Consider the following 57,671-nt stretch of genomic DNA (forward strand, 5'->3'; position numbering starts at 1 on the left):
CAAACTGCAGAACACATCATATAGCGGAGACAAAACACGAAGACTCCTTAGGGAACAGTACGAGCTGAAGATCCATTTTCATGAAGCGGTCTTCTTCATGAAAATTAGCTGAAGCCGTACCCTAGGAAAGCGAAGTGTTTTGTCGGAGCGGTTTGCCAGCACTCATCATCAACTAGAATGGAAGAAAGCCTAGCCCACAGGAGACTATCACTTTTAGACTGCGTTAGTTTTTTTATGTTATTTCATCTTTTTGATCGATATACCATTCGTCATTTACATCAATAGAGCAAAAGGAAATTTGTTTTGCGTGTTCGAAACCGCGTTTTCTCAACTGTTTCATTAACCATTGTTCATCTTTCTCTAATTGTTCTAAGGCCTTTTCTTGGATTCTCCCATCTACAATTAAAGGTAGTACTAGACCATTTATCTTGTTTTGCGATACATCCGCATCTTTTTTTTCAATAATGGAAAGGTTACCTGAAGGCTCTAAAATCGCATAGGCCACATCTTTTATACTTGCCGTACCATTTTCGCGCAGTTGTTGTAATAAATCGTCAAAGTTAAATCGATTTTTCTTCATAGCATATTCATCGATTTTCCCTTGTGAAATGATAATCGCCGGCTTTCCTTCAAACCATTTACGAAATAGTGGACTTTTTAAAGAAATCCATGCTGTCAGCCTTTGAATAATAAGTAAAACAGCTATTGGTATTAATGCATAGCCAAAAAACAATTCTAAATCCTCGATTGTGAGCACACCGATTTCTGCAATCATGATAAAGACAACAATATCTAAGATGCTCAGTTCTCCTACTTCTCGCTTACCCATTAATCGAAACACAACGACAATACATAAATAATAAAGAAGCGTGCGGGATATTAGCATCCATACCTCTTCTAATTCCAAACTAGACACACCCTTTTTATAAACAATCAAGTAAGACTCCCATTGTAGGTAGCGAAACTTATCAGAAAGTTAGTGTCCGTTTATCGTGCACTTAGCTACCTTTTTAGCTCAAAACTTGAAATAGTGGGATTATTCTTCATAAAATTATGTTACCCATTGTCCATTGAAGTATACCTATTAAAAATGATGCATATACAAATAAATCAACGGATCTCTTCTATTTTTCCAGGACATGCATACATAATTAATGAGGACTTTTTTCTATGGAGGTGTTAGATTGAAAACAATTGTCAGTGTATTATATGGTTGGGTCGGTATTTTAATAGTCATGTTTTTAGCCAGTATTATTCTAACATTGTTATTACGATTTACTTCATTAGGTGAATCTACGCTTGAAATAGCTACATTATTTATTGGTTTCATTGCCTTATTCACTGGTGGATTTATTTCGGGGTTGAAGGCGAAACATAAAGGTATATTAGTCGGAGCTATTACAGGTTTACTCTTTACCTTTATCGTATTTTGCTATCGATTCCTAGGTCTTCATCTTAGTATAACCGTAATAGAACTAGTAAACCATGCAGCATACTTACTACTTGCCATTATCGGGGCTATCATAGGTGTAAATCTATCGTCAAGTGAGGAATGACAAAATATTTCGCTAATACTTTATGTTCTTGATACTCTCTAAATATAAGAAAAGTGCCCGGTTAGAAACCTAGCAACTAGACAAATACTCAAATTTTATACTTTTTTACTTAAAACAAAAACCATGGCATATATTCATTGCCATGGTTTTTTAGGTTTAGCTTTGTTCTACTACATCTCTAACCGCACTACGGTCATATGTAAGTTTTGTTCCATCTCCAGCTAGAAGTACAATTGTATCTTCATCTAAAGCATGAACGGTTGCGTGGAAGCCACCAATCGTAACGATTTTGTCTCCCTTTTTCAATTCCGATTGCATTTGACGAACTTGTTTTTGTTTTTTCTGTTGTGGTCTAATTAATAAGAAATAGAAAATCACAATCATCAATACAATCGGTGCAAAAGTTGCTAACATTTCCATTTATTTCGCCCCCCTTTCTAGAAGTTCTTTGCGTTCGGTTTATTAAAACCATATTGTTCAAAGAATTCCTCTTTAAAATCACCAAGTCGGTCTTGCTTAATCGCTTCACGAACTTGCTCCATTAATTTTAACAGAAAATATAGATTATGATAAGTAGTAAGTCTAAAACCGAACGTTTCATTTGCTTTTACCAAATGTCGGATGTATGCTCTACTGTAATTTTTACATACATGACAGTCACAATCCGGGTCAAGTGGTGAAAAATCACGTGCATATTTAGCATTTCGAACAACTAACCTACCTTCAGACGTCATACATGTACCATTACGGGCAATTCTTGTTGGAAGTACACAGTCAAACATATCTACCCCACGGATTGCACCATCAATTAAGGAATCGGGTGAACCTACTCCCATTAAATAACGTGGTTTGTCTTCTGGTAAAAGTGGTGTAGTGAACTCAAGCACTCGGTTCATCACATCTTTCGGTTCTCCTACTGATAGACCACCAATAGCGTAGCCGGGAAAATCAAGAGAGGTTAAATCCCTCGCACTTAATTTACGTAAGTCTTCATATTCTCCACCTTGGATAATACCGAATAAACCTTGGACATCTTTTCTATCATGTGCCTCCAAGCACCGTTCTGCCCAACGACTTGTTCGTTCTACAGATTTTTTCATGTAAGCATGTTCTGCTGGATATGGAGGACATTCATCAAATGCCATCATAATATCTGATCCTAAAGCATTTTGAATCTCCATCGCTTTCTCTGGTGATAAGAATAATTTTTCACCACTTAAATGATTTCTAAAATGGACACCTTCTTCTTCAATTTTACGCAAATCACTTAAACTGAAAACTTGAAAACCACCAGAGTCTGTTAAAATAGCGCCATCCCAATTCATGAATTTGTGCAAACCGCCAGCCTCTTTAATAATATCATGACCAGGGCGCAACCATAGGTGATACGTGTTGGAAAGAATGATATTTGCTCCCATCTGATCCAACTCTTCTGGGCTCATTGTTTTTACCGTTGCTAAAGTACCTACAGGCATAAAAGTTGGTGTATCAAATGAGCCGTGTGGAGTATGCACTCGTCCAAGCCTTGCTCCTGTTTGTTTACATGTTTTTATATGTTCATATCTAATTGCTGTCATAATCGTTTCCTTTCCTTAAAGGATTAGCATAGCGTCACCAAAGCTAAAGAATCGGTAACGTTCAGCTACTGCCTTATTGTAAGCTTCTAAAATAAAATCTCGATCAGCTAACGCACTTACTAACATAATTAATGTTGATTTAGGCAAATGGAAATTCGTAATTAAACCATCAATTGCTTTAAATTGATATGGAGGATAAATAAAAATATCTGTCCAACCACTACGTTCCTCAAATAGACCACCAGTATCTCTAGCAATTGTTTCTAATGTTCTTGTAGATGTCGTCCCTACAGAAATAATCCGATCTCCTCTTTGTTTTACCGCATTTAATTGACCTGCTGTTTCTTTTGTCATTTGATAAAATTCCGCATGCATTTCATGTTCTTCAATACTATCCACACTAACTGGGCGGAACGTTCCTAATCCAACATGAAGTGTAATAAAGGCAATCTCTACACCTTTTTGTTTCAATTGCTCTAGCAAGTCTTCTGTAAAGTGTAGCCCTGCTGTAGGAGCAGCAGCAGACCCCTCTTCTTTTGCATAGACGGTTTGATAACGATCACGTTCTTCTAACTGCTGTTTAATGTATGGTGGTAGTGGCATTTCACCTAATTCGTCAAGCACTTCATAAAAGATACCATCATAATCAAAGCGAAGGATTCTCCCTCCATGCTCTTTTATTTCAGTACATGTCGCTGTTAGTTTACCCTCACCAAAGCTAATAACGGTACCTTCTTTTACCTTCTTAGCAGGCTTCACAAGTACTTCCCAGTGATCTCCTTCTAATTGTGTTAATAATAATACCTCTACTTTTGCACCTGTATCTTCCTTAACTCCGTAAAGACGTGCAGGTAACACTTTCGTATTATTTAACACGAGGCAATCACCAGGTTTTAAAAATTCTACAATATCATAAAAATGATGATGATGAATCGAACGATCCTCTTTGTTTAATACCATTAATCTAGAACTTGTTCGATCTGCTAATGGAGTCTGTGCAATCAGTTCTTCTGGCAGATCAAAATCAAAATCTTCTATCTCCATCTTTATTTCTCCTTTTTCATTTCACACTATTTATTTAAAACGTCCAATAATAGCAAAAATTACTGTTAAGATAATGCTAATTACAATAGAAGTCATTATAGGAAAATGAAAAGAAACATTACCTTTCTTAAAACTAATGTCTCCAGGTAATTTCCCAATAATCCCCCATAATAAACCAATAATGATACATACAACTCCTATTACAATAAAGATTTTGCCAATGTCCGTCAAGTACGAGGCACCTCCTGGTTGAAATGCTCATATGCCTTCTGGGTCACTAATCTTCCTCTTGGGGTACGCTGTATAAAACCTTGTTGTAATAGATAAGGTTCATAAACATCCTCAATCGTTTGCGATTCTTCACCAATTGAAGCTGCGATGGTGTCTAACCCAACAGGCCCCCCCTGAAAACTATCGATCATTGCTATTAATAATTTATGATCAATTTGATCAAGTCCTTCATGGTCCACTTGTAGCATTTCTAATGCTCTCTGGGTCGTTTCAAGGGAAATACTCGCTTCACCTTTTACTTGTGAAATATCACGAACTCTTTTTAATAATCTATTAGCAATACGTGGTGTTCCACGTGATCTCCTCGCAATCTCCCATGCTGCTTCTCGATCAATTTCTACCTGAAAAATATCACCTGTTCGTTCTACGATTGCGCAAAGATCGGCAACTTCATAAAATTCTAATCGAGAGAGTACACCAAAACGATCACGTAATGGTGCTGTTAAGAGACCTGCCCGTGTTGTCGCACCTACTAATGTAAAAGGTGGTAAGTCGAGCTGAACAGAACGAGCACTCGGCCCTTGCCCAATCACGATATCTAAACAGAAATCTTCCATTGCAGGATAAAGTATTTCTTCTACCGCTCTTGGCAAACGATGAATCTCATCAATAAAGAGAACATCCCCTACTTCTAATGAAGATAATATAGCAGCCAAGTCACCGGATCGTTCAATAGCGGGGCCCGATGTCTGTTTAAATTGCACGCCCATTTCATTGGCAATAATTTGAGCCATCGTCGTTTTACCAAGTCCAGGTGGGCCATATAGTAAAACATGATCTAATGCTTCATCCCGCATTTTAGCTGCTTCAATGAAAATCGATAAATTTTCTTTTGCTTTATGTTGTCCAATATATTGTTTTAGTACTTGTGGGCGGAGACTGAGCTCTTCAACGATATCTTCTTCTTGTATTTCACCTGAAATAATTCGCTCCTCCATCATTCGTCCCCTTTCAAAACTGACTTTTGCTTCCTGATAAGTTTCACTAACAATCTGTTGAAGTCTCAAGCTCTCATTGATTGCAGTCTCACTTTATAAGGATAACAACGCTAATGCTTTTCGAATATATGTATCAGCAGCATCACTATGCTCTTTTATTAATACTGGTTTGATTTTCTTAATTTCACTTTCAGAGTATCCTAGCGCCTTCAATGCTTCCATTGCTTCATTTAGTGCTTGATTACTCTGCTGGGTAGTTTCTGTCTGTTGTAGCATTTCTTCTGCCTGGTAATCGAATGGTAGCTTACCTTTCAGGTCCAAAATCATTTGTCTTGCTGTTTTTTTACCAACACCAGGGAAACTAGTTAAAAACTTTTCGTCTTCTTGTTCAATTGCGACAACAAAGTCACGAACAGATGTAGTAGCAAGTACTGCTAATGCACCTTTTGGTCCAATTCCGGACACGTTTAATATTTGTTGGAACAATGCTCTTTCATCTTGGTCTTGAAAACCGTACAAGATTTGCGCATCTTCTCTAACATAATGATACGTGTATATTTTTTGTTTATCGCCAACCTTTACCTGGAAACGATAAGGATTTGGACATACTAATTCATACCCAACACCATTTGTTTCTAATATAATACTTTGCTCTGTTATTTCCGCTACATCCCCATTTATATATGCAATCATAACACGTTCTCCTCTTCGTTCCAATTTCTATCACGATTAACAATCATATGTTCGTACATTAATTTTAGCCTATCCCTTATAGTTAATCAAGATAGGAACAATAATTTTATCATAGATATCAAAAACAAGTGAACATTATATATTTTTAGATTGAAATAATAAAGAACGGTGCTATTTCACCGTTCAACTGTTGACCGCTTTAATATCTTGATAAGAGCGAAATGTTTCTAACACTTCTAAATAGTCATCTTTTGAATTGATTTTGATACCTTCTTTTAATTGCTCGTGTAAGTATGTTTCTAACTCGTCTGTATCTATTTGATAAAATGACTGAACTGCTGCTTCCTGAATTGGTATTCCTTCAAAAATGGTTAATTGTCCATTTTTAAGACCGAAATATCCATTTGTTTTCAAATAAGGTGATATATCATCTACCTCTTGGCGAAAACGAATAAATCCCTCCGTTTGCTCCATTACTTGCCAATCTTGATAAGCTAACCAAAAATCTTCCATTGATGCAATCATTTCCTCTGTATATTCTGTTTCTATTTTTCCATCTATATATTGTTTTTCTAATGTTAGTTCGATAGTTAATGGATCTTGAATCATAACTTCTACATCGTCATTTTCCTCTGCCATATTATATTGATTAGTAAGCGATTGGATACTAATAACGCCAATTACTAAAACAATTACCATATTTAATAGGAACCATACTTTAGCCATGAAACCCCTCCAATAGAGCGTAGTTACTAGAGAGCATACCCATAATCAGTAAAAATATACAGGAATCCTTTCATAAACGAAAGAGCTGCCCGCATGATCAGATACCTGATTGTACGGACAGCCCTTTTTTTATTTTTACTTTCGCAGTCTAAAAGCGAGTGTATACTGTAATTCATGTCAGTGCTCGATGAAATAGCTCTCCGACATTCTTTTTGTTGATTGCGATATATTAGTACTGATCATCAACAGAACTTACGTTTTCTTTGTGATAAATACAGGTTCTAGATAAGGCTTGACTAAGAAGGATGTGTACATTCGTCTATTAAGTCCCCTCCTAAACTATTAAATGACTTAACTTGCAACACGTTTACAACGGTCATAACAATTAAAGCTGTATTCTTCCATGTCATTTGAAATAGGTATAGTTTCGAAACCTTTTTCTTGTAAATATTGTAATAACACATCTAAATGACTAGCTGTCTCCCCACGGTCATGCATCAAAATAATTGGCGTTACTCCACCTTTATCTAATTTTTCTACTTGAGAAATAACATTTGCTACATAGTCTTCCTCTGATAAATTCCAATCACTACTATCTACGTTCCAATCCCACAGTTTCAAATCATTTTCCTTAAATACTTTGCGGAAAGAGTCCGTAAAATATGGAATACTACCATAAGGAGTACGTACTAATTTAGAATGCACTCCTGTCATTTCCTCAATAGCTGCTTGAGTTGTTTTCATTTCCTCTAATGCTGATTGTTCGTCATGATAAAATTTCTTTAGAGCATGACTAACACCATGCGAACCAACAGAATGACCTTCTTTTACTGTACGCTTAACTTCATTTGGATGTGTTCTCATATTTGGTTCAAGCATAAAGAATGTTGCTTTTGCGTCATATTTCGCAAGTGTATCTAACAGTTCATTAGTAACGGTACTCGGACCATCATCAAACGTCAAATATACAACTTTACTATCTTCTTTGTGATCGGACTCGCTCTCTGTAGCATTAACAGCTAGCTCCTCTTCAAGCTCATCTTGTTTTTCATTATCCTTTGGCTCTGTTTCTTCGTCAGCTTTTGCTTTAGTTTCTTCTCCACTATCTGTCACTTCATCAGCTACCTGCACCGACTTCTGATCGCTTGCTGCCGAACCTTCTGATGATAGTTTATTATTGTCGACTATGACAAAAAACAGTAATATTGCTAATACAGCAATAACAATAAATTGAATTTTTTTAATCATTGTATTACATCCCCTTAAGCTATGTATCTGTTTATAACTTACTTTAAAGTGAGACTGATCAGAAAGATAACACCCGTTTATCCTTCACTTAGCTTCTCTGTTTTTATCCGAAGCTTGAAGTGGGGATTTTATGGGTGTTTGCACCGTGATAAATATTTGGAATCAGCTAATCAATGAAGAACCTATTCGATTCATCGCATAATATCCAAAATGATCCAATTGACACAAATATTCTCCAATTATGTAAATAATTCTCGCCCATTTGTCTCCTCTAACAATTTAGATTCTTCGTCTAAAATATAATCTTTGCTTATTTTTCTATATATATCTTCATCGAGAATCGTCCTTTATTGTAAAACATTGGCTTTTCCTAATAATTATAACAGAAATATGTCAATATGTAATATGTTTCATGAAAAATCGGGTTTAAAAAAGAAAGCACACTGATTGAAATATGCACACTTCATGAATTTCACATGCATTTTTTCCCATCAACTTATTAAACAGAAAAAAAGTCGCCTATTATAGACGACTCCTTCTTATAATTGTTCCATTATTTCATCTGTTGAATTCATATTATGATAAACCTCTTGCACATCTTCCATCTCTTCTAGAGTTTGGACTAAGTTGATCATTTTGTTACCAATATCTTCTCCTACTTCGGAAAGTGTTTGCGGAATCATCGTAATTTCCGCTGTGTCAAAACTAAATCCACTTTCTTCTAATGCAGTTTTTACATCTTGAAAATCTTTTGGATCTGTATAGATTTCATAGGCACCTTCAACAGTTTCCATTTCCTCTGCACCAGCTTCAATTACTTCAAGCATAACAGTATCTTCGTCTGCATCTGTTGTAGTTTGATCAATCACTAGGTAGCCTTTGCGATCAAACATAAAGGCAACACTACCGTTTTCACCAAGATTACCACCATTTTTACTAAAGGCGTGTCTAACATCTGCAGCTGTTCTGTTTTTATTATCTGTTAAAACTTCAACCATTACAGCAATACCACCTGGCCCATAGCCTTCATATGTTAATTCTTCATAATTAGCTCCATCTAAGTCACCTGTTGCTTTTTTAATTGCTCTATCTATATTGTCATTAGGCATGTTATCAGACTTCGCTTTATCAACTGCTAAACGTAAAACTGCATTCATTTCTGGATCTCCGCCACCCTGTTTAGCTGCTAAATATATATCTTTTGCATGCTTCATGAATATTTTACCACGTTTTGCATCTTGTGCATTTTTTCTTCTTTGGATATTCTTCCATTTAGAATGTCCTGCCATGCTTTCTCACCTCTCATTATCTATCTCGAACTCCATTACTTACTTTATCATAACTAGCCAAAATTGAAAATACTGATGCATACGAGATGAAGTATTATGTCAAAGTAATACAAAAGTAAAACGAAATTTATCAGTACTTTAACATTCGTTTAGACTATAATAATTAGCCGTTTAACACAAAATAAGATGACCCCTACCAAAATATAGGAATCATCTTTGTCTTTCATTTATTATGCTCTAGCGCTAGTTATTACAACCACAATCTTTTTTCTTCTTATGGTTATATGGCATTGGTTGTTGCGGATATGGTTGATATGGCATCTGCGACATACCATACATATTTTGTGGCATTTCCTGTGGCATTGGATAGTTAGGCACACCTTGTTGTGGCATCATTTGATTACCGCTCGTAGGATCTGGCATCATCTGTTGCTGTGGCATCATTTGATTACCATTCATGGGATCTGGCATCATCTGTTGCTGTGGCATCATTTGGTTACCATTCATCGGATCTGGCATCATCTGTTGTTGTGGCATCATTTGGTTACCATTCATCGGATTTGGCATCATCTGTTGTTGCGGCATCATTTGGTTACCTTGATATGGCATTGGTTGTGGCTGATAAGGCGGCCATTGCGTTTGCGGCATAGAGTTAGGGCCATATGGCATTTCTTGTTGATGTGTATAAGTTGATGGCTGTTGTGCTTGGTACCATACTCCATGTGACGGAGTTTGCTTGTGCGATTTTGCTCCTTCAGGCATCTGATAATGTTGTGCTACTGGTCCTGTTCCATACGGAATACCATCTTTCGAATAGCATGGTGCCTCCGGCTGTGGATGCGGCATAGGATAAGGTAATGGTTGTGGCTGATGATAAGATGGTTGCTCTGGTTGTGCTGGTTGTTCTACACCTTCCACATATTCTTCTTCAGGTTGAGCTGGACTCTTATGAATATGTGTTTCAAAATTATTCGTTAACTGTGTCCACTTTAAGTCTTGTGATGGTGATGGTGATGGTGCTGGTGTTGGTGTTGGTTGAGCATGTTGTTGTGGTTGTTTATTAAAATGAATTGGTAATGATGGCATCTCTTTTTTCAATGGTTCCCATTTTTTATCGTCATCTTCTTCAATAACAGGCATCATTTGACTCGGCATTTCCGGTTTTACCTCTTGTTTATCCTTTTTGTTCTCGGGAGCTGGCTGTACTTGATCTTTTTTATCTGTGTGTGCTGATTGTTGTTTAGACCCTGCAACAGTTGGCACTTTTATTTTCATACCTGGCATAATTAAATCAGGGTTGGAAATCTGCGGATTAGCTTCGATTACCTCATCAAGAGCAACTCCATATTTTTGCGCAATTTTCCATAGCGTTTCATCTTTTTGCACAATATGAATCTTCAACGTAATTTCTCCTTTCTATATCATAAGTATGGAAGGGCATATATCTCGTTCTTATCCATCTTCTTTAACAACATATGCAACACGCCTAAAATGTTGATAAAAAGAAGGATATCTTTTGAACGAATATCCTTTTTTGACTAATATGTCATTTTCAAAACTTTATTTTACTAAACCATCTGTAACATTCGATCAATTGCTTTTTTAGCATCTCTAGCGATTTCTTGAGATACACTGACCTGATTGGTCTTCTTCCCTGCCCTTACCTCTTCTAATGCCCATGTTAAATGAGGCAAATCAATTCGATTCATCGTTAAACAAGGACACATATAAGGATTTAGCGATATAATCTGTTTATTTGGATGATCGTGAATCAAACGATTTACTAAATTCATTTCTGTCCCTATTGCCCACTTACTCCCTGCTTTAGATTGCTCAATTGTGTCGATAATATATTTCGTTGAACCAGCTAGGTCCGCTTGTTTTACTACTTCGTACTTGCATTCGGGGTGAACGATAATTGTCATATCTGGATTGCTTTTACGGACGTCTTCCACATTTTTCATCGTGAAATTCTCGTGAACAGAGCAATGACCCTTCCATAAAATAATACGTATTTGTTCTTCAGAAGCACACGTATATTCTAAATTTCTTGCAATCGGATCCCATACTGCCATTTTGTCTAATGAAATACCTAACTCTACTGCTGTATTTCGCCCTAAATGCTGATCTGGTAAAAATAACAACCGTTTTCTTTTATTTAATGCCCATCGAATCATCTTCTTCGCATTTGATGAAGTAACCGTTGCACCCCCATGCTTTCCTACAAACGCTTTAATTTCCGCTGTTGAATTAACATATGTTAAAGGAAGAATATCGTTTCCTAATCGATCCGTTAATTCGTCCCATGCTTCCCTAGTCTGAATATCATCCGCCATATCCGCCATGGAACAACCAGCACGCATATCAGGCAATATAATCGTTTGTTCTTCATTTGTTAAGATATCCGCTGTTTCTGCCATAAAATGAACACCACAAAAAACAATATAGGAAGCCTTTTGCCTAGCAGAAAGTCTTGCTAACTGCAAAGAATCACCACGAGCATCTGCAAACTGAATAACTTCGTCCTTTTGGTAATGATGACCTGGAATGAACAATTCCTTCCCCATATCCTTTTTAATCGTTTGTATTGTTTTGATCATTTCTTTATTATTCATATGTAAATACTTTTCTGGTAATTGTAGATGCGTTGTGAAAATTTCGGCTAGATTCATTTTGCTCCCCCCGTTATATTAAAACTAATATCTAATGCTTGTGCTGAATGGGTAAGATAACCAAGTGAAATCATATTCACCATTGTGTTTTTATATAAATGAATATTATGAACAGTAATATTACCTGACGCCTCCGTTATAATGTGATCTGGTACAAGTTCGACTAGTTTTGTTATTTCTCGTGGAGGTATATTATCAAACATAATGACATCAGCTCCTGCAGCAATTGCTTCTTGTAATTGCTGTTTATTTTCAATTTCTACTTCAATCTTCGTCATATGACCGATCGAAGCTCTTATCTTGTTTATCGCTTTTGTAATAGATCCTACGGCAGTAATGTGATTATCCTTTATCATCACTGCGTCATCCAATCCAAAACGATGATTAACTCCTCCACCACATCGGACGGCATATTTTTCTAACATACGTAATCCTGGTGTTGTTTTTCTTGTATCTGTTATCTTTATTTGGTCATTTGCCAAATATTTAATAGCTTGATTAGTTAATGTAGCAACACCACTCAACCGTTGAATAAGATTTAATACAACTCGTTCAGCAGTTAACAATAATGGATATGGTCCTGTTACTCGCGCAATTACATCTCCTATTTCTATTTGTTGACCATCTTTTATAAAAAGATCTAGTTCTATAGACTTATCAAAAAATTGAACCACTTCCTCTAATACCATCTGACCAGCAAATACACCTGCTTGTTTGACCTTCCATTCACCAGTTCCTACTAAATAGGGTGTAGAAAACAGAAGATCAGTCGTTATATCTCCCCTACCGATATCTTCCTGAAAAAATTGGCTTAATTTTTCTCTTAAATCTAATTGATTCATAGAATAACTCCTTATCTAGTGTATTAATAAATAGTTTCCTTTCCATAGATTCTCTTTAAATGAATAGTTAAATTACATCCGCTTCCTATCATGATTACCTAACTTTACATTTGTCTTTACATATATATTTACATATAATTACTTATATAACAAGTATTTTTTAATATGACAAAATAAATTACGAAAAGAGAGAGGAAAATCAAATGATTTACTGTGATTATGCCGCAACAACTCCTATGTCAGATATCGCGTTACATGTTTATCAAGAAGTAGCTAAACAACATTTCGGAAACGCAAGTAGTTTACATGACGCCGGCGGAAAAGCTAACGATATATTAGAAAATGCAAGAAAAGTGATAGCAAAATTATTAAATAGTGAAGCTAAAGAGATTGTGTTTACAAGTGGAGGAACAGAAGCTAACATACTTGCTGTCGACACATTGCTAAGAGCAAACCGCTCTAAAAGAAGCAAACATATCATTACAACAATGGTAGAGCACAGTTCACTTTACTATTACATGAAGAAACTAGCTCAACAGACAGATATAGAAGTAACTTTTTTATCTGTTAATACTTCTGGCCAAATCAGTCTATCTGAGCTAGAAAAATCGATTCAACCAAATACTTGCTTTGCATCTATCCAGCATGTTAACGGTGAAACAGGATTCATACAACCAATTAAACAAATCGGCGAATTATTACATAAATACCACATAACTTTTCATAGCGATATGGTTCAATCTTTTGGTAAAATAGCTGTAGAACAACTTTTACCGTATGTTGATTGTGCTACGATTTCAAGCCACAAAGTTTTTGGGCCAAAAGGGATTGGTGCAATATATTTCTCAAAGAATCTTTCACTGGCACCCCATCCTGTTGCCACTAATCACGAACACGGGTTAAGGCCAGGTACAGTTAATGTACCTAGTATCGCTGCATTTGCCGCGGCTGCATTAGAAACAGTGAATAACATCACTAACAACCATACTCATTTACTGTTTTTGCAAAAGCTTTTCATGCAAAAATTAAAATCAGAAGGCATACCATTGCAACCTATTACCTCGGAAAATCAATGTCCAAGTATTATTGGTTGTATTTCTGAACACGTATATGGAGATTACCTAATGCTAGAATATAACCGCCATGGCATTGCTATTTCTACTGGTAGCGCCTGTAGCATTGGACAATCTCAAGTACCAAAAGCGATTCAACCTTTGATAAATACTCAAGAGGAAGGTAAACGTTTTGTACGTTTCTCTTTTAGTCATCAAACGACAAAAAACGAAATCGAAAAAATTATCGCAACATCAACTATCATCTTTAAACGACTCAAGGAGGAGAGGCAATAGTATGGCAAAGAAATTAACCGGAAGCTCAAGACGTGACAACTTATTAATTTGGTTAAAGGAAAGTAATGTACCACTTACAGGAGCTGAATTAGCTAATAAAGCAAATGTTAGTAGACAAGTTATTGTACAAGATATTTCTTTATTAAAAGCACATAATCATCCAATAATCGCTACTAGTAATGGGTATTTGTATATTAAAGGAGAAAATCAGCAACAGGCATACCGTCGTGTGATTGCTTGCAAACATGATAGTAAGGACACAAAGGAAGAACTATACACAATAGTAGACAATGGTGCAATGGTAGAAGATGTAATCATCGAGCATCCGATTTATGGAGATTTAAAAGCTTCATTGATGATAAGTAGTCGTGCTGACGTAGATCAGTTTATACATAAAATTGAGAAGGAAAACGCTTCTTATCTTCTGGAATTAACAGATGGTATTCACAACCATACCATTACCGCTAATGAAGAATGGAAAATAGAAAAAGCCTACCGAGCAGTAAAAGAAAAAGGGTTTATTGTAGAATAGATAGTTATCTTTATATACATAGAAAATGACGTAATACTTGCATTTATACTGCAAGCGTTACGCCATTTCCACTATGTAGATAATACGGATAACTACCTAATACTCTGACTGTACACCCTAATGATTCTAACTCTTTAATCGCATTAGGAATAAGTACGTCATCCATTTTTTGTTCAATATCAATCATAAAATAATAATTGCCAAGTCCTGTTTTGCGTGGACGTGATTCAATTTTTGATAAATTCAAATCGCGCCAAGCAAATGCTGATAATACTTGATGTAAAGAGCCCGGACGATCTGATGGCAGTGATATCGTGACAGATGTTTTATAGCCTTTTTCCTCTAATTTATTGGAAGCTAGTTTTACGTTGTCTTTATGTAGTACGACAAAACGTGTATGATTGTTTTGAAAATCATGAATATCTTTTTTTACAATAGATAAGCCATATTCTTTTGCTGCTAGATGATTAGCGATCGCTGCAATATGTTGATCAGGGTTACCACTAACAAACTCTGCTGCAGCGCCTGTGGATGTCATTGAATGTGTTGGAACATTCACTAACTCATTACGCAAAAAGCTATGACATTGCGCAATAGCATGAGAATGAGAATACACACCTTCCACCTCTGACCAACTCTCAACATTATCAGGATGAACCATTAGATGTTGTCTAATTGGTACAATCACTTCACTAATAATGTTTAGTTCTTTCGCTTGAATTAAGTAATCTAATGTAACATTAACTGTTCCTTCAATCGTATTTTCTAATGGTAAAACAGCATAGGTAATTTCACCATTCATAACAGCATCCATACAAGCTGGAATAGACGAAAAACCTTGCTTTTCTTCACCGTTAAACATGGAATCTACTGCAATTTTAGTGAATGTCCCTTTAGGTCCTAAATAGCCTATAATCTCTTTCATATCGCGTGCTCCCCCTATGTTTAAGAAACTCCTGAACTTAATATCTCTACTTGATTAACAAAATCGATCTGTGTTAATTGTTCTATAAGCTGATCAATTTCTATAGTCATACCACTTGTATTCAAGGATAGCGTTACATTTGCCTTACCTTGAATAGGTATCGTTTGGTGAATCGTTAATATATTACATCCAGCCTGTGCAACAACAGATAAAAGATGTGATAACACACCTGTTTGGTCCTTCAAATGAAAGAAAAGCGTAATCATCTGTTCTTTCACCATATGTTGAAAAGGAAAGACAGCGTCACGATATTTATAAAAAACACTACGTGATAAGCCAACTTGACGAGTTGCCTCATGGATCGATTCAACTGTGTGGTTTTCTAACAGTTTCTTTGCTTCTAATGTTTTTTTCATACCATCTGGTAGAAAGTTTTCACTTACCAAATAGAATTTTTCATTTTTAGCAGACATCCTGACTCCCCTTTTTTTCATACGATAAAGTGAGACTTCAACCAGTGGGAGTTTTTGACTCCCTCTGATTGATACTGATTCCCGCACATTGATTAATCAAGAAACGAGATTATTCCATAAACTCAAATTCATAATCCATCAAGCGTACTGTATCTCCATCTTTAGCTCCACGTTCTCTAAGTGAACGATCAACTCCCATTGAACGAAGTTGTCTAGAAAAGCGCTGTACAGATTCATCGCGATTCATATCTGTCATCTTGAATAATTTTTCAATCTTCTCACCATAAAGAACAAATGCACCATCAGGATCACGCGTAATCTGGAAGGCTTGTTCTTCTTTTTCAAAGCGATAAACAACACGTTCTTCTGTCTCTTCAACAGCTTTATAATTTTTAGGAATTTCATCTAGTTGATTTGCTACAGCAAATAACAGATCACGAATTCCTTCTTTTGTTACCGTTGAAATCGGGTAAATAGGATAGTCTTTGTCAAGCTGCTCTTTAAATAACGCAAGCTGCTCTTCAGCCTCAGGCAAGTCCATTTTATTCGCTACGATAATCATCGGGCGTTCTATTATGGATGGATCATATTCTTCTAACTCTTTGTTAATTGTTACAAAATCTTCATACGGATCGCGTCCCTCTGTAGCAGCCATATCAATTACATGTAAAATAACTCTTGTTCGTTCTACATGTCGCAAAAATTGATGCCCTAGCCCAACACCTTCATGAGCACCTTCAATAAGACCCGGCAAATCTGCTAAAACAAAACTTCGTTGGTCGGCTGTATCTACTACCCCTAAATTAGGCTGTAACGTCGTAAAGTGATAATCGGCTATTTTGGGTCTAGCAGCACTTACTGTTGATAATAACGTTGATTTCCCTACACTTGGGAACCCTACTAACCCAACATCTGCTATTAATTTTAACTCAATCTGAATATCTCGCTCTACTCCTGGCTCACCATTTTCCGCGATTTCTGGAGCTGGATTTCTCGCAGATACAAATCGAATATTGCCTCGACCACCACGACCACCTTTAGCAATAACTGCCTGTTGTTCGTGCTCAATTAAATCTGCAATTACCTCTCCAGTGTTTGTATCTCTAACAGTTGTTCCGGGTGGTACCGCAAGAATTAGCGGTTCAGAGTTTTTACCATGCATTCCTTTACCCATACCATTTTCGCCACGTTTTGCCTTAAAATGTTTTTGGTAACGGAAGTCCATTAATGTATTTAATCCTTCATCTACTTTGAAAATGATGTCACCACCATTTCCACCGTCACCTCCAGCAGGGCCACCCATTGGAACATATATTTCTCGACGGAACGCAACAATACCGTTACCACCGTCACCTGCTTTTACGTATACTTTGACCTGATCGACAAACATGCTGTCTCACCTACTTTCGTTATTCTTGCCACTCTATTTGCAACAGATCTTCTGTCGACACGTTGTTCACAAAAGATAATTCCTCTAATTTTTGTTTCAATGCTTCCATATCAGTCCAATTCAAACCGAATGTTAAGGTAATATGAATAGTATGGTTCACTTCTTTAAAAATAAGCGTACCAGCATATTCTTCATATTCCTTCTGATAGGAAGGTAATATGTGAAAAATATTTTGTACTTTTACAAGTAATTCATCATCATCAATAATAGCTATTGGTGTATCCACCTTTGATTGGAATTGTAACTTGAATGTCTCTGATCTCCAATTTAGCTGATATAACCAAACCATTGTTTTCGGTATATTTAACCGTTCTAGGCCTCTTTCTTGATCAGACCTTTCTATAACACCGTTGATCTTTTGTTCTATTTTATCTAACTTCCCCATTTGTGCATAGCCTAAAATAAGCTGCAGATCATTTAACCAATCATGTCGGTAATGACGCAACATTTCGACTACATCCTGTTCTTTCAACACGTTCACCCCTCACACATTAAGCAAATTATAGCATAGAAATATCTAATATTCACCCATAAGTCGATATATATTTAAAACAGACAACTATCGTCAACCAATGACTACCTTCTTTTTCATTAGATGGTTACTACTAAACCTAGCATATGGAATTAATCCAATCAAATTTTCAAAAGGTTACTTGATAGTTATGTATGTTAGGTCAAAATAAAAGGCTCTAACCTTAATAGATTAGAGCCTTTTTTATTTCCTTATGCAGGATATACACTTACTTTTTTGCGATCGCGTCCTAAGCGTTCGAATCTAACGACACCATCTGCTTTAGCATATAGTGTGTCATCTCCACCACGGCCAACGTTTTCACCTGGATAAACTTTTGTACCGCGTTGACGATAAAGGATTGAACCACTTGAAACGACTTGACCGTCCGCACGTTTAGCACCTAAACGTTTAGACTCAGAGTCACGACCGTTCTTCGTACTACCTACACCTTTTTTCGATGCGAAAAACTGTAAATCTAGACGTAGCATGTTGTTGCACCTCCTTATTTTTCAGAGATGGATATATATTGACCATAGTCCCGCTCAACGGTTTGCAGAGAAACTAACATACCTTCCAATAGTAATGAAGCTTTGTTTAAAAGCTGATCATCTAATGAATCAGGTAGGGTGACTCTCAAATAACCACCTTCATCACCGGCTTGGTCAATCTCCAAATCAATATCACATAATGCAAACACTGCATTGACAGAACCAAAAGAAATTCCAGAAACTGCGGCACAAACTAAGTCCTGCCCAGCCGGACCACTTTCAGCATGCCCTGTCAGTGTAAATGATTTAATATACGAACCTTCACGTTCAATAATTACGTTTATCATACCACCAAAACCTTACGCATTGATTTTTTCAATAGTAAGTTTTGTGTATGGTTGACGGTGACCTTGTTTACGTGAATAGTTTTTCTTAGGTTTGTACTTGAATACATTGATTTTCTTTTGACGACCTTGCTTTTCTGCTTTCGCAGTTACAGAAGCTCCGTCAACGTATGGAGTACCAAATTTAGCATCTTCTCCACCTACTGCAAGTACTTTATCAAAAGTTACAGACTCACCAGCTTCTACAGCTAGTTTCTCTACAAAAATTGATTGACCTTCTTCAACTTTCACTTGTTTTCCACCAGTTTCAATAATAGCGTACATTCTCTGCACCTCCTCATATAACTCAGACTCGCCATACAGGTAGCTTTTATCAAGCATTAAAAACCTGTTCTGCGCGGTTGTAGCAACAGGTGCTACATAAACAACAAAACGATATTATCATATATTAGAGTATCTTGTCAATGACTATTCCCTGATTATCTTGTATATATTCGTCAATTAATTGCTTACTTCCAGATCGAATAATGTCATAAGAAGTCATCGATTTATCTGTGTATACATATACCTCATTATATAAATAAGACTTCAAATGTACGATTAATTCGGCTTTGATAAAAGAGAGAAGATCTGGATGAATTGCTAAGAGTAGTGCTTCTGTATTACTATTCCAGCTAATCAATTCTCGTTCCAATTGATATCCAAGCGTTTCCATCGATAATACTGGTTGTATGTTAGCCGCTCTATCCGTTAAAAGCTGTTGCAAAGTAGCTTTCTCTCTTTTTCTTGTCATTTCCAACAAACCAAGCTTTGTAAAACCAAATACTTCAGTCCGTACCGGATCTTCTCGTAGCATTTTTTTCATATAATCGACGATCGTTACTTCGTCTTTTTTCGGCATCTTTAAAAAATCAATAACGATAATTCCAGAAATGTTACGTTTTCTAATTTCCTCTATGCAATATTGCACAGCTCGCTGATTAATTTGAAATACGGTGTGTTGTTTATTTTGGCGACTAGTAAATTTACTACTGTCAATATCAATAACTGTTAAAGCCTCTGTTTGCTCGACTGTTAGCATAATGCCATCTTCTTTCCGAACAACTGGATGAAGGGAGTCTGTTAACCAATTATTAATATTTTTACCTGCAATAACATTCGCATCTTTTCTCTGCCTCATTACATTTGCTAAATGAGGGTATTTCTTCTTCATTCGCTCTAACACAGACCGATTATCAAAGGTGATATCTTGAAAACTCTCTTTTTGGTATTGATTCAGCATTTGATCAGGGATTAACGGCGAACTAAAAAGTAAGTGTGGACGTTTCTGTTCATTTGCACTACTTTTTAATTGTTGCCACAAATTTCTTGCTTCGGTTAGATCCTTTATTATCTCTTCTTGAGAGCTATCTGTAATTCCAGTTCGTAAAATAGCTCCTTCATCTGATGCTAACTTCTCCGCCAAAAAAGTTTTCCATTCTCTTGCTACATTCTCTGGTATTTTTTTTGACGTAGCAATATAACCACCATTAGGTAAATAAATAAGATGTTCTCCTGGTATCGTAATATTTGCAGTAAGGCGTGGTCCTTTATCTTGATAAGGCTCCTTGATAACCTGTACGAAGACCGTTGCACCATCTGTTAAATATGAAGCAAGTTTGGCATCCTTATTAATGAATGGCACTTCATTCTTCGGTAAAAAACCAACCTTATCCAATCCAATATCAATAAACGCAGCTTCTATCGTTTCATCTACATTACGGACTTTTCCTTTATAAATCGCACCTATACGAGCATCTGCTGTAGGCCTATCCACAAAAATATCCATACAACGTTTGCTCTCGAACAAAAGACCGATTTTTTCTGAACTATTTGTACAAAAGTGTAATTTTTTCATATTTTTCTTTTTTTCCTCTTTCTCTCGTAAGAAGTTGTTCCAAGCTAGCTTGAATATCCTTTTCCTCAAAAAAATTTGTTAAACAATCTTGTTCCGACAGCCAATAATAAGTACCAAATTGGTCATATACCTTAATCCAATAATATGTATCCCTTTTAAACTTACGGAACAATTCTACTAAACGAACCGTTGACGGTACTTCTAATTCCATATATTTTCTCTGTTTGCTAGTGTAACTATGCCTACTCCACAAAAATTGCCACCATCGCATATACCGTTGTTTCCATTCTAATCTATTTTCCCACATTAAAAAAATCATAAGCAATACCATGCTGAGAGATAATATCCCTTTATCATATAAATAAATACTTAAGAAAACAATTGTAAAAAATGATATCCCGATCATAAGCTTGTGTGCTGTTTGAAAGGAAAAGAAGGTATCTAGACTCAATTGCACTAATTTCCCTCCATCAAGTGGCCATATTGGAAGCAGGTTACCAATTAGAATGAATGTATTATATTGATAAGCGATCAGCAATATCGATTCTGGCAATACATGAAGAACTCCTAGTATATAAATAACAAGATAGATAAGAATATGTTGGCAAGGCCCTGCTATCGTAACGAAAAACTCTTCACGTATGGATCTTGAGCCATATTCCTCTGTTTCCATCACTCCACCGAAAACCCACAAAAAAATGCGCCGTATTCGCCATTTAAAAAGGCGTGCGCACATATAATGACCTAATTCATGAATTAGTACAATCAAAAATATAATCAAAAATTCAATAAACATACCTGTTATCACTGCAACAAATAAGAAAAAAAAGAAAATAGGGTGAAAATGAATGGGTGGCAACTTAAGATTGTTCATCAACTTGAATCACCCTAATTGGATCTAAAAATGTACGGTTTTTTTCAATAGCAAAATACATCGATTCATTACTATCTGATGGTTCATATGTTCCAATTTCCTGGTTTGCCTGAATAGATTGATAAGAATGCACATCAAGATTCGATAAATGACCATAAATTGACTTGCTGCGATCAGCATGTTGAATAACAACTGTTTTTCCTGTTTCTCGGTCATTCCCTGCGAACAGTACAGTCCCTGCTTGTACCGCGACAACGGATGTTTCTTGTTCTGCGGAGATCAAAATACCTTCTCCATTTTCTTGGAAGGTTTGATTAACATGTCCAGAAACGGGTAATGCAACTTGTTCTACACTATCCGAATTAGTTAAATTAGCTTCCAAAGCGAACGGCGCGCCAAATTGTGCTAGATACCATGAATGAACAGTTGCAAACGGAAACTCCTCTGTCATTGCATAGTGAATCCAGTTGCGAGGCTGCTCCAATGATGTCTGATTGGAATTCACCGAGAACACCGTAACAAAAAATACACCTGCAGCGATTAATGATTTCATAAGAAATGGTTTAAAATAAGCTTGTTCACGTTTATTCGAAACTTCACTATAAGTTGGTGAATAATAGCCATGACGTTCCTCATCTTCCATGTGCGCTTGTTTTACATGATGATTATTATCCATCTTTACAACTTGAGGTGTTGTCTTCCTTTTTTGTGAGGCTTTTCTTTTCGTAATATTTTGACGTATTTGAGACAAATTATTTTTTTTCATGGCATCCATTCCTTTTTTCCAATGTTTGTACAATATATGTGGACAACCATAAAAATATGAAAAAAGTTACATAACTACACTTACGAAGTCTAAAAATGAACCTCTCACGTTGGCTAAGCTTTCTTCCGTTCTATTGATGATGAGTGCTGGCAAATCACTCCCCGTCAAAAAGAAAAGGTGAGGACATTTCACGGAGTATGCAACATAGAGCAATGTTTACTATTTTTTAGACTCAGTATGATTAATAATCGAACAGGTGATGTATGCTCGTGTTGGTTCGCATATATCACCTGTTCGTATTGGATTTCTATTCTTCTATTTCTTTTAATTGTTTCTCTTCAAATTGATACCACGTTTTTTTCTTTGGTAAAAATACGGCTTGTTTTGCTGAAGTTGGTTTGATTAATTCTGGATAATGGCTATGCCATGGAATCAGTAGTTCTGGGTTAATACGGTCAACCCACTCGAGAACATCTTCCGGATATGCGTGACCACTAATATTAAATGATTGGTAACGGATGTCTAAGTGCTCAAGCAAATTTAACAACACTTGGTATTCTGGATCAAAAGCACCTAATGGCATACCATTCGCATGTATGTAGATACTATTATCAAACACGTAATCTAATAGTTTAATACTATTGCCGAAACTATTTTGCACAATATACTTTGTCGGTTTTTCATTTATCTCCTCAGAAGTGACAAAGCGATATTTATTTTGTAGCGCATATAGGTTTTGCTCCTTTAGCTTCATCGCATCATCATCAAGAATCGCAAAATCAACATGATTAATTAATTGATCTGCAATATGCGCCGTTTCCAGTTCCAATACTATTGTTCTACCAGCATCTTGAGCACCATTAATAAAATGATTGATTCGGTCGATATTACGATGATAAAGATTAAAGAAAGCTAACCCATTGGTATCAAGCAATTGCGATGTCAATGCTTGGGCAAATTCTTGTTCATCATGAACCACTGCTCTCTTTTCTGTTGACGCTTCTACTTGCTCCGGCCTAAATGTCGTTCCTTCAATCAAAAGAAGATCCACATCTACGTCATCCATCTTACGTAACAAATTCATGTTCCATTGCGGATTTTGACCATGCATTCGAAAATCACCAGAGTATAAGACGGTCAAATCAGGTGTTTCTACTAACATTGCCATAGCACCATATGCATCATGGTCTGTTTGATAAGGCGTAACGCGAATCTCCCCTATCTGTACCTGATTTTCATAAGCAATCGCTTCAACTTTTCTCTTTCTCATCAATCCTTCTCCAACATCATCTAGTACATCATACAACTGTTTGCTTTGTTTGGACATCAACACAGGAATTTCCGGTGCAATCGTATCAATCGCACCCATATGATCTAAGTGCATATGAGATATAAATACTGCCGTTTGATAAACAGAATCTTCATATGGCAGTGGTCGCTCATCACTTTGGATATATTTCAATCTATCGCGACGGTACAGCCCATCTATCCTAGGAATGGCATCTAATCTTAGTAAATCCGAAACATATTTTGCTTGTCGGTTTGTCACACGATTAACAAAGGAGGTGGCTGGATTATAAACCAATCCAAAATCAAAAATCACCCGATCATTCCCATAACGAATTTCTGCGATATTTCCTCCTATCGTTCGTAATCCACTCCAAAAACATATTTTGGTTTCACTCATTTTGTTTCCCCCTGATGATTTTGATTGTAACGTTCGTTATGAAAAGGACAGGGAGCTATTCCCTTCCCTGTCCTTTGTTTATGTCTTATTGCAATGCTTCGTTTGCACGCTCTTCCGCGTCTTGTAATCCTTCTTCAATAGATTTTTCATCTAATAAAATTAAATCGAATTCTTCAAGAACAATATTTCTTACCGTACTCGCTCCTTCAATTCGTGCATCGAAAAAGCCTGCATCAAACTGTGCTGGACCTGCTTTATAAGCTTCATTTTCATCCACAAATGCTTGATATTCACTAGTCTCTTGTGCTGAATAACGTACCGGTAAATAACCAGATTCCATGGACCAAACTGCTGTAACCTCTGGGCTAGTTAAAAATTTCATAAATTTCCAAGCTGCTTCTTTTTCAGCATCTTCAGATTGATCAAACATGACAATATCATTACCTGCAAACGTAGTAGCTGCTTCACCATCTGTACTAGGAAAAGTAGTTGTACTCCATTCAATATTTCCTTCAGCAGCAGATGCAACGTGTGGAATACCAGCAGATGAACCAATATACATCGCTACATCACCACGACCAAATGGATTGGACATATAATCATCCTCACCTGCAGTTCTTGCAATACCTTCATCAATCATATCTTTGATTACTTTCATTGCTTCTACACCTTCATCAGAAGCAAATTCTGCTTTTTCTGTGTCTTCATCAATAAATGTTCCACCTAGCTGTTTTAAGATAGCTTGAAACTCAGATTCATATGAATTTTCAAAGCCCATTCCGACAACGTCACCTTCTGTTACTGTTTCCGCAATGTTACGAATATCTGCCCATGTTTCAGGAACGTCTAAATCGTACTCAGCTAACATATCTTTATTATAGAAAAGAACACGTGTACTTTTACTGAATGGTAAACTATAGTATGTACCATCCCATGTACTAGATTCACGAAAAACCTCTACATAATCATTTAACTCTTCATCAGATAATCCAATTTCTTCATCATCGATAAACTCATTTAAAGGCGTAATAAATTCATTAGCAAAATACTTAGGAATAGTTGTTGTGACAGATTGTGCTATTGTTGGCAATGTTTTTGCTTTAGCAGAAGCCATAATTTTTTGCTCTAAATCATCATATCCACCTTGGTTAACTGGTTTCACTGTAATGTTTGCATGTTCTTCATTAAATTGGTCAACAAATCCATTAATCGCTTCTTCATGTGGTCCACTCATCGCATGCCAAAATTCAATTTCAACAGGAGCTGACGAATCATCTGTATCTGTCGCTTCATTTGTATTTTCTGTTTTTTCTTCGCCAGTACTTCCACTTGCCTCATTTTCTGAGTCTTCTCCACCACACGCTGCCAATAATAACATCATGATTAGAGCAGCAATACTTAATAAAACAGATTTTTTCATGTTTAATCCCCCTAATATTTTGTGAAATTTAAAAACTACACCACTTTTTATCGAGTAAAGTGCAATCACCTCCTCAAGTTATCGTTAACCTTTCAAACCTGAACGTGCTACACCTGCAACCACATACTTTTGCAAAATAAAAAAGAGAATAATCATCGGTAATACGACCATCGTTGAGGCAGCCATTAGTAATTCATATTTAACACCTGCTTCCGTCGTAAATGCAGATAAGCCAACAGGCAATGTTCTTAATTCTTGTGTATTCGTTACAATTAACGGCCACAGGAATGCATTCCAGCTATTAATAACTTTCAATAATGCAACCGTAATAAGTGCTGGTTTCGCTAGTGGCGTCATTACATACCACAAAAATTTAAATTCACTACAGCCGTCCACTTTAGCAGCATAAGATAATTCTTTCGGTATTCCTAAAAAATATTGACGAAGTAGAAAGATAGCGAAAACACTAGCAACCCATGGCACAACTAACGCTTTATAAGAATCTATCCATCCCAAATTAGATAACGTAACAAAATTGGGAATGAGTAATACTTCCGAAGGAACCATCATTGTTCCTAACAACACAGCAAAAACAACATTCTTCCCGAAAAATTGAATACGAGAAAAGGCATAAGCAGCTAAAATAGTCGTTAACAATTCTCCAATTGTACTCAAAATGGTGACAATGACACTATTAAGAAAATAGCGGTCAAACGGCGCTACTTTAAGTGCTTCTGCAAAGTTACTAAACTTCCACTCAGACGGTATCCATGCAGGCGGCATGGACATTACCTCATTTGATGCTTTTAAAGATGTACTTATCATCCAAACAAAAGGTAAGAGCATCAATATCGCTCCAGCTGACAGCACTATATATATCGTTGATTTCGATAATGCAGATTTCATATTTGTCTTACCTCCTACTGATAGTGAACAAATTTCTTACCAAAGCTTAACTGTATCAACGTGAAAATAAATACGATAATAAACAGAACAAATGCAGCCGCAGATGCTAATCCAAACTCCCATTCTTCGTAGAATTTTTGATAAACATAATAGACAACAGTTAATGTACTGTTTGCCGGACCTGGTTTCCCGTTAAATAATGCAAATATTTCATCAAATACTTTAAATGTATTAATAATAGAAATAATAGAGATGAAAAACAGTGTTGGTGATAACAACGGTACCGTTACATTCATGAACCGGCTCCATGACGAGGCACCGTCTACTTTGGCTGCTAAATAATACTGTTGATTAATATTTTGCAAGCCAGCTAAGAAAATAATGATATTAAAGCCAAGCCCTTTCCAAACACTCAAAATAATTAAAGCAAGCATCGAATAGTTTGGATCTGTTAACCATTGAATGGCATCCATACCGAATAGACCGAGAAAGTAATTGAGCAAACCATAATCAGAGTGGAAAATCCAACTCCATACAATTGCAACTGCTACAACAGAAGTTACGAACGGTAAAAAGTATATCGTTCGAAAAAAACCGAGTAGCTTTATTTTGCTATTTAATAGAATAGCAATAAACAATGATAGAATGATGGAAATGGGTACTACACCTAATACGAAAAGGAACGTATTTCCAACAGATTTCAAAAAGTTCGCGTCTTGGAACAATGTAACAAAGTTGCCAAAGCCACGTTCAAATACAACATCATTGTAAAAATCATAATCTGTATAAAAAGCCATAAAAAATGACTTAATGATCGGATAAATGTTAAAAACAATTAAAATAACTAAAGCTGGCGCCAAATATAGTAATGCTTTAAGCGTGCTTTTCCATGTTGGTTTGATCGTCATGACAGTCTCCTCCTCCAAGTCGTACACCTGTCTCTGGATGGAAGTAATGAATACACTCCTCCTCAATACCTAAATGACAGTAATCACCTATATTAATCTGTAAACTAGGATCTATTAATGCCCTTAATGTTTCTCCAGCAATTTCTACCTTAATTAATGTATCGCGTCCGATTGTTTCTATATGTATTACCTTTCCTGTACATATCGCTTCAGCTTCATCTGATATATATAGATTTTCTGGTCTCAAACCTATCTGAACCTTGTCTTCCTCTATTACATTTGGTAAACGAAAAGGAGCAAGCTCATTTAACAAATACTTATCATTACCGCTTTTAGCTAATGTAACGAAATTAATTGGTGGGTTACCTAAAAAACCTGCAGCAAATTGATTAACAGGTGTCTTATACATTTCTTGTGGTGGACTATCTTGTTGCAATACACCTTTATTCATCAACATAACTCTGTCTGAAATACTCAAGGCTTCCTCTTGATCATGCGTGACAAATATGGCTGTTATACCTATTTCTTGCTGAATGCGACGAATTTCTTCTCGCATTTCCAAACGTAATTTGGCATCTAAATTCGATAGTGGCTCATCTAATAACAACAACTTCGGCTTTTTCACTAGTGCTCGAGCAATCGCAACACGTTGTTGCTGACCACCTGATAATTGTGCTGGTTTACGATCAACTAAATGACCGATTTGTACGAGTTCTGCCATTTCTTGTGCTAATTTTTTCGATTCTTTCTTTGGTACTTTTTGCATTCGTAAAGGAAACATAATGTTCTTTAGCACAGACAAATGCGGGTATAGTGCATAATTTTGAAAGACCATTCCTATCTCTCTATTTTCCGCTTCTAATTTTGTTACATCTTTATCACCAAAATAAATCTTGCCGCTTGTCGGCTTATATAAACCAGCTAATAACATTAAAGTAGTACTTTTTCCACACCCACTCGGCCCTAACAAGGAAACTAGTTCCCCATCACGGATAGTAGTGGATAATTTATTTACTGCTTTAATATCATTAAATTGCATCGTTAATTTATTTAAATGTATCTCCATTCTGTTTTCCCCCTACAAACATCTTGTCCTCTTTCGACTTTTTCATCATAACAAGCTTTCATTAAGGGTATTTTAATTTAATGTAAAACAAACCTTTACAACATTGATTTTTCGTAAACAACATGGTATGTTATAATCTTGGACTTATGTATTTTTTTATCACGGTGTAAACAGACGCTAACTCCCTGATAAGTTTCGCTAACAATCAGCGGAGTCAAAAACTCCCACTGATTGAAATCTCACTTTATGAAGCCAAAATAGAAAACGAGCTTTTGCCCGTTTTTCATTTAATAATTAATCACTTATTTTTTCTATTATCTCTTCCAATATCACCGCTACTCCATCCTGATCATTACTTAGCGTTAATGCGCTAGCAGCTTGTTTAGCTTCTTTCACTACGTTACATGTTGCATATGTTTGAGGAAAAGCTCCGAGCATCGATAAATCATTGAAATCATTTCTAAACACTGTGATTTCATTCTTTTTCCAACCAAAATGTTCTAATATAATGGAAAGAGCGTAGTCTTTGCGTATATTTTAGAGCCATAAAAAAAGATGACTCCTATTTAAAAGAGCCATCTCGATACACTTATTTTTTTAAACCGAATACTTTTTTAACTTTATCCATAAAAGTAATTTTTTCATCTAAGGATACCAAAGGCACTGATTCACCTAAAATCCTTCTAGATATATTACGATAAGCAATCGATGCTTTTGTATTTGGTTGAAAAGCAACCGGTTCACCGTGATTAGATGCCTTAATCACGTCATCGTCATCTGCTACAATACCTAATAAATCAATGGATAATACTTGTACAATTTCATCTACATCTAACATATCACCATTCTGCACCATATGGTTACGAATACGATTGACAATTAAATGTGGAGGTTCCATATCTTCTTGCTCTAATAAACCAATAATGCGGTCTGCATCTCGTACACTTGATTTCTCAGGTGTTGTAACAACGATCGATTTATCTGCTCCCGCGACTGCATTTCGATATCCTTGTTCGATACCAGCCGGACAATCAATAAGTATGTAATCATAATCCGGTTTTAATTCTTCGATAATTCTATACATTCCTTCTGGAGTTAGCGCTGACTTGTCACTTGTTTGCGCTGCAGGTAATAAATATAAACAATCGAATCTTTTATCTTTAATGAGAGCTTGTGATATCTTACAACGATTTTCTACTACGTCAACAATATCATAAATAATTCGATTCTCTAATCCCATGACAACATCTAAATTTCTTAAACCAATATCTGTATCTATTAAACATACTTTCTTATCTAGTAATGCTAAAGAAGTTCCTAGATTTGCTGTAGTAGTCGTTTTCCCGACACCACCTTTACCAGAAGTAATAACAATCGCTTCACCCATTCTTAACTCTCCTTTCAAAAGCATTTAAGTCTCTTCGCGATCGTGCCAACGTACTGATACGATCCATGACTATTTGTCCCGCTTTTTCATCGATAAAACCACATTCCATAGGAGCACCTCCAGCATCAGCATCCGGTGATCTACTAATTACTTCTGCTATACGTAATTGACTCGGTGCCATATGTGCAGCAGCAATCACCGCATCTGTTTTACCTTTCACACCTGCATGTGCAATACCTCTTAAATTACCAAGAACAAAAATATTACCAGTCGCTACAATTTTCCCACCAGGATTTACGTCACCTATCAATAAAAGGTCACCATTTACCTCTAACACTTGTCCTGAACGAACGACTTTGTTATGTAAGTTGACGTCTGTCTCTTCTTTCCATCGTAACGCTTCTTCCTTTAATATAACGTTTGAGGTAATTTTATCGACAACTAACTTATTATGTTTTCGAATGACTTCTCGCAAGATTTGTTCTTGTTCATTTGTTATATAACGGTTACCTAATTCAATTCTAACCGTAATCAACGGCTCATCTGTTGCCAAATGCTTAGTCGAGAGAATTTCTTCTACTTCTACTAACAATTCATTCCACGAGCATTCATCATTCATAAAGAGGGTTAGCCCATCTCTTGTTCCCTTTATTGTAACCCATTTGTTTGATGCCACTTCTATTCAACCCCTTAAAACATTCGATAAAACATTATCAATCCTGTCGTTCAAATTTTATATAGGACCACTTTGCCAATCTCTTCGCAAAGATTAGATATAGAACTAAACCAATGATAACATTCCAAATAGTTGTTGGTATTAAGCGCTCATACAAATACATACTCCAACTATCTTCATGTACTTGAATAATATTATATAGGAAAAAACTGAAAATGTCTGTAGCAATTACTCCAAAAGCAGTCATAATAAAAGCAATTAGGAAATTTGCTTGCAATACTTTCATCAGTCCTCTAATTGCATACAATATGACAGTATAGATAAACAGATATACGCCAAGGATGTCTGTGTATACTACATCAATAATTAAACTAAATACTACCGATAGTATGATGGCATAATAAGTAGTATCCTTCTCAAAAAACATCGTCACATAGATAAGAAACATAAAAAGAAAGTGAGAAACAATTACCCATTCATCATTTATAAAAGGAAGTCTCGTATTAGCAACAACGCCCTCGATAATTACTAACAAGAAACAGATAAAAGCAATAAGAAAAGGGATCATCCGTTTCATGATTCACTCTCCTCTTGCTCTTTTTGTCTCTCTGCTTCCTCTTTAGCCTTCGCCTCTTCCTCTGCTTTAGCTTTCGCTTCTGCTTCTGCTATTTCATCATTAGTTGTTGCAGCCCGATTAAGGACAATAACATGATTTAAATGCTCAAAATCTGCAGAGGGTTGAACGTGTGCAATATTTGTTAATTCATATCGATCAGACTCAATATCAACGATTTCGCCAATTTCTAGACCTTTAGGGAAAACCCCACCTAATCCTGATGAAAAGACATGTTGACCTTCCTCAATATCTTGATCATTACTATTCATTTCTAGCATTAACAATTCTGTTTCCTCATCATATCCAACAATAAAACCAGAACTATCTGTTTCAGATCCGTTATTATAGACGTTCACTGATATTCGGTTCGTTCGGTCAAAACCGTTTAGCAATAGAACCGTCGAGGTAAAAGGAGAGGTTGTTTGCACTTTACCAATCATACCCTTCCCAGTGATAACGGACATATTAGGCTTGATACCGTCTTGTTCTCCCTTATTAATCGTAATTTGCTTAAACCATTGATCTTTACTTCTAGCTATGACAGATGCTTGAATCGATTGAAATTTGGTTAAAAAATCAGAATCTGTTTTATCTAAGACTTCTTTTAATTCATTCATTTCCTTAGCTAGTTCTTGATTTTCATATTCTAATTGTCGTATTTCATCAATACTTTCTTTTAGTTGTTGATTTTCTCTGTATACATTTCGAATGTCTTTAATGTTGTTAGTAAAGTTAGTCGTGAAAGTGACAGGTTTATTAAGTAATTGTTGCACCCATCCTACACTATCATGTACAAAATCTTCAACCATTGTTAATTTCGTTCGATCTTTTAATGAAAAACCGATTAATCCAACAACAATAATTAAAGAAATCATTAATATGAACAGCCTTCTTTTTTTATAAAACATTATAACACCTTCTTAATCTGATAAGCGCTGCACTCCAACGTTTGGTTGAGATTTGAAATGTTCGATATATTCTAGTGATTTTCCAGTTCCGATCGCAACACTATCTAATGGTTGATCTGCTACAAATACTGGCATTTTTGTCTCATCACTAATTACTTCATCCAAATCTTTTAAAAGTGCACCTCCACCTGATAATACAATGCCACGATCCATAATATCGGCAGAAAGCTCAGGCGGCGTATGTTCTAGAGTATTTTTAACCGATTCGACAATAGCGTCTACAGTGTCTTTTAATGCAGATGCAATTTCAGCACCTGTGACCGTAATAGTCTTAGGTAGACCTGTTAATAGATCACGTCCGCGGATATCCATTTCTTCATTTTCTGAAGATGTCTTCGCTGATCCGATATCCAATTTTAACGCTTCAGCAGTACGTTCACCGATCATCAAATTATAAGTCTTCTTCACATATTGAATAATAGCTTCATCCATATCATCACCAGCAGTACGAATCGATCTACTTGTTACAATACCACCAAGCGAAACAACAGCCACCTCTGTAGTACCGCCTCCGATATCTACAATCATACTACCTGTCGGTTCCCAAACAGGTAACCCTGCACCAATGGCAGCGGCAAACGGCTCTGCAATCGGAAATGCTTCTTTTGCTCCTGCTTGCTTCGTTGCATCAAGTACCGCTCTTTCTTCTACCATTGTAATGCCAGAAGGCACACATACCATGACATTTGGCTTTTTAGCAAAGCTTGATCTATTTTTTTGAGCTAATCGAATGTAATATTTCATCATTGCAGCAGTAGTATCATAATCTGCAATAACTCCATCTTTCATAGGACGAATAACTTGAATATTTCCTGGAGTACGACCGATCATATTTCTCGCATCACTACCTACCGCCTCAATATCACCTGTTGTTTTATTCATCGCTACAACGGATGGTTCACGCACAACAATTCCTTTATTCTTGATAAATACTAATGTATTTGCTGTACCTAAATCAATCCCTAAATCTTGTGATAGTTTAAAAATTCCCACGCTTGTTCTTCCTCTCAACCTTTTTATACTAATTCGTTACTTCCATATTTTATGCTTTAATCAGCTTTCAATCAAGAAATTATATATTTCTTTCATAACAATAAACGCCTTTATACAAACTAAATTGTATAAGGCGCTAAAGAAAGCTTGTATATTCTATTATACTTAACTTTATCCAAAATAGATAGTATTTATAAGTATCCTTTTTCTTTTAATGAGATAAATGTGTGATCCCCAATAATTAAATGGTCCAAAAGTTCGATACCTACCAACTTCCCACTCTCAACCAACCGTTTCGTCACATGAATATCTTCTTGAGATGGAGAAGGGTCCCCAGATGGATGATTATGCACACAAATGATTGAAGCAGCAGCTCGTTTAATAGCTTCGCGGAATACTTCACGAGGATGAACGATTGAGGCATTAAGACTCCCAATGAAAGTCGTATGACGATGAACTACTTGATTCTTTGTATTTAAAAACAGTGTGACGAAATGTTCTTGTTTTAAACTTCGCATCTCTTCCATGACATAATTCGCACCATCTTCTGGACTCCTAATCACATACCTCTCCGTTTCCTTGAATTGATGAATTCGTTTACCAAATTCAACAGCAGCAAGAATATTTACCCCTTTGACTTGACCAATTCCCTTAATCTCCATCAGTTCTTCAATAGTAACATCCTTTAATAGTTTTAACCCTTCAAAATGTTGTAACACCTTTTCTGCTAATTGATGAACATTTTCTCGTTTTATACCAGTTCCGAGTAAAATAGCTAGTAATTCTTGATTAGATAAATATTCTGAACCATGCTCCAACAATCGTTCTCTAGGCCTATCTTGCTTTGGTAATTCTTTCATTTTAATCGTTTGGATATCCATTGATTGCTACAAACCCTTTCACTACATTTTTTTATAACGGTGCCAAACGTCTGTCATACACAAGTCTCACTTTATTGTAGCCACTTAATTAAACAGCAGCAAATCAATATTTCACACTTTTGAATCATAAAAATAGAACAAGTTATCTATTTTTATGATTCAAAAACAGATAACTTGTTTCAGTTTATACAGTAAAAACAGGAAATTATTCAACTGATAGACGATCATAGTTATACAACACCTGTAATACTAATACTTGAGCGCTTTGCTCTTCATTTTGTGCTTGTAATGATTCTAGTATTGATACTATTTGTTCAACTAGTGCTGATGGATTAGTTGGTTTATCTTCTAATAAGCGATTCATTTCTCCTTCGTCTATATTACCCTCTATCATTTGCTCTAGCGAAGATTCTAGCAGTTGAACCCATTCACTTTCTCCCTCTTCAAGTGCAGCAGATTCTGCATTCACATCCCATGGTTTACCACTATACATATCATCGCTATCTGAAATAAACTTTTCCGTAAAATCTTTAGAAGCTTCCTGACTAGACGTCAAACTAACATAAACATGATAACTGTCATCCCTTTGCCAAACCATTCCATCAATGTTTTCTTCTTTTAATTCCGCAACTAATTGCTCTGCAGCCGATTCAGAAGAAAATACTCCAGCTTGCGTTACATAAAAATGATATTCTTTCCCTTGATAATTTTCTTCTTTTGTCTCTACTTGTTCACTTGATACAGAAGCAGCCTGATTATTTATTGTACTGCTACTATCAAAAGCTACTTCTTCAGGGTCAATATTAATAAACATTCTTAACATAATAACACCTAAGAATGAACCAATCACAATCGCTGTCACACCGGAAATCAGTAGTGGTTTATATTTAGACCAAAACGAACCGTTCTTATTGTTATTACCTGGTGTGTAATTGCGCCGGTATACATGTTGGTCATCTATGACAGGATGATGATTTTCTCTAATATAATCTTCCAGACTAGACTCTCTTCTTTCTGGTTCTGATGAAGATGAGGAGGTTTTATCCTGATTAATCCGTACAGAAATAGGCTTTTTATTATCCACTGTCATCCCTCGTTTCCTATCTTTACTATCACTCTATCATATCTATTACGAAATGTAAGACGACTTTTGTCAGCTCTATGAAAAAAGCTTTCATCAAATACTGACAATACCGACAGAAAACGATTATCTATTTACAAAAAAGAACATATCCACATACAGACTAAGTAAATAATCCCCCCACAAAAAGGTAATAATAGCACCTAAAACAATTGCTGGTCCAAATGGTATCATTTTTTTCCCCTTAGTTCGATATATAAACAGGTAGAAACTACTAAACAATAAACCTAACAATGTGGCTAAAAATAAACAAAGTAATATATGTGGAAACCCTAATAAAATCCCCAACACACTGAGTAATTTCATATCGCCAGCTCCCATTCCACCTTGACTCGCGAAGATAATGAGAGCAATAACACCATAGCCAACAACAGCCCCAATAATACTGAGCCACCACGGATCAACTGGATATATAATACGAAATACAATAAAAATAGGTAAGAAAAAAAGTAAAATGCGATTAGGAATGAGGAGGTAATGCAGATCCGTCACAACAATAATGGAGAATAGGCTAATTAAACTGCAAATAATCACTAAATCTAGCGAAAATCCCACTAACAAGTAACTTACGAAGAAACCTAATGCCGTCATTCCTTCTACTAATGGATATAAAAATGAGATGGTCACTTTACAATGACGGCATGTACCATTTTGTATGACGTAAGAAACAATCGGGATTAACTCAAACCATTTTAATGTTTGTTTACAACTTGGACATTGAGACCGTGTAGTAGAGAAAAAAGTTTGTTGAGGAATTCTAATACCCACCACATTATAGAATGAGCCCAAGACTAGACCTAATAGAAACAGGATACTACCATAAATAATAGTCATATTTATTTACTCCTTTGAGAAAATAGGAAGACAGGAAGGAAAATTAGAAGACTTATAAAAGATAAAGAGGAAAGCAAAGGTAGAGATGAGGCTAACTCTCTACCTTATTCCTATCATTTTTAGTATACATGCAGAATTTGTAAAAAACAATAATGAAATATTGGTTATTCGATATTTTTTACTAATCGTTTAGCATAATCAACAAAGTGCAGGGAACCTGTGATAACGAGAATATCCTCTGAGTGATTATTTACTAATACTTGTTGCAAGGCCTGTTCCGTATGTTCAATATATAAAACAGACATAGGAACGTCTGTTTTATCAAGTGCTCTCGGATGGTCAAAGGTAGTGATGGTAATCCTATTGGAAAGATGACTTAATTCATTTAACATCGGATGAATATCTTTATCACGAAAAGCACTAAATAAAATCTGTATGTTGCTATTATCAGCCTCAACCTTTATGGTCTCGACTAGCTTACGAATACTTTGCAAATTATGTGCACCATCAACGATTATTTTCGGATTCTCACTTATCCATTCCATCCGATTTGCTAATTTTGCTTGCGCAATACCTTGCAAAATCGCAGAACGCGAAATATTCCATCCATTTGCTCTTAATAATTGTAAAGCTTGAATAGCTAATGATGCATTAACCATTTGATGTCGACCTTTCATCGTCACGTTCACTCGATACGTTGTTTCATCATTATGCCACCTGAAAGTATCGATTCCTTCTTCATCGATCCAAAAATCTTTATTATAAAGATAAACTGGCGCTTTTTTTAACTCAGCTTCTTTATTCACTACTTGAAATGCATCCGCTTCTAGATCCCCTACTATAACAGGTGTGTTATCTTTTATAATTCCTGCTTTATGCGAGGCAATAGCTTCAATTGTATCTCCTAGAAACGCTGTATGATCAAACGCTACAGTCGTAATAATAGATAGAAGTGGTTCTACTCTATTTGTGACATCTTCTCTTCCACCCATACATGTTTCAATAACCGCAATATCCACTTGTTCCTTTAAATATAGCAAGGTGACAACCATTAAAATTTCATACTCAGAAGGAGCTTGGTCACAATCATCCATCTGTTCAATGATTGGCATTAGCTGATTGATAATCTGAATAAACTCGACTGGAGTAATGATTTTGTTATTTATAGCTATATGATCGAATATAGTTGGCAAACCTGGTGATTGGAATGTTCCTACCGTATATCCGCTTGCCATCAACGTCTCTTTTAAATATGTTAAAGTAGAACCTTTTCCATTTGTACCGGCTATATGGATCGTCGGTAATGATTTTTCAGGATGGTTTACTTTCTCTAACAAATAATCTAATCGACCTAAACCAGGCTTAATCCCTAATTTTCTCCTAGTTGCAAAGAAATCATCCAATCCTTGTTTAGATGTTATCATTTCCTCACATCCTTTCCATTATTGCTAAAAAGAGGCTGTCAGTGACAACCTCTTTTTCATCATTATTTTTTCAATTCTTGAATTCTTGCCTGTACTTTTTCTCGTTTTTCCATGTAGTCTTGTTGTTTTTCTTTTTCTGCTTCGACTACATGTGCCGGTGCTTTCGCGACAAAACCTTCATTAGCTAGTTTCTTCTCTACACGTTCTACTTCTTTATTTAACTTATCTAATTCACCTTGAAGACGATCTAATTCTTTATCAATATCAATTAACCCTTCTAATGGTAAGAAGATTTCTGCTCCTGTTACAACAGCAGACATTGCTTTATCTGGAACGGTAACATTTGTATCAATAGTCAATTCACTTGGATTACAGAAGCGATCTAAATAAACTTTATTTTCTTCTAATTGCTGCTTCACGTTATCATCGCTTGCTTGAATAATAATCGGAATCTCTTTCGACATCGGTGTGTCTACTTCAGCGCGAATGTTACGAACAGAGCGAATAATTGCTACAAATTGTTGCATAACATTTGATGCGTCATCATTTGATAACTGCTGATCAACCGTTGGCCAAGCAGCGCGTACGACAGAATCACCTTCATGTGGCAGCTGTTGCCAAATTTCTTCTGTTACGAACGGCATAAATGGATGTAGCATACGCATCGTATGGTCAAGTACATAAGCTAATACAGAGCGTGTCGTTATTTTAGCTTGTTCATCCTCACCGTACAGTGGTAATTTAGCCATTTCAATATACCAGTCACAGAAGTCATCCCAAATAAAGTTATATAAGTAACGACCAGCTTCACCAAAGTCATATTTATCAACATGGCGTGTAACTTGTTCAATTGTTTCATTCAATCTAGTTAGAATCCATTGATCTGCCACAGATTTCTTACCTGTCAAATCAATTTCTTCATATTTTAGGCCATCCATATTCATCAATGCGAAACGTGATGCATTCCAAATTTTGTTCACAAAATTCCAAGTAGATTCAATTTTATCCCACTGAAAGCGTAAGTCTTGACCAGGACTTGATCCTGTTGCAAGGAAGTAACGTAAGGAATCTGCCCCATATTTCTCAATTACTTCCATTGGATCAACACCATTACCAAGTGATTTACTCATTTTTCGACCTTCTGCATCACGAACTAATCCGTGAATCAATACATCTTTAAATGGACGCTCATCATTAAATTCTTTTGATTGGAAAATCATTCTAGATACCCAGAAGAAAATAATGTCATATCCCGTTACAAGCACATTGGTTGGGAAAAAGTGTTTAAATTCTTCATCCTCGGTATTTGGCCAATTTAATGTAGAGAATGGCCACAATGCAGAAGAGAACCATGTATCTAATACATCTTGATCTTGTTCCCAATTTTCACTATCTGCAGGTGCCTCTTTACCTACATACATTTCCCCTGTTTCTTTATGGTACCAAGCAGGAATTCGGTGACCCCACCATAGCTGTCGTGAAATACACCAGTCACGAATATTTTCCATCCATCTGAGGTATGTTTTTTCGAAACGTTCTGGTACGAAATGAACTTTCTCATCATCAGATTGTTGTTGTAATTCTACTGCTGCTTCTGCTAATGGCTTCATATCAACAAACCATTGCGTAGATAAATATGGTTCAACAACCGCACCACTTCGCTCAGAATGACCAACAGAATGCATATGGTCTTCAATTTCAAATAGAACACCTTGATCTTGAAGATCTTTTACAATTTGTTTACGACATTCGAAACGATCCATTCCTTCGTATTTACCCGCATTCTCGTTCATTGTACCGTCTTCGTTCATCACAAGAATACGTTCCAAGTTATGACGGTTACCTACTTCAAAGTCATTTGGATCATGTGCAGGCGTAATTTTCACTGCTCCTGAACCAAATTCCATATCTACATAGTCATCTGCTACAATATCAATTTCTCGACCGACAATTGGAAGTAATACTTTCTTACCAACTAAGTCTTTATATCTTTCATCATCAGGATGAACAGCTACCGCTGTATCACCGAGCATTGTTTCAGGTCTTGTTGTCGCAATTTTAATATGACCTGATCCATCAGCTAATGGATATTTCATATGATAGAACGAACCTTGCACATCTTGATAAATTACTTCAATATCTGATAAAGCTGTTTTCGTTGCAGGATCCCAGTTGATAATATACTCACCACGGTAAATCAGCCCTTTTTCATACAATGTAACGAATACTTCTTTAACCGCTTCAGATAACCCTTCATCTAGCGTAAATCGTTCACGCGAATAATCTAATCCTAATCCTAGTTTTGACCATTGCTCACGAATAAAGCTTGCATATTCTTCTTTCCAATCCCAAGCTTTTTCTAAAAATTTCTCTCTACCTAGATCGTAACGCGAAACACCTTCTTCACGTAATTTCGCTTCTACTTTCGCTTGTGTTGCAATTCCTGCATGGTCCATACCAGGTAGATAAAGAACATCATATCCTTGCATTCGTTTTACTCGTGTTATAATATCTTGCAACGTTGTATCCCATGCATGACCAATGTGCAATTTACCTGTAACATTTGGTGGTGGAATCACAATTGTGAATGGTTCTTTCTCTTTCGTTCGTTCTGCTTCAAAATATTTACCTTCTACCCATTTGTCATATCGACCAGCTTCTACTGCTGTCGGATCATATTTTGGCGGTAAGTTTACTTCATGTTGTTCTGCCATAAAAATTCCTCCTTATATAAAGCGTGACTTATCAGGAAATTAGCGTCCGTGATAAGTACATAAACTTTGACAACTAACTCATTAACCAAAATTCCCACAAAAAACAAAAAAATCCTTCTCATCCCTGAATAAAGGACGAAAAGAATTGATTTCCGCGGTGCCACCTTTGTTTATAAGTACTCCCTACTTATACACTTAGTTAGAAGATAACGGATTTCACCGGCATTTACCTACTTTATCTGTTCAGTAAAGCTGCATCAAAGGCTACCTTCCTTCATCTTTTTTCGAGAAAACCTTTCAGCCAATGGGTTCTCCTCTCTTTCGAACAGTATGAAGTACTCCTCCTCATCATCGCATCAGATCGTTAATGATTTATTATATGTTATTTTATCTAATTCGAAACAAAAAAGTCAAGCACAATCATTACTTCCGTTGTTTATGCCTCACAAAAATGGCTGATCTATCCATAAAAAAGAGGCCAACTATAGAAAGTTAGCCTCTCCCCTTTTAACGAAAATCTCGTTTATCTTCCATTTTTCTAGAAACTAGTACATAAGTAACTGTTGCTGCAACTGTAAGCATTGTATACAATAAAGTGTTTTTCATCTGACTTTCTCCTCCTTATGTTTAATTAGAATGGACGGAATTTACCTTTTTTCAACACAAGCGTTGGACCACCTAATAGGAACAGATAACGGTCATCAATTACATTTTTCATTACTTTCGCCTGCATACCATAAAGCTTATGACCTTCGAATACAGTACCCATTGCATCACCGCCACCTAATGAAGCAACTGTCCCTTTATCATCAAACTTAAACTCTTCTAATGTACCACCATAAATCATTGTTTTAATATTATGAGCACAAACATCTGATTCTTGAATCGCAATTTGTGCTGTTGGTGGATATGGTTTACCCGTTTCGTTATTCATCACCCATGCACAATCACCTAAAATGAAGACTCCTTCATTATCTGGCGCACGTAATGTTGCATCAACATTTACTTTCCCTTTTGTTAATTCAAAACCTGATTCTCCAACAATACGATTCGCTTGTACACCACCAGTCCATACAATGGTTCCTGCTTTGATTTCCTCTTCTTCATCGCCAACAATAACAGAATCAACTTTTACTTCTTTTATCATCGTACCAAGTTTAAATTCGATACCACGGTGCTCTAATGATTCTTTTGCATAACTAAGTAAGTCCTCGTTAAAACCTGGAAGAACAGTCGGCATCGCTTCAACATCAATAATCTTCACATCTTGACGTGGAATATCATATTTTTTACATAAAACAGGGATGCGTTCTGCTAATTCGCCTAAAAATTCAATTCCTGTGAAACCTGCGCCACCTACAACAATTGTTAACATACTTGGATCCGGATTTGGCTCGTTACGATAACGAGCAAACTGATACTCAATATGATCACGAATCATGCGACTTGAATCAACACTTTGAATAGAAAAAGTATGTTCTTCCATTCCAGGAATACCAAATGTCGCTTTTTCAAATCCTAATCCAATGACTAAGTAATCGTACTCTATTTCTCCATTTTCTAATTGAACGGTTTTATCATCTTTATTTATTTTTACTACTGTATCATGTATAAAATGGACACGTCGTGTATTAATTACATCCGAAATCATAATTCGGGAACGGTTGACATCAATAGTCCCTGCAGCCACCTCATGTAGCCATGTCGTCTGATAATGATAATTATGCTTATTAACTAATGTAATATCTACTTCCTCTGGAGCAAATTGCTGTGTTAATTTCTTCGTTGTCATCATTCCTGCATATCCTGCACCTAATACAACAATCTTTGGCTTACTTGCTGTCATCGAATCCTTCCCTTCGTGTAATAGATCACATTTTTACCTACAATAGTTTTAACATTATGAATTTTTATAATCCTTACATTTGTTGTCAGTATATCAAAAACGCCTATTTTCGTCTATTGTAAAAGGTTCTGTATTCGAACTATAATGTACGAATTAAACAGAGTAAAAAAAGATAACCAAAGCAACCACACTAAATGAACAAGTAGGCTGTTTGCGTTACCTTATTTTTCAGTAGTTATCCTTTTTGGTTAATCCGGTTTATTATAGCTTCTTTTTCTCAAAAAATCTCGTATTTCTGCAATGGTATATCCCTTTTCTTTAGCCTGCACCATTAAACAAATCCACTCCAAATCTACGATCGCTTTTATACCCATAAATGTATTCCCCCTAAAATACTGTGTATTTCAGGCAGTTCAGCCATCCGTATTTTAGCATAGTATAAACGTCCGTAGAAAACTGACGCTACCTCAATCAATGGGATATAAAATACTACTGGAAGAATGCTCAATATACGGATCTGTAACTTTGCGCCCCTATCTTACAATAGGTTTGCCTTTTTCTGTTCTTATTGGTAGATGCTATTCTGTATATAAGTTATCCTCCAGCGAACGAAGCCTAGATTATCTCACCTCCAAAGTACTCGCCAATACTTGCTAACTGAATTATATATTCTACATTTATCAGTCATACTCCTGCATAAAAAATCATTTTCATTCTTACTTTTACTATTTTCTTCATATGAAACAACGAGATATTTCACGTACGATTCTATTCCTTGTGCATAAACTGTACTATATGTCTATATTTATTTCTACAATTGGGGTGATAAAATTGTCACGTTATTATCGTTTTCGCTTACCACCATGGGCTAGGGAATGGCTAATCATTTGTGAAAAGTGTGTCCTACCTATTATGATTTTTCAAGCGATACGTACATTATTCTTACCGACAACTTTCGATGTATTACTGCTCGGTGTTTTAATTGGTATTTTTATCGCTTTTCGTTTGCGCTGGATTTAATATAAATCCTCGGTTTGACTCAACTGTAATGTTTGGTATATATACTCTTGAAAGTCAAGCGCCAGTAGTAACTTGCGATATTCTTGTTCAATTTGAATCGACTGTTGAAGATTAGAGCTGTTTCGTCTCGGATGAGTAGTAGCCGATATTAGTTCTAACCATTTGACAGGAGATAATAATTGCAAGGCTAACAAGGCTTTCTCATAATCCGATAAGTCAATATAGCGACAATAAATAGAGAATGATTCAGTCATTTTGAGAAAATCACAATCATGAAATTGACATAAATATTGATAATAATGGGCTAAGTCGTATGTTGGTGAAGTCATGAAAGCATCTTCCCAATTCAAAAAAAATGTATGCGTACCAGTCGCAACATAATGAGAGGGACGGATATTACCGTGGCATAGTGTATATTTCATTTTATCTGTATCATCTAAAACATCTAAATAGACATCTTGCCACCTTTCCAATTGGTTAAATACTTGCTCCATATCACGATAATACATGCAAATTTGCAGTTCCGTCGGTGACATAAAACGCTTCGCTTCAAAATAGCGAACAAATCTTAACATCTGCTCTCGATGTAACGATAACTCACGTTGAAATTGTTGCTCTGTTACCGCTTTATTTTGTTTAACTGATTGTAAATCATGATAATCCATCGTTGCCGCATGTAAACGACCGATTGCATGTACGACCGTTGCATATTCATCAACTGGCTGATCAAGATATTGTTCTTCTATCCAAGGCATTAAATAATAAAAATCGCTATCAGACTCAACAAATGAATGGTTCATTTTCGTCAAATAGACAGGAACAAAACCAAGTATCTGTTTTTCTTGTAAATACTGTTGAATCGCCTGCCATCTGCCTAAATCATCACGTGTTAACCTCGATTTTTTAAGTGCAAAACTTTGTGAATTTGACTTGATTTTATATACTCGATCCGTCACCTGCTCTATTTCTTCAGTCTGTAGCTGATAAGCAGTTAAAATCGCAGTCCAGTTCATTCGACTTCCCACCTTTTATACTAATTATAAATAGAACAAGTAACTACAAATTCCAAAAGCAATAGTCTCTGTTTAGTTGGCTTTCTTTCATTCTGCTGATATTGAGTGCTGGCATAAAGCTCCGACAAAACACTACGCTTTCCGCGGGTACGGCTTCAGCTAACTTTGTGAAGCAAACCACTTCCCAAAGTCGATCTTCAGCTCGTATGAGTTCGTGCAGGAGTCTTCGTGTTTTGTCTCCGCTGTATGATTGTTCCACTGTTTGTGAGTGGAAATATGTTAAAACCATTTCACGAGTAAAATGATGCTATATGTCATGATGCGGATATCTCACTACTTGCTATATGTGTCCTCCATACATAGAATCTTAGTTGTTTCCCTCCTAAGAAAGAGCATAAATCCAGCGAAGGCAGAATACGGAGACTCCTACGGAAAAAGCGCAGTCTGAAAATCCACTTTTCAACCGTTTTTGTTGAAAAGTTAGTTGAAGACAAGCCCGTGGCATAGAAAACACTATGAAAGCGGTCTGTGCTTGAATAGATGTTGCACTTGTGCCCCGAGGGTGAACTCGGAGTATTCTGACGTAGCGATAAGTTCTCCACTATCGATCAATTGGAATGAGTGAGCGCATTTCAGGAGTATCCAACATGAAACAACGCTGGTTCTCGCTTTTAGACAACGAAATGTCAACAAGTAATAAAAAATCCCTTGAGCGTTACCAAGGGATTCAAATTTTATTCTTCTGATACGATTGGAATATAAATAAGTTGACCAGCTGATATATCTTCATCATCAAGACGATTCGTTCGCATAATCTGCCGTGGTGATACTTGGTAACGTTCAGCAATTGATGTCATATGGTCATCTGGTTGCACAATATATAATTTTAATCTCGAATAACTTGAGGCTTCTTCCTCCGCAAAAATGTTCAATAAGTATGTCGTATCATCAGCTCGCTCTTCTCTACCTTGCACATGGAATATATCTTCTGGCTGTTCTTCCTGTTCTTCCTCTTCTTCCTCTATAGAAATGGCACTTGTCTCTGCTTCATCGGTAGATTCGCTTCTTTCTTCCACTACTTGCTCTTCTACTTCCTCTTCATTAATATTCTCTTGTACTTCCTCATTTCTCACATCTTCTTCAACTAACTCGATAACTTCTTCCTCTGATTCATCAACAATCTCTTCTTCTTCTACATCAATATGAAAACTGCCATCTGCCGTTTCTTCCTCTTCATCCAATCGGTCATTATCAAATGCTGGTAATGTAGCTTCTTCCTCATTGTCCGTAACTACTTCTGGCTCTTCGATACCTTGGATAGTAAGAACTGCTTCAATAATCATCTCTTTAGCCGATTCTAACGAATAATCAAAGTGATTAACATCAACAGCAACAGCATCTAATGACGGAACTCTTTCCATTGGAATAGATACATCAATCAGAAATTTATGAAAAAATTCATTTACTTCATCTGATAATGATTCTACCCGCTCCACACTGATCGCATCTGAACGTAGCTCTAGTAATTCATCGGGACTATCACTCTTAATATACTCTCCTTTTAACTCCATTACTCCTCTTATGGAGAGTGTCCCATTGTTTTCCTCCATCGAAATGACTGGTTCTAGCCCTATCCCCAACATTTCTTGGATTTGTTGATTGTTATCAAAAGAAATCGCTTCTTTCATATTAAATGTAAAGGCTTCTTGCACAGCATTTCCCCCTCTCTTATGCTTAGCTAAGGCGTACTAGCATCTCAATAAACTATATGAAAAAAGGCAAAAAAATATGCTTTTATAAGAAAAACCCCATATTGGGTATGCCGATTAAGCCAATAGATCGTTTTTTCACGATATATAGGATACTTACATTCTGATAAGTATCGCTAACACGTTAAACACAAAAAAGCTTACAGGATTCTGCAAGCTTTTTTTGTCTATAGTATTATTTCGCAATCTTTGCAAATGCTTTTTCCGCAGCTGCGATTGTTTTTTCGATATCCGCATCAGTATGTGCTGTTGACATAAACAATCCTTCAAATTGAGATGGTGGAAGAAAAATTCCTTCTTCTGCCATTGTGCGATAATATGTTGCAAATGCCTCTGTATCTGAACTAGACGCTGTTTCATAGTTAACAACGGGCTCTTTCGCGAAAAAAACACCAACCATGGAGCCAGCACGGTTAATTTGTAAAGGAACACCGTGTTTATCCGCAGCTAAACGATAACCTTCAATTAACCTGTCTACCTTTTGATTAATTCCTTCATAAGCACTCTCGTCCATTGCTTTTAACGTTTCTAAACCAGCAGTCATTGCTAGTGGATTACCAGACAATGTTCCAGCTTGATAGATATCTCCAACAGGGGCAACTCGTTCCATAATTTCACGTTTACCTCCGTATGCACCTACCGGAAGGCCACCACCGATTACTTTTCCTAAACAGGTTAAATCAGGAGTCACACCAAAGTGACCTTGCGCACAGTTGTACCCAACACGGAAACCAGTCATTACTTCATCAAAAATAAGTAGAGAACCACTTGATGCCGTAATCTCGCGCAATGAAACTAAGAAGTCTTCTGTTGGTGGTACAACACCCATATTACCAGAAACAGGCTCTACAATTACGGCTGCAATATCTTCACCAAATTGTTCAAAAGCATAACGAACACTTTCGATATCATTATATGGAACAGTTATTGTGTGTTGTGCAACACTTTTTGGTACTCCTGGGCTATCAGGTAAGCCTAGTGTTGCAACACCTGAACCAGCTTTAATTAATAATGAGTCACCATGTCCATGATAATTTCCTTCAAACTTCAAAATCTTATTTTTTCCTGTGTACCCACGCGCCAAACGTAGCGCACTCATTGTCGCCTCGGTACCTGAATTTACCATTCTAACCATTTCAATCGAAGGAACACGGTCAATTACTAATTGTGCTAATTCGTTTTCTAATAAAGTAGGTGCTCCGAAACTTGTACCTCTTTCCGCAACGGATTTTAACTTTGATACAACACGTTCATCTGCGTGTCCTAAAATTAAAGGTCCCCAGCTAAGTACATAATCGATGTATTTATTTCCATCAATATCATATATTTTAGATCCTTTACCAGATTCCATGAAAATTGGATTCATTCCCACTGATTTAAAAGCTCTAACAGGAGAGTTTACTCCTCCCGGCATTAAGTCTACTGCTTCTTTATACGCATCTACTGATTGTTGATTTTCAAGCACAATAAGTCGCCTCCTTTATTTATTTTGAAGCCATTTAGCAACATCTTTAGCAAAATAAGTAATGATAATATCTGCTCCTGCACGCTTCATGGAAGTTAATTTCTCCATTACAACTGCTTCTTCATCAATCCAGCCATTGATACTAGCCGCTTTGACCATTGAATATTCACCACTTACATTGTAAGCAACAACTGGTACATGATGTTGTTCTCTTACTTCACGAATAATATCCATATAGGATAGTGCTGGTTTTACGATTAAAAAGTCTGCACCTTCCTCAATGTCAGATGCTGCTTCACGCAACGCTTCTAAACGATTTGCCGGATCCATTTGATAAGTTTTACGGTCACCAAATTCAGGTGTACTTTCAGCCGCATCACGGAACGGACCATAAAATGCAGAAGCATATTTAACGGCATAAGACATGATTGGAATATGTTTGAATCCTGCTTCGTCTAAACCTTTACGTATTTCAGTAACAAAACCATCCATCATATTAGACGGTGCAATAATATCTGCTCCAGCTTGTGCCTGGGTAACAGCTGTCTTAACATGAAGAGGTAATGATTGATCGTTATCTACATCATTATGCTTAATCACACCACAATGCCCATGTGATGTGTACTCACAAAGACATGTATCAGCTATAATTAATAGGTCGTCTGTTTTTTCTTTAATCTGACGGATCGCCAATTGAACAATTCCATTAGGATCATAAGCACCAGAACCTACTTCATCTTTTTCTTTTGGAATACCAAACAATAGAACAGATGGTATACCTAACTCTAAAAGTTCATCAATTTCTTGATCCAGATTGTCTAATGATACTTGAAAAACTCCTGGCATAGAGCTTACTTCATTCTTAATTCCATTACCTTCCACTACAAATAATGGATAAACTAAATCATCTACTTGTAAAGTTGTTTCACGTACTAATCGTCTCATTACACTAGAATTTCTTAATCGACGATGACGATCAAAATGTGAGTGTGCCATTATTTATCACCTTTTCTTATGTAATTTTCGTATGCTTCCACCATATTTTCTATCGTAAATGTTTCCGGATAAATAATATGCTGAAAGTTTCTTTCACGCAGTTCATTTGCTGTTGTATTGCCTATCGCAACTGTTACTACTGATTGTTTTATCTGCTTGTTATATCCTTTATTTAGAAATTCATCAAATGCGGTGACTGTCGATGGACTCGTAAAAAACACCGCATCAACATCTAATACATTTTGATTTAATATTGATTTTGCACCTTCATTTTTTATTGTACGGTAAATAATTATTTTTTCAAAAGAAATACCTAGTTCTTGTAAAAGTTCTGGTATTTCCTTTCTAGCATTTTGGCCACAGATAAGCCCAATTCGTTGTTTACCATACTTTCGCACAAACTGTTTCACCATTGATTCCCCGTTGTAAATAGTAGGAGAGAAATCTACCTGATATCCATAATTCATTAGTACATTCTTCGTTTTCTCTCCAACAGCCGCTATCTTGTTCATAACCTTTACAGACAGTTTTGTCATCATTTGATGAAAGAAATGAACCGTATTGGTACTCGTGAAAAATAACCAATCGTATTCGGCAAGATTACGTAATTGTTGTTCCGTTTGGTCATCTGTCACTTGTTCAAACTTAATAAGTGGTACTAATTGAGTTTGAGCATCATTCTCTTCAAGCAAATGGATTAAAGGAAGCGCTTGTTTATGCTCCCTCGTCACCATGACTGTTTTACCTTGCAAAGAACGATTCATTATTGGCTCGCCTTGATTGCTTCATCAACCAATTGCTGTGCTCCTTGTGATTGTAACTTTTCTGCAGCTTGTTTACCTACTTGTTCTGGATCTGTACCTTTTATCGTCTCTTTTAAAACGGTCTTTCCATCCGTACTTGCGACAATTGCTGTTAATGCGACTTGTTCATCTTCAAGATGTGCGTATGCACCAATAGGTACAGAACAGCCACCATTCAATAAATCTAAGAAAGTGCGTTCTGCTTTAACTGTTTTTTCTGTATATTCATCATTAATAGTTGCTAGCAACGCTAATAATTCATCGTCATCTTCTCTACATTCAATAGCTAAAGCGCCTTGTCCAACTGCAGGTACGCATACATCTGGTTCTAAATATTCCGTTACAATATTTTCATCCCAGTTCATTCTTTTCATACCAGCAGAAGCTAATATAATAGCATCATAGTTTTCTTCTTGTAGTTTTCTTAATCTTGTTTCAATATTTCCGCGAATCCATTGAATCTCTAGATCTGGACGTGTCGCGAGAATTTGTGAACCTCTTCTTAAACTGCTTGTCCCAACAATAGAGCCAGCAGGAAGATCAGCTAATTTGACATGATTTTTAGAGATAAAAGCATCTCGATGGTCTTCTCGAACAGGGATTGAGCCAATCACTAAGCCATCCGGCATCACAGCAGGCATATCCTTCAAGCTATGTACGGCGAAATCAATTTCTTTGTCGTACATCGCTTTTTCAATCTCTTTTACAAATAATCCTTTTCCTCCGACTTTCGAAAGTGTTACATCAAGAATTTGATCCCCTTTTGTCACAATCTTTTTGATCTCAAATTCATACTTATCTCCAGAATGCTTCTTTAACTGTTCAATCACCCATTTAGATTGTGTTAAAGCAAGATTACTTCTTCTAGAACCTACAACAATTTTACGCATGCGCGCGACCTCCTCTATAATAAGACAAAAGCTCATTCATTTACTTGTTATATAACGTGAATCCCTTTTAGACTACACAATTCATATTAATAAAAAAATGGTTTGAGAATAATCCAAACCAAATGGTGTAACTAGAGACGATTTTTAGCTCGATGCAAGTATCCATAAAAGTCTCGCTTTATCGTCCTCTAGTCATATTTACAAAAACCGATTTTTGTTCGAGTTACCTGTACAAAAGTTAATGTGTAGAAACATTTTCGAGATCTTGTACTTCATTTTCTGCTTTTTGCTCCAATGATATAACTTTATTATTTTCAGTTTTTTTCACTTCTTCTTTTACTTGATCTTCAATATTGAAGATTTGCATAAATAAAGAAAGTGCTTGTTCTTTATTTTCTTGTCCAGCCAATTCTTTCGCCTGTAGTATTGGTTGTTTTAATAACTGATTCACGATACTTTTCGTATGCTTATTTAATACTTTCCGTTCACGTTCTGTTAGGTTAGGGATTTTTCGTTCAATACTTTTCATCGTTTCTTGTTGCACTGATAACGCCTGTTCACGTAGTGCTGTTATTACCGGAACAACACCAAGTGTTTGCAACCAATCATGAAATGCAACAATATCTTCTTTAATCCATTTCTCAATTACTTCTGCCGCTTCTTTACGCGCTTCTAAGTTTGCGTCAATGACATTGTGTAAATCATCAATATCATATAAGAACACATTATCAAACGATTCAAGTGCTGGATCTAAGTCTCTTGGAACTGCAATATCAACTAAAAACAGTGGGCGCTCTTCACGTTGTGCCTGCACACGTTGATAATCATCTTTTGTCACGATATAACCATCAGCACCTGTAGAACTAATAACAATATCTGCATCAATAAGTGTTTCTTCCAACTCATCCATTGACTTTGCTACACCATTAAACTGTTCTGCTAACTGCTTTGCCTTCGGAACAGTTCGGTTCACTACTGTTACTCGTTCTGCACCAGAACCAACGATATTTTTGGCAGCTAACTCACCCATTTTACCTGCACCAATAATAACAATGTGTTTATCCGTTATATCTGTAAAAATCTTCTTAGCTAATTCTACAGCCGCATAACTAACGGATACTGCATTCTCATTAATAGCCGTCTCTCGTTGACTTTTCTTTCCAATCGTTATTGCTTGCTTAAACAACTCGTTGAAAATAGTACCAGTTAATTTATTTTCTTGTGCATGTAAAAATGTTTGTTTCACTTGGCCTAATATTTGTGTTTCACCCATGACCATTGATTCTAATCCACAGCTTAAACGGAATAAATGCTCTACAGCTGCCTCATTTTCATACATGATCATATGTGAAGCAAATGCTTCATGGTCAATTTGGAACCAATCCGCTAAAAATTGTTTAATGAAATATCTACCTGTATGAAGTTGATCAACTACAGCATAAATCTCCGTTCGATTACATGTGGAAATAATCATATTCTCAAGAACGCTTTTTCGATTATTCAATTCCATCATCGCTTCTGTAATTGTTTCTTCACGAAATGCTAGCATTTCACGAACTTCTACAGGAGCTGTTTTATAATTTATACTAGCTGCTAAAATATGCACTGTACCTACCCCCAAAATAAAGCAAAACCTAACACATACATGCTCTATTATAACATGCTTCCATTGTAAAAGCTTGTGATGAATTTTTGAACAGTTTGTAAATCATCTATGGTAAAATGGAAGATGTTTATCGAATATTTGATTTAAATTCATTAGTAACTTTATCATATTCAAACTGTATTTTCAACAAAATGAATCTAATATAATAATTATTTTAATCTAGGAGTGTTTATCATTGAAGAAAAATAATCTTTTTGCCTACTTACTAATTGGGGTCGGTATTTACTTCTTACTTAGAGAATTACGATTACCAATTTTAACGGACTTCTATTCCTGGCCTACTTTATTAATTTTAGTTGGAGCAGCTTTTCTTATTCATGCTTTTACATCAAGAGATTTTCGGAATATTTTTCCTGCCATTCTTTTACTAGGATTGGGTATTCATTTTCACGGGCTTAATCATTATCCTTTTTGGATTGACCATTGGGGAATGTATACCTTGATTATCTCCATCGCCTTTTTAGCTCGTGCGATAAAAACAAAGAAAGGGTATTTTCCGGGACTCATTTTGTTTGCGATCTCAGCTTTCGCTCTCTTTGCTAACAATCAACCTGGTTGGTTTAGTTGGATCCATCAATTCATGATCTGGGTTGAACGATTTTGGCCAGTATTAATTATTGGACTCGGTATATACTTTCTGTTGAAGAAAAAATAAAAGCGGAACATAAAAGAACTAGCGAGCTTATTTTGTTACTATTTGAGGAGTTTTTTGCCTCTTAGCATTGAAAACATAAAAAAACAACCGGACAATAACGCCCGGTTGTTTTTTTATGTTTTACCATAGAAGAAGTGCTTATTTTATCGTGGTTTAAACGGCCGTAGAACCGCACTTCTATGTTCTGTAACAAGGAAGCTAAGTGGTGAAACGAACTTCCCGATGTGTTTCGCTAATAACCAGTGATAACCTTATTATTTCATATAGTTACTTAAATAACTCCACACATCTTCTTTTCCTTCACTTGTTTCAGCAGAAAAAGGAATAACACTATCAGACTGATCAAGGTCTAATGTTTCTACTACCCTTTTAATATGAGCAGAACGTTTGTTTTTCGCTATTTTATCTAATTTCGTTGCTATCACAAGTACAGGTATTTCATAATATTTTAAGAAATCATACATCATTCTATCGTCTTCTGTTGGCTCATGGCGAATATCGACGATTAATACAGTTAGTCTTAATGTGTCTCGCAAGGAAAAATATTCTTCCATCATTTTTCCCCATTTTTCTCGTTCCTTTTTGGATACTCGCGCGTAACCATAACCAGGTACATCAACAAAATATAATAGATCATTAATATTATAAAAATTTAATGTTTGGGTTTTCCCAGGCTTGGAAGAAGTACGTGCCAAGTTTTTTCGATTGATAATTTTGTTAATAAATGATGACTTTCCTACATTAGATCGACCAGCTAAAGCGATCTCTGGTTTTCTATCTGCAGGATATTGTTTTTCAGATACTGCACTAATGACGATTTCAGCTTTATTTACTTTCATTGTTCTCCTCCATCAATGCATATTCTAATACTGTATCTAAATGATCAACTGGAATAAATGTTAATCCTTCTTTAACACTTTCCGGAATATCATCTAGATCCTTCTTATTATCTGCCGGCATTATTATCGTTGTAATACCTGCTCTATGCGCACTTAACGTTTTCTCTTTTAATCCACCAATTGGCAATACACGACCTCTTAATGTAATTTCCCCTGTCATTCCAACATCACGTCGCACTGCTCTACCTGATAAAGCTGATATAAGCGCTGTAGCCATTGTTATCCCTGCAGAAGGACCATCTTTTGGAGTCGCTCCTTCAGGCACGTGGATATGAATATCATATTTTTCATGGAAATTTGCATCAATATTTAGTTTATCTGCTCGTGAACGAATATAACTAAATGCTGCTTGTGCAGATTCTTTCATAACATCGCCTAATTTACCTGTTAACGTCAGCTTACCTTTACCTTTCGCAATACTAACCTCAATAGATAAAATATCTCCTCCAGCAGATGTATAAGCAAGACCTGTTGCTGCACCTACTTGATCCTCTTCCTCCATCATACCATAACGGAATCTAGGCTTACCTAAAAGGGCTTCTATTTGTTTTTCGGTTACAACAACTCGTTGTTTCACACCGGATACAATAATTTTCGCAGCTTTTCGGCACATCGAAGCAAGTTGACGCTCCAAACCACGAACACCAGCTTCTCTTGTATAAAGACGTATAAGCTTTAATAATGCATCATCGCGTAATTGCAACTGCCCTTTCTTTAAACCATTTTCTTTTAATTGCTTAGGTAGCAAATGATTTTTCGCAATGTGTAATTTCTCCATCTCTGTATAACCAGCAATAGAGATGATTTCCATCCGATCAAGTAATGGCCTTGGGATTGTCGCAAGGTTATTAGCAGTAGCAACAAACATTACTTTAGATAAATCATAGGTTTCCTCTAAATAATGATCACTAAATGTATGATTTTGTTCTGGATCTAATACTTCTAACATCGCGGCAGAAGGATCCCCTCTAAAGTCATTAGACATCTTATCAATTTCATCTAATAAGAAGACAGGATTGATTGTCTCTGCTTTTTTCATTCCTTGAATTATACGTCCAGGCATTGCGCCAACATAAGTACGGCGATGACCACGTATTTCTGCTTCATCACGCACACCACCAAGTGAAATACGGACAAATTGTCGGTCAATGGACTTTGCGATAGATCGCGCTAATGAAGTTTTCCCCACTCCAGGCGGTCCGACTAGGCATAAGATTGGTCCTTTTAATGAATTCGTTAGTTGTTGAACAGCTAAATATTCTAATACACGCTCTTTTACCTTTTCTAATCCATAATGATCTTCATTTAATACATTTTCTGCATGGTTGATATTTAAGTTATCTTCTGTTTCTTCTGTCCATGGTAAAGATAAAACCCAATCTATATAATTGCGAATAATGGAACTTTCTGCTGAACTTTGCGGAATTCTCTCATAGCGACTAAGTTCTTTAGCTAACAATTCCATAATTCGTTCTGGCAAATTTTTTTCTTCTATTTTCTTTTTCAAATCAGCAATTTCACCAGACTTACCGTCTTTATCACCAAGCTCGGTTTGAATTGCCTTCATTTGTTCACGTAAATAGTATTCTTTCTGTGTCTCTTCCATTGATTTTTTGACACGCTGACCAATTTTACGCTCTAGTTCCACTACTTCCTTTTCATTAGAAACGATTTCTAACAATTTTCTAAATCGTTCAGATACATGGAGTGTTTCCAAAATCTCCTGCTTATCTGACATTTTCAATCTAATATGAGACGCAATTAAATCAGCAAAACGAGTAGGCTCGTCTATATCTTTTACGCTATCTAACGTTTCTTTACTAATTTTCTTTGAAATCTTTGTATAGTACTCAAATTGCTCTAACAAAGCACGCATTAACGCAACTTCTTCCGCTTTTTTATTATGTTCCTCCTCAAGTTCCATAATTTCCACAAAGAATTGCGTATCTTCATTAATAAATTCTTGAATTTCTGCACGGTACATTCCTTCTACCAATACTCGCATTGTACCATTGGGTAATTTTAACATTTGGTTTACTTTAGCAACGGTTCCTACTGCATGAATATCTGCCGCCTTAGGCTCTTCTATTTCGCTTTCCTTCTGAGCTGCTAAAAAAATATGTTGATCATTCATCATTGCTTTCTCTAATGCTTGAATCGACTTTTTACGTCCTACATCTAAATGAATGACCATTCCTGGAAATACAATTAACCCCCGTAATGGTAATAGTGGAATATGTATGAATTTTGTTTCTGACATATGGCACCTCCGTCAAAGTTACTAGTTCTATGATAGCTATAAAATGAGGCTTGCTTCAGCCGTTTACAGCAAGGCTCAGAAAGGAATATTTTGTAATGAATTATCTCCCATGATTAAGTAAACCAAGCTGAATAAACAGTAATCCCCTCATATAATTTATATTTACCTAGTACCAATGTTTGATTCTACTATTGTTATCAGTTTAAAGAAGTTTCGCTTCTTTGTAAAACTAAAAGTGTTTCGATACTGTTAGTTTTTCCTATTGTATGCTAATCATTCGACATACAGCTTTAATTTTAGTTGTGATCACGTACAAAATCCCTTGTAGGTGTACAAGGGATTTTGACTTTCTTCATTTATTAAAGAGTCATAAATGTTTGATTAAGCACTCTCTTTAGGTGTTTCTAACTCGATGACTGTTCCATCTTCTTGGACTAGCTTCGGACGAGCATTTTCGTTTGTTAATACATCTGCTGTAATAATACATTTCTTCACATCTTCACGAGATGGTAATTCGAACATTACGTCCATCATGATACCTTCTAGAATGGAACGTAAACCACGCGCACCTGTTTTACGTTCAATTGCTTTACGCGCAACTGCTTCTAGCGCACCATCTTCGAATTCTAGTTCTACACCATCGATTTCGAACAATTTATTATATTGTTTTACTAAAGCATTTTTCGGTGTTGTTAAGATTTCTACTAAGGCATCTTCATCCAGTGGCTCTAAGCTGCCGATAATCGGTAAACGACCAATGAATTCTGGAATTAAACCGAAACGTAATAAATCTTCTGGAAGTACTTTAGACAACAATGTAGCTTTATCTAGTTCCGCGTTATTCGTATCTGCACCAAATCCGATTACTTTTTTACCAAGTCGACGTTTAACAATTTGTTCAATACCATCAAATGCACCACCACAAATAAATAGGATATTGGATGTGTCGATTTGAATAAATTCTTGATGCGGATGTTTTCTTCCACCTTGTGGAGGTACACTTGCTGTTGTACCTTCCAAAATTTTAAGTAAGGCTTGTTGAACACCTTCACCAGATACATCTCGTGTAATAGACGGATTTTCTGATTTACGTGCTACTTTATCAATTTCATCAATGTAGATAATACCTTTTTCTGCTTTTTCTACGTCATAATCAGCCGCTTGAATAAGCTTTAATAGGATATTTTCAACATCTTCTCCGACATAACCTGCTTCTGTTAAAGATGTTGCATCTGCAATAGCAAATGGTACATTTAAAATTCGAGCAAGTGTTTGTGCAAGCAATGTCTTACCACTACCAGTAGGACCAATCATCGCAATATTACTCTTAGCTAATTCTACTTCATCCTTAGCCTTTGGCGAGTTAATACGTTTGTAATGGTTATACACCGCTACAGATAAGTTTTTCTTTGCCTTCTGTTGACCAATTACATAGTCATCTAGAATTTCGCAAATTTCTTGTGGTTTTGGAATATCTTTGTATTCTACTTCTTCTTCAGTACCTAATTCTTCTTCCACAATTTCTGTACAAAGTTCAATACATTCATCACATATATAAACGCCTGGTCCCGCAACTAGTTTACGAACCTGGTCTTGGCTTTTTCCACAGAACGAACATTTCAATTGACCTTTTTCTTCATTAAATTTATACATGACATTCACCCCTTGTTCAAAAAGTATCTCATATAAATGCTAAAAAACGATAAATACTTTTTTCGTCTTTAGGCAATCATATCAAATTGTTTCTAAATAAAAAAGTAATACACTTTCTCACGTTGTTAAAGCGTATCAGGCTTTTATCTTAATTACAAATAGTTTGCGTCATCATTCTATTCCAATCACTATTATCATCATTTTTTTCATTTTAATTAGACAGAGCGGATAGAAAAAGTGAAGCACTTTTATTATGTATATGTTCAGCTTTTCAAATGTATATCCTTCTATTGCATATGAGTTGAATGTTTATTATTTTGCACAAATGTCTCTAAAATAACCATTAGTTATTTTACATTATGTATTAGAACGGGGCTTGTTAGGTAGGATAATACGTCATTCTTATAGAAAACAAGGTACGGATAATCGCACCTTGCTTTCTACATAAGTCTTATTTTGCTTTACTGTTATCAGCAAGAACGTCAATAGCTTTCTTGAACTTCAAGTCGTCTTGAAGTGCTGCAGTGTTTCCACCTAGAGCTTGTTTGATTTGATCGATTTCCATGTTGTACATAGAAGCCATTGTTTCTAATTCTTTTTCCACATCTTCATCTGTAACTTCTACAT

Annotated in this window: 57 protein-coding genes, 1 riboswitch and 2 other annotated features (1 of these 60 running past the window's edge); of the genes, 5 read left to right on the top strand and 52 right to left on the bottom strand. The window is 36.1% G+C overall.

Going from position 1 to position 57,671, the window contains the following annotated elements:
* Positions 1 to 232: 232 nt before the first annotated feature.
* Positions 233 to 886, bottom strand: a complete 654-nt coding sequence (locus SH601_RS11120) for a DUF421 domain-containing protein (protein ID WP_413775120.1) — start codon at positions 884 to 886, stop codon at positions 233 to 235.
* A 298-nt stretch (positions 887 to 1,184) separates the two neighbouring features.
* Between SH601_RS11120 and SH601_RS11125 the strand changes: the two genes are divergently transcribed.
* Positions 1,185 to 1,556 (top strand): TIGR04086 family membrane protein, encoded by a 372-nt coding sequence (locus tag SH601_RS11125; protein WP_319958381.1) that lies wholly within the window; start codon positions 1,185 to 1,187, stop codon positions 1,554 to 1,556.
* Between the two features lie 156 nt (positions 1,557 to 1,712).
* Here SH601_RS11125 and yajC read toward each other — a convergent pair whose 3' ends face one another.
* The 12 genes from yajC to nadC all read right to left on the bottom strand — a co-directional run bounded on the left by yajC (position 1,713) and on the right by nadC (position 12,876).
* A complete protein-coding gene (yajC, locus tag SH601_RS11130) occupies positions 1,713 to 1,976 on the bottom strand; it encodes a preprotein translocase subunit YajC (RefSeq protein WP_319958382.1) in 264 nt (87 codons plus the stop codon).
* A gap of 17 nt (positions 1,977 to 1,993) precedes the next feature.
* Positions 1,994 to 3,133 carry a tRNA guanosine(34) transglycosylase Tgt gene (gene tgt / locus SH601_RS11135; RefSeq protein WP_319958383.1) on the bottom strand — a complete coding sequence of 380 codons (1,140 nt, stop codon included), beginning with the start codon at positions 3,131 to 3,133 and terminating at the stop codon, positions 1,994 to 1,996.
* Between the two features lie 15 nt (positions 3,134 to 3,148).
* The gene (gene queA, locus SH601_RS11140) at positions 3,149 to 4,177 is read right to left on the bottom strand and encodes a tRNA preQ1(34) S-adenosylmethionine ribosyltransferase-isomerase QueA (RefSeq protein ID WP_319958384.1); all 1,029 of its coding nucleotides are present in this window, start codon (positions 4,175 to 4,177) and stop codon (positions 3,149 to 3,151) included.
* Between the two features lie 30 nt (positions 4,178 to 4,207).
* Complete coding sequence (locus SH601_RS11145) at positions 4,208 to 4,408, bottom strand: DUF2905 domain-containing protein (RefSeq protein WP_319958385.1); 201 nt, start codon at positions 4,406 to 4,408, stop codon at positions 4,208 to 4,210.
* On the bottom strand, positions 4,405 to 5,406 hold the full coding sequence (gene ruvB / locus SH601_RS11150; protein WP_319958386.1) for a Holliday junction branch migration DNA helicase RuvB: 1,002 nt from the start codon (positions 5,404 to 5,406) through the stop codon (positions 4,405 to 4,407). Before ruvB ends, SH601_RS11145 begins: the two co-directional genes overlap by 4 nt.
* Positions 5,407 to 5,499: 93 nt before the next feature.
* The gene (ruvA, locus tag SH601_RS11155; RefSeq protein WP_319958387.1) at positions 5,500 to 6,099 is read right to left on the bottom strand and encodes a Holliday junction branch migration protein RuvA; all 600 of its coding nucleotides are present in this window, start codon (positions 6,097 to 6,099) and stop codon (positions 5,500 to 5,502) included.
* 183 nt (positions 6,100 to 6,282) lie between these two features.
* On the bottom strand, positions 6,283 to 6,825 hold the full coding sequence (locus SH601_RS11160; protein WP_319958388.1) for a BofC C-terminal domain-containing protein: 543 nt from the start codon (positions 6,823 to 6,825) through the stop codon (positions 6,283 to 6,285).
* Positions 6,826 to 7,176: 351 nt separating this feature from the next.
* On the bottom strand, positions 7,177 to 8,073 hold the full coding sequence (locus tag SH601_RS11165) for a polysaccharide deacetylase family protein (RefSeq protein WP_319958389.1): 897 nt from the start codon (positions 8,071 to 8,073) through the stop codon (positions 7,177 to 7,179).
* 539 nt (positions 8,074 to 8,612) lie between these two features.
* Complete coding sequence (locus SH601_RS11170) at positions 8,613 to 9,362, bottom strand: YebC/PmpR family DNA-binding transcriptional regulator (protein WP_319958390.1); 750 nt, start codon at positions 9,360 to 9,362, stop codon at positions 8,613 to 8,615.
* Positions 9,363 to 9,605: 243 nt separating this feature from the next.
* A complete protein-coding gene (gene safA, locus SH601_RS11175) occupies positions 9,606 to 10,763 on the bottom strand; it encodes a SafA/ExsA family spore coat assembly protein (protein ID WP_319958391.1) in 1,158 nt (385 codons plus the stop codon).
* A 167-nt stretch (positions 10,764 to 10,930) separates the two neighbouring features.
* Positions 10,931 to 12,034, bottom strand: a complete 1,104-nt coding sequence (nadA, locus tag SH601_RS11180; RefSeq protein WP_319958392.1) for a quinolinate synthase NadA — start codon at positions 12,032 to 12,034, stop codon at positions 10,931 to 10,933.
* Positions 12,031 to 12,876 (bottom strand): carboxylating nicotinate-nucleotide diphosphorylase, encoded by an 846-nt coding sequence (nadC, locus tag SH601_RS11185; RefSeq protein ID WP_319958393.1) that lies wholly within the window; start codon positions 12,874 to 12,876, stop codon positions 12,031 to 12,033. The genes nadA and nadC overlap by 4 nt, the downstream gene beginning before the upstream one ends.
* Before the next feature lie 203 nt (positions 12,877 to 13,079).
* On the opposite strand from nadC, the gene SH601_RS11190 reads away from it, so the two are divergent.
* Both SH601_RS11190 and SH601_RS11195 read left to right on the top strand, forming a co-directional pair.
* Positions 13,080 to 14,225 carry an IscS subfamily cysteine desulfurase gene (locus SH601_RS11190; RefSeq protein ID WP_319958394.1) on the top strand — a complete coding sequence of 382 codons (1,146 nt, stop codon included), beginning with the start codon at positions 13,080 to 13,082 and terminating at the stop codon, positions 14,223 to 14,225.
* A 1-nt stretch (position 14,226) separates the two neighbouring features.
* Positions 14,227 to 14,757 (top strand): transcription repressor NadR, encoded by a 531-nt coding sequence (locus tag SH601_RS11195; protein WP_319958395.1) that lies wholly within the window; start codon positions 14,227 to 14,229, stop codon positions 14,755 to 14,757.
* A gap of 43 nt (positions 14,758 to 14,800) precedes the next feature.
* Here the strand turns inward: SH601_RS11195 and pheA are convergent, their stop codons facing one another.
* The 28 genes from pheA to SH601_RS11335 form a co-directional block, all read right to left on the bottom strand.
* Positions 14,801 to 15,682 carry a prephenate dehydratase gene (gene pheA, locus SH601_RS11200; RefSeq protein WP_319958396.1) on the bottom strand — a complete coding sequence of 294 codons (882 nt, stop codon included), beginning with the start codon at positions 15,680 to 15,682 and terminating at the stop codon, positions 14,801 to 14,803.
* A gap of 20 nt (positions 15,683 to 15,702) precedes the next feature.
* On the bottom strand, positions 15,703 to 16,155 hold the full coding sequence (locus SH601_RS11205; RefSeq protein WP_319958397.1) for an ACT domain-containing protein: 453 nt from the start codon (positions 16,153 to 16,155) through the stop codon (positions 15,703 to 15,705).
* A gap of 109 nt (positions 16,156 to 16,264) precedes the next feature.
* Positions 16,265 to 17,545 (bottom strand): GTPase ObgE, encoded by a 1,281-nt coding sequence (gene obgE, locus SH601_RS11210; RefSeq protein ID WP_319958398.1) that lies wholly within the window; start codon positions 17,543 to 17,545, stop codon positions 16,265 to 16,267.
* A gap of 19 nt (positions 17,546 to 17,564) precedes the next feature.
* Complete coding sequence (locus SH601_RS11215) at positions 17,565 to 18,077, bottom strand: Spo0B domain-containing protein (protein ID WP_319958399.1); 513 nt, start codon at positions 18,075 to 18,077, stop codon at positions 17,565 to 17,567.
* A 251-nt stretch (positions 18,078 to 18,328) separates the two neighbouring features.
* A complete protein-coding gene (rpmA, locus tag SH601_RS11220; protein ID WP_319958400.1) occupies positions 18,329 to 18,607 on the bottom strand; it encodes a 50S ribosomal protein L27 in 279 nt (92 codons plus the stop codon).
* Positions 18,608 to 18,621: 14 nt separating this feature from the next.
* A complete protein-coding gene (locus tag SH601_RS11225; protein ID WP_319958401.1) occupies positions 18,622 to 18,954 on the bottom strand; it encodes a ribosomal-processing cysteine protease Prp in 333 nt (110 codons plus the stop codon).
* 12 nt (positions 18,955 to 18,966) lie between these two features.
* Positions 18,967 to 19,275, bottom strand: a complete 309-nt coding sequence (rplU, locus tag SH601_RS11230) for a 50S ribosomal protein L21 (RefSeq protein WP_319958402.1) — start codon at positions 19,273 to 19,275, stop codon at positions 18,967 to 18,969.
* Between the two features lie 14 nt (positions 19,276 to 19,289).
* Positions 19,290 to 19,364 (bottom strand) — a sequence feature (ribosomal protein L21 leader region).
* A 35-nt stretch (positions 19,365 to 19,399) separates the two neighbouring features.
* Positions 19,400 to 20,779, bottom strand: a complete 1,380-nt coding sequence (locus SH601_RS11235) for a ribonuclease E/G (protein ID WP_319958403.1) — start codon at positions 20,777 to 20,779, stop codon at positions 19,400 to 19,402.
* A gap of 40 nt (positions 20,780 to 20,819) precedes the next feature.
* A complete protein-coding gene (locus SH601_RS11240) occupies positions 20,820 to 21,722 on the bottom strand; it encodes a site-2 protease family protein (protein WP_319958404.1) in 903 nt (300 codons plus the stop codon).
* A complete protein-coding gene (locus tag SH601_RS11245; RefSeq protein ID WP_319958405.1) occupies positions 21,709 to 22,488 on the bottom strand; it encodes a M23 family metallopeptidase in 780 nt (259 codons plus the stop codon). Before SH601_RS11245 ends, SH601_RS11240 begins: the two co-directional genes overlap by 14 nt.
* A 307-nt stretch (positions 22,489 to 22,795) precedes the next feature.
* Positions 22,796 to 24,175 (bottom strand): MBL fold metallo-hydrolase, encoded by a 1,380-nt coding sequence (locus tag SH601_RS11250; RefSeq protein ID WP_319958406.1) that lies wholly within the window; start codon positions 24,173 to 24,175, stop codon positions 22,796 to 22,798.
* An 85-nt stretch (positions 24,176 to 24,260) separates the two neighbouring features.
* The gene (locus SH601_RS11255; RefSeq protein WP_319958407.1) at positions 24,261 to 25,595 is read right to left on the bottom strand and encodes an ABC transporter substrate-binding protein; all 1,335 of its coding nucleotides are present in this window, start codon (positions 25,593 to 25,595) and stop codon (positions 24,261 to 24,263) included.
* A gap of 84 nt (positions 25,596 to 25,679) precedes the next feature.
* Positions 25,680 to 26,501, bottom strand: coding sequence for a carbohydrate ABC transporter permease (locus tag SH601_RS11260; RefSeq protein WP_319958408.1), 822 nt, complete (start codon positions 26,499 to 26,501; stop codon positions 25,680 to 25,682).
* Positions 26,502 to 26,515: 14 nt separating this feature from the next.
* Positions 26,516 to 27,409 (bottom strand): carbohydrate ABC transporter permease, encoded by an 894-nt coding sequence (locus tag SH601_RS11265; RefSeq protein ID WP_319958409.1) that lies wholly within the window; start codon positions 27,407 to 27,409, stop codon positions 26,516 to 26,518.
* On the bottom strand, positions 27,375 to 28,475 hold the full coding sequence (locus SH601_RS11270; RefSeq protein WP_319958410.1) for an ABC transporter ATP-binding protein: 1,101 nt from the start codon (positions 28,473 to 28,475) through the stop codon (positions 27,375 to 27,377). The genes SH601_RS11265 and SH601_RS11270 overlap by 35 nt, the downstream gene beginning before the upstream one ends.
* A 294-nt stretch (positions 28,476 to 28,769) precedes the next feature.
* Entirely contained in the window at positions 28,770 to 29,009 is a 240-nt protein-coding gene (locus tag SH601_RS11275) for an HAD family hydrolase (RefSeq protein ID WP_319958579.1), read from the bottom strand.
* 55 nt (positions 29,010 to 29,064) lie between these two features.
* A complete protein-coding gene (gene minD, locus SH601_RS11280; protein ID WP_319958411.1) occupies positions 29,065 to 29,862 on the bottom strand; it encodes a septum site-determining protein MinD in 798 nt (265 codons plus the stop codon).
* On the bottom strand, positions 29,855 to 30,538 hold the full coding sequence (gene minC / locus SH601_RS11285; protein WP_319958412.1) for a septum site-determining protein MinC: 684 nt from the start codon (positions 30,536 to 30,538) through the stop codon (positions 29,855 to 29,857). Before minC ends, minD begins: the two co-directional genes overlap by 8 nt.
* Before the next feature lie 37 nt (positions 30,539 to 30,575).
* Positions 30,576 to 31,115: a rod shape-determining protein MreD gene (mreD, locus tag SH601_RS11290; protein WP_319958413.1), complete on the bottom strand. Its 540-nt coding sequence runs from the start codon at positions 31,113 to 31,115 to the stop codon at positions 30,576 to 30,578.
* Positions 31,112 to 32,062 carry a rod shape-determining protein MreC gene (mreC, locus tag SH601_RS11295; RefSeq protein ID WP_319958414.1) on the bottom strand — a complete coding sequence of 317 codons (951 nt, stop codon included), beginning with the start codon at positions 32,060 to 32,062 and terminating at the stop codon, positions 31,112 to 31,114. The genes mreD and mreC overlap by 4 nt, the downstream gene beginning before the upstream one ends.
* 12 nt (positions 32,063 to 32,074) lie before the next feature.
* Positions 32,075 to 33,115 carry a rod shape-determining protein gene (locus SH601_RS11300; RefSeq protein ID WP_319958415.1) on the bottom strand — a complete coding sequence of 347 codons (1,041 nt, stop codon included), beginning with the start codon at positions 33,113 to 33,115 and terminating at the stop codon, positions 32,075 to 32,077.
* Between the two features lie 191 nt (positions 33,116 to 33,306).
* Positions 33,307 to 33,996: a RadC family protein gene (gene radC / locus SH601_RS11305; protein WP_319958416.1), complete on the bottom strand. Its 690-nt coding sequence runs from the start codon at positions 33,994 to 33,996 to the stop codon at positions 33,307 to 33,309.
* 205 nt (positions 33,997 to 34,201) lie between these two features.
* Complete coding sequence (locus tag SH601_RS11310; RefSeq protein WP_319958417.1) at positions 34,202 to 35,080, bottom strand: SPOR domain-containing protein; 879 nt, start codon at positions 35,078 to 35,080, stop codon at positions 34,202 to 34,204.
* Between the two features lie 123 nt (positions 35,081 to 35,203).
* Entirely contained in the window at positions 35,204 to 35,971 is a 768-nt protein-coding gene (locus SH601_RS11315) for a prepilin peptidase (RefSeq protein WP_319958418.1), read from the bottom strand.
* 164 nt (positions 35,972 to 36,135) lie between these two features.
* Positions 36,136 to 37,395, bottom strand: a complete 1,260-nt coding sequence (locus SH601_RS11320; RefSeq protein ID WP_319958419.1) for a bifunctional folylpolyglutamate synthase/dihydrofolate synthase — start codon at positions 37,393 to 37,395, stop codon at positions 36,136 to 36,138.
* 62 nt (positions 37,396 to 37,457) lie between these two features.
* Positions 37,458 to 40,109 (bottom strand): valine--tRNA ligase, encoded by a 2,652-nt coding sequence (locus SH601_RS11325; RefSeq protein ID WP_319958420.1) that lies wholly within the window; start codon positions 40,107 to 40,109, stop codon positions 37,458 to 37,460.
* A gap of 128 nt (positions 40,110 to 40,237) precedes the next feature.
* Positions 40,238 to 40,470, bottom strand: a binding site (T-box leader).
* A 270-nt stretch (positions 40,471 to 40,740) separates the two neighbouring features.
* Positions 40,741 to 41,955 (bottom strand): NAD(P)/FAD-dependent oxidoreductase, encoded by a 1,215-nt coding sequence (locus SH601_RS11330; RefSeq protein WP_319958421.1) that lies wholly within the window; start codon positions 41,953 to 41,955, stop codon positions 40,741 to 40,743.
* Between the two features lie 248 nt (positions 41,956 to 42,203).
* Positions 42,204 to 42,329, bottom strand: a complete 126-nt coding sequence (locus SH601_RS11335) for an anti-repressor SinI family protein (RefSeq protein ID WP_319958422.1) — start codon at positions 42,327 to 42,329, stop codon at positions 42,204 to 42,206.
* A 141-nt stretch (positions 42,330 to 42,470) separates the two neighbouring features.
* A riboswitch (cyclic di-GMP riboswitch) is annotated at positions 42,471 to 42,519 on the bottom strand.
* Between the two features lie 267 nt (positions 42,520 to 42,786).
* On the opposite strand from SH601_RS11335, the gene SH601_RS11340 reads away from it, so the two are divergent.
* Positions 42,787 to 42,975 carry a hypothetical protein gene (locus SH601_RS11340; protein WP_319958423.1) on the top strand — a complete coding sequence of 63 codons (189 nt, stop codon included), beginning with the start codon at positions 42,787 to 42,789 and terminating at the stop codon, positions 42,973 to 42,975.
* On the opposite strand, the gene SH601_RS11345 is transcribed toward SH601_RS11340, so the two are convergent.
* The 7 genes from SH601_RS11345 to hemA all read right to left on the bottom strand — a co-directional run bounded on the left by SH601_RS11345 (position 42,972) and on the right by hemA (position 51,517).
* The gene (locus SH601_RS11345) at positions 42,972 to 43,988 is read right to left on the bottom strand and encodes a phosphotransferase (protein WP_319958424.1); all 1,017 of its coding nucleotides are present in this window, start codon (positions 43,986 to 43,988) and stop codon (positions 42,972 to 42,974) included. The two genes, SH601_RS11340 and SH601_RS11345, sit on opposite strands and share 4 nt — an antisense overlap.
* Positions 43,989 to 44,722: 734 nt before the next feature.
* On the bottom strand, positions 44,723 to 45,700 hold the full coding sequence (gene spoVID / locus SH601_RS11350) for a stage VI sporulation protein D (protein WP_319958425.1): 978 nt from the start codon (positions 45,698 to 45,700) through the stop codon (positions 44,723 to 44,725).
* Positions 45,701 to 45,932: 232 nt separating this feature from the next.
* Positions 45,933 to 47,222, bottom strand: a complete 1,290-nt coding sequence (gene hemL, locus SH601_RS11355; RefSeq protein ID WP_319958426.1) for a glutamate-1-semialdehyde 2,1-aminomutase — start codon at positions 47,220 to 47,222, stop codon at positions 45,933 to 45,935.
* A 15-nt stretch (positions 47,223 to 47,237) separates the two neighbouring features.
* Positions 47,238 to 48,218 (bottom strand): porphobilinogen synthase, encoded by a 981-nt coding sequence (gene hemB, locus SH601_RS11360; RefSeq protein WP_319958427.1) that lies wholly within the window; start codon positions 48,216 to 48,218, stop codon positions 47,238 to 47,240.
* Positions 48,218 to 48,982 carry a uroporphyrinogen-III synthase gene (locus tag SH601_RS11365; RefSeq protein ID WP_319958428.1) on the bottom strand — a complete coding sequence of 255 codons (765 nt, stop codon included), beginning with the start codon at positions 48,980 to 48,982 and terminating at the stop codon, positions 48,218 to 48,220. The genes hemB and SH601_RS11365 overlap by 1 nt, the downstream gene beginning before the upstream one ends.
* A complete protein-coding gene (gene hemC / locus SH601_RS11370) occupies positions 48,982 to 49,911 on the bottom strand; it encodes a hydroxymethylbilane synthase (RefSeq protein WP_319958430.1) in 930 nt (309 codons plus the stop codon). The genes SH601_RS11365 and hemC overlap by 1 nt, the downstream gene beginning before the upstream one ends.
* A 238-nt stretch (positions 49,912 to 50,149) precedes the next feature.
* Positions 50,150 to 51,517: a glutamyl-tRNA reductase gene (gene hemA, locus SH601_RS11375; RefSeq protein ID WP_319958431.1), complete on the bottom strand. Its 1,368-nt coding sequence runs from the start codon at positions 51,515 to 51,517 to the stop codon at positions 50,150 to 50,152.
* A gap of 235 nt (positions 51,518 to 51,752) precedes the next feature.
* Between hemA and SH601_RS11380 the strand changes: the two genes are divergently transcribed.
* Positions 51,753 to 52,232: a LiaI-LiaF-like domain-containing protein gene (locus tag SH601_RS11380; protein WP_319958432.1), complete on the top strand. Its 480-nt coding sequence runs from the start codon at positions 51,753 to 51,755 to the stop codon at positions 52,230 to 52,232.
* A 254-nt stretch (positions 52,233 to 52,486) separates the two neighbouring features.
* On the opposite strand, the gene yihA is transcribed toward SH601_RS11380, so the two are convergent.
* From yihA to tig, 4 genes are all read right to left on the bottom strand, one after another.
* On the bottom strand, positions 52,487 to 53,071 hold the full coding sequence (yihA, locus tag SH601_RS11385; RefSeq protein WP_319958433.1) for a ribosome biogenesis GTP-binding protein YihA/YsxC: 585 nt from the start codon (positions 53,069 to 53,071) through the stop codon (positions 52,487 to 52,489).
* Entirely contained in the window at positions 53,058 to 55,391 is a 2,334-nt protein-coding gene (gene lon, locus SH601_RS11390; RefSeq protein WP_319958434.1) for an endopeptidase La, read from the bottom strand. The genes yihA and lon overlap by 14 nt, the downstream gene beginning before the upstream one ends.
* Positions 55,392 to 55,772: 381 nt before the next feature.
* Positions 55,773 to 57,044: an ATP-dependent protease ATP-binding subunit ClpX gene (clpX, locus tag SH601_RS11395; RefSeq protein WP_319958435.1), complete on the bottom strand. Its 1,272-nt coding sequence runs from the start codon at positions 57,042 to 57,044 to the stop codon at positions 55,773 to 55,775.
* Between the two features lie 451 nt (positions 57,045 to 57,495).
* Positions 57,496 to 57,671, bottom strand: the 3' end of a protein-coding gene (gene tig / locus SH601_RS11400; protein ID WP_319958436.1) for a trigger factor. 1,111 nt of this gene lie beyond the right edge of the window; only the last 176 of its 1,287 coding nucleotides appear in the window; the start codon falls outside the window, past its right edge; it ends in the stop codon at positions 57,496 to 57,498.

It is taken from the genome of Gracilibacillus pellucidus, from assembly GCF_033949965.1.
In the GTDB taxonomy this organism is placed as follows: Bacteria; Bacillota; Bacilli; order Bacillales; family Amphibacillaceae; genus Gracilibacillus; species Gracilibacillus pellucidus.

Bases quoted from the DNA above. Each gene is read 5' to 3' on its own strand.
- rpmA (WP_319958400.1), bottom strand. From the start codon at position 18,607: ATGCTACGTCTAGATTTACAGTTTTTCGCATCGAAAAAAGGTGTAGGT.
- radC (WP_319958416.1), bottom strand. From the start codon at position 33,996: ATGGATATCCAAACGATTAAAATGAAAGAATTACCAAAGCAAGATAGG.
- mreC (WP_319958414.1), bottom strand. From the start codon at position 32,062: ATGTTTTATAAAAAAAGAAGGCTGTTCATATTAATGATTTCTTTAATT.
- minD (WP_319958411.1), bottom strand. From the start codon at position 29,862: ATGGGTGAAGCGATTGTTATTACTTCTGGTAAAGGTGGTGTCGGGAAA.
- SH601_RS11165 (WP_319958389.1), bottom strand. From the start codon at position 8,073: ATGATTAAAAAAATTCAATTTATTGTTATTGCTGTATTAGCAATATTA.
- nadC (WP_319958393.1), bottom strand. From the start codon at position 12,876: ATGAATCAATTAGATTTAAGAGAAAAATTAAGCCAATTTTTTCAGGAA.
- pheA (WP_319958396.1), bottom strand. From the start codon at position 15,682: ATGAAAGAGATTATAGGCTATTTAGGACCTAAAGGGACATTCACTAAA.
- SH601_RS11195 (WP_319958395.1), top strand. From the start codon at position 14,227: ATGGCAAAGAAATTAACCGGAAGCTCAAGACGTGACAACTTATTAATT.
- SH601_RS11225 (WP_319958401.1), bottom strand. From the start codon at position 18,954: ATGATAAACGTAATTATTGAACGTGAAGGTTCGTATATTAAATCATTT.
- SH601_RS11205 (WP_319958397.1), bottom strand. From the start codon at position 16,155: ATGTCTGCTAAAAATGAAAAATTCTATTTGGTAAGTGAAAACTTTCTA.
- SH601_RS11255 (WP_319958407.1), bottom strand. From the start codon at position 25,595: ATGAAAAAATCTGTTTTATTAAGTATTGCTGCTCTAATCATGATGTTA.
- SH601_RS11265 (WP_319958409.1), bottom strand. From the start codon at position 27,409: ATGACGATCAAACCAACATGGAAAAGCACGCTTAAAGCATTACTATAT.
- SH601_RS11330 (WP_319958421.1), bottom strand. From the start codon at position 41,955: ATGACAGCAAGTAAGCCAAAGATTGTTGTATTAGGTGCAGGATATGCA.
- SH601_RS11260 (WP_319958408.1), bottom strand. From the start codon at position 26,501: ATGAAATCTGCATTATCGAAATCAACGATATATATAGTGCTGTCAGCT.
- yajC (WP_319958382.1), bottom strand. From the start codon at position 1,976: ATGGAAATGTTAGCAACTTTTGCACCGATTGTATTGATGATTGTGATT.
- hemB (WP_319958427.1), bottom strand. From the start codon at position 48,218: ATGGCACACTCACATTTTGATCGTCATCGTCGATTAAGAAATTCTAGT.
- SH601_RS11190 (WP_319958394.1), top strand. From the start codon at position 13,080: ATGATTTACTGTGATTATGCCGCAACAACTCCTATGTCAGATATCGCG.
- ruvA (WP_319958387.1), bottom strand. From the start codon at position 6,099: ATGATTGCATATATAAATGGGGATGTAGCGGAAATAACAGAGCAAAGT.
- SH601_RS11250 (WP_319958406.1), bottom strand. From the start codon at position 24,175: ATGAGTGAAACCAAAATATGTTTTTGGAGTGGATTACGAACGATAGGA.
- SH601_RS11335 (WP_319958422.1), bottom strand. From the start codon at position 42,329: ATGGGTATAAAAGCGATCGTAGATTTGGAGTGGATTTGTTTAATGGTG.
- SH601_RS11365 (WP_319958428.1), bottom strand. From the start codon at position 48,982: ATGAATCGTTCTTTGCAAGGTAAAACAGTCATGGTGACGAGGGAGCAT.
- ruvB (WP_319958386.1), bottom strand. From the start codon at position 5,406: ATGGAGGAGCGAATTATTTCAGGTGAAATACAAGAAGAAGATATCGTT.
- SH601_RS11120 (WP_413775120.1), bottom strand. From the start codon at position 886: ATGCTAATATCCCGCACGCTTCTTTATTATTTATGTATTGTCGTTGTG.
- yihA (WP_319958433.1), bottom strand. From the start codon at position 53,071: ATGAAAGTAAATAAAGCTGAAATCGTCATTAGTGCAGTATCTGAAAAA.
- obgE (WP_319958398.1), bottom strand. From the start codon at position 17,545: ATGTTTGTCGATCAGGTCAAAGTATACGTAAAAGCAGGTGACGGTGGT.
- queA (WP_319958384.1), bottom strand. From the start codon at position 4,177: ATGGAGATAGAAGATTTTGATTTTGATCTGCCAGAAGAACTGATTGCA.
- SH601_RS11345 (WP_319958424.1), bottom strand. From the start codon at position 43,988: ATGAACTGGACTGCGATTTTAACTGCTTATCAGCTACAGACTGAAGAA.
- SH601_RS11160 (WP_319958388.1), bottom strand. From the start codon at position 6,825: ATGGCTAAAGTATGGTTCCTATTAAATATGGTAATTGTTTTAGTAATT.
- tgt (WP_319958383.1), bottom strand. From the start codon at position 3,133: ATGACAGCAATTAGATATGAACATATAAAAACATGTAAACAAACAGGA.
- SH601_RS11240 (WP_319958404.1), bottom strand. From the start codon at position 21,722: ATGAACAATCTTAAGTTGCCACCCATTCATTTTCACCCTATTTTCTTT.
- SH601_RS11245 (WP_319958405.1), bottom strand. From the start codon at position 22,488: ATGAAAAAAAATAATTTGTCTCAAATACGTCAAAATATTACGAAAAGA.
- mreD (WP_319958413.1), bottom strand. From the start codon at position 31,115: ATGAAACGGATGATCCCTTTTCTTATTGCTTTTATCTGTTTCTTGTTA.
- hemC (WP_319958430.1), bottom strand. From the start codon at position 49,911: ATGCGTAAAATTGTTGTAGGTTCTAGAAGAAGTAATCTTGCTTTAACA.
- SH601_RS11235 (WP_319958403.1), bottom strand. From the start codon at position 20,779: ATGGATATTTTTGTGGATAGGCCTACAGCAGATGCTCGTATAGGTGCG.
- lon (WP_319958434.1), bottom strand. From the start codon at position 55,391: ATGTCAGAAACAAAATTCATACATATTCCACTATTACCATTACGGGGG.
- clpX (WP_319958435.1), bottom strand. From the start codon at position 57,044: ATGTATAAATTTAATGAAGAAAAAGGTCAATTGAAATGTTCGTTCTGT.
- SH601_RS11270 (WP_319958410.1), bottom strand. From the start codon at position 28,475: ATGGAGATACATTTAAATAAATTAACGATGCAATTTAATGATATTAAA.
- SH601_RS11315 (WP_319958418.1), bottom strand. From the start codon at position 35,971: ATGACTATTATTTATGGTAGTATCCTGTTTCTATTAGGTCTAGTCTTG.
- SH601_RS11170 (WP_319958390.1), bottom strand. From the start codon at position 9,362: ATGGCAGGACATTCTAAATGGAAGAATATCCAAAGAAGAAAAAATGCA.
- SH601_RS11320 (WP_319958419.1), bottom strand. From the start codon at position 37,395: ATGATAACATCTAAACAAGGATTGGATGATTTCTTTGCAACTAGGAGA.
- nadA (WP_319958392.1), bottom strand. From the start codon at position 12,034: ATGAATCTAGCCGAAATTTTCACAACGCATCTACAATTACCAGAAAAG.
- SH601_RS11325 (WP_319958420.1), bottom strand. From the start codon at position 40,109: ATGGCAGAACAACATGAAGTAAACTTACCGCCAAAATATGATCCGACA.
- rplU (WP_319958402.1), bottom strand. From the start codon at position 19,275: ATGTACGCTATTATTGAAACTGGTGGAAAACAAGTGAAAGTTGAAGAA.